General features: G+C 68.9%; 51 protein-coding genes and 2 riboswitches (2 of these 53 only partly in view). Of the genes, 33 read left to right on the top strand and 18 right to left on the bottom strand.

Annotated features, from left to right (window positions below; all coding sequences use genetic code 11):
• The 12 genes from tssA to tssH all read left to right on the top strand — a co-directional run.
• Positions 1-543, top strand: the 3' portion of a protein-coding gene (gene tssA / locus J2P76_RS18915) for a type VI secretion system protein TssA (protein ID WP_207409397.1). The gene continues 504 nt to the left of window position 1, outside the view; the window shows 543 of its 1047 coding nt (coding positions 505-1047); the start codon falls outside the window, past its left edge; the stop codon is at positions 541-543.
• 43 nt (positions 544-586) lie between these two features.
• Positions 587-1141, top strand: a complete 555-nt coding sequence (gene tssB / locus J2P76_RS18910) for a type VI secretion system contractile sheath small subunit (RefSeq protein WP_012251006.1) — start codon at positions 587-589, stop codon at positions 1139-1141.
• Between the two features lie 18 nt (positions 1142-1159).
• Positions 1160-2662 carry a type VI secretion system contractile sheath large subunit gene (tssC, locus tag J2P76_RS18905; RefSeq protein WP_207409396.1) on the top strand — a complete coding sequence of 501 codons (1503 nt, stop codon included), beginning with the start codon at positions 1160-1162 and terminating at the stop codon, positions 2660-2662.
• Positions 2663-2715: 53 nt separating this feature from the next.
• Positions 2716-3201, top strand: coding sequence for a type VI secretion system tube protein TssD (locus J2P76_RS18900; protein ID WP_207409395.1), 486 nt, complete (start codon positions 2716-2718; stop codon positions 3199-3201).
• 111 nt (positions 3202-3312) lie between these two features.
• Entirely contained in the window at positions 3313-4128 is an 816-nt protein-coding gene (locus J2P76_RS18895; RefSeq protein ID WP_207409394.1) for a type VI secretion system accessory protein TagJ, read from the top strand.
• Positions 4128-4688 (top strand): type VI secretion system baseplate subunit TssE, encoded by a 561-nt coding sequence (gene tssE / locus J2P76_RS18890; RefSeq protein WP_207409393.1) that lies wholly within the window; start codon positions 4128-4130, stop codon positions 4686-4688. The genes J2P76_RS18895 and tssE overlap by 1 nt, the downstream gene beginning before the upstream one ends.
• A complete protein-coding gene (gene tssF, locus J2P76_RS18885) occupies positions 4688-6592 on the top strand; it encodes a type VI secretion system baseplate subunit TssF (protein WP_207409392.1) in 1905 nt (634 codons plus the stop codon). The genes tssE and tssF overlap by 1 nt, the downstream gene beginning before the upstream one ends.
• 44 nt (positions 6593-6636) lie before the next feature.
• Positions 6637-7296, top strand: coding sequence for a DUF3540 domain-containing protein (locus J2P76_RS18880; protein WP_207409391.1), 660 nt, complete (start codon positions 6637-6639; stop codon positions 7294-7296).
• Between the two features lie 2 nt (positions 7297-7298).
• Complete coding sequence (tssG, locus tag J2P76_RS18875) at positions 7299-8441, top strand: type VI secretion system baseplate subunit TssG (RefSeq protein ID WP_431603428.1); 1143 nt, start codon at positions 7299-7301, stop codon at positions 8439-8441.
• A complete protein-coding gene (locus J2P76_RS18870) occupies positions 8438-8839 on the top strand; it encodes a DUF2778 domain-containing protein (RefSeq protein WP_207409390.1) in 402 nt (133 codons plus the stop codon). Before tssG ends, J2P76_RS18870 begins: the two co-directional genes overlap by 4 nt.
• Positions 8829-9215, top strand: coding sequence for a DUF2195 family protein (locus tag J2P76_RS18865; RefSeq protein ID WP_242697615.1), 387 nt, complete (start codon positions 8829-8831; stop codon positions 9213-9215). Before J2P76_RS18870 ends, J2P76_RS18865 begins: the two co-directional genes overlap by 11 nt.
• Positions 9216-9248: 33 nt before the next feature.
• Positions 9249-11924, top strand: coding sequence for a type VI secretion system ATPase TssH (tssH, locus tag J2P76_RS18860; protein WP_207409389.1), 2676 nt, complete (start codon positions 9249-9251; stop codon positions 11922-11924).
• Positions 11925-11942: 18 nt separating this feature from the next.
• On the opposite strand, the gene J2P76_RS23690 is transcribed toward tssH, so the two are convergent.
• Positions 11943-13214: an FHA domain-containing protein gene (locus J2P76_RS23690; protein ID WP_242697614.1), complete on the bottom strand. Its 1272-nt coding sequence runs from the start codon at positions 13212-13214 to the stop codon at positions 11943-11945.
• A gap of 230 nt (positions 13215-13444) precedes the next feature.
• Between J2P76_RS23690 and tssJ the strand changes: the two genes are divergently transcribed.
• From tssJ to J2P76_RS18825, 6 genes are read left to right on the top strand one after another with little or no spacing between them, the layout of a single operon-like run.
• On the top strand, positions 13445-13990 hold the full coding sequence (gene tssJ / locus J2P76_RS18850) for a type VI secretion system lipoprotein TssJ (protein ID WP_207409388.1): 546 nt from the start codon (positions 13445-13447) through the stop codon (positions 13988-13990).
• A 46-nt stretch (positions 13991-14036) separates the two neighbouring features.
• Positions 14037-15371, top strand: coding sequence for a type VI secretion system baseplate subunit TssK (gene tssK / locus J2P76_RS18845; RefSeq protein ID WP_207409387.1), 1335 nt, complete (start codon positions 14037-14039; stop codon positions 15369-15371).
• Between the two features lie 23 nt (positions 15372-15394).
• Positions 15395-16678: a DotU family type VI secretion system protein gene (locus J2P76_RS18840; RefSeq protein WP_431603427.1), complete on the top strand. Its 1284-nt coding sequence runs from the start codon at positions 15395-15397 to the stop codon at positions 16676-16678.
• Positions 16675-20286, top strand: a complete 3612-nt coding sequence (tssM, locus tag J2P76_RS18835) for a type VI secretion system membrane subunit TssM (protein ID WP_207409386.1) — start codon at positions 16675-16677, stop codon at positions 20284-20286. Before J2P76_RS18840 ends, tssM begins: the two co-directional genes overlap by 4 nt.
• A 42-nt stretch (positions 20287-20328) precedes the next feature.
• On the top strand, positions 20329-21033 hold the full coding sequence (tagF, locus tag J2P76_RS18830) for a type VI secretion system-associated protein TagF (protein WP_207409385.1): 705 nt from the start codon (positions 20329-20331) through the stop codon (positions 21031-21033).
• A gap of 32 nt (positions 21034-21065) precedes the next feature.
• Positions 21066-22556: a hypothetical protein gene (locus J2P76_RS18825; RefSeq protein ID WP_207409384.1), complete on the top strand. Its 1491-nt coding sequence runs from the start codon at positions 21066-21068 to the stop codon at positions 22554-22556.
• Between the two features lie 3 nt (positions 22557-22559).
• On the opposite strand, the gene J2P76_RS18820 is transcribed toward J2P76_RS18825, so the two are convergent.
• Positions 22560-23378: a response regulator transcription factor gene (locus J2P76_RS18820; protein WP_207409383.1), complete on the bottom strand. Its 819-nt coding sequence runs from the start codon at positions 23376-23378 to the stop codon at positions 22560-22562.
• Between the two features lie 359 nt (positions 23379-23737).
• Between J2P76_RS18820 and J2P76_RS18815 the strand changes: the two genes are divergently transcribed.
• The gene (locus J2P76_RS18815; RefSeq protein WP_207409382.1) at positions 23738-24265 is read left to right on the top strand and encodes an META domain-containing protein; all 528 of its coding nucleotides are present in this window, start codon (positions 23738-23740) and stop codon (positions 24263-24265) included.
• A 66-nt stretch (positions 24266-24331) separates the two neighbouring features.
• Positions 24332-25087, top strand: a complete 756-nt coding sequence (locus J2P76_RS18810; protein WP_207409381.1) for a sulfurtransferase — start codon at positions 24332-24334, stop codon at positions 25085-25087.
• Positions 25088-25090: 3 nt separating this feature from the next.
• Here J2P76_RS18810 and metG read toward each other — a convergent pair whose 3' ends face one another.
• Together metG and J2P76_RS18800 are read right to left on the bottom strand one after the other, a co-directional pair.
• A complete protein-coding gene (metG, locus tag J2P76_RS18805) occupies positions 25091-27166 on the bottom strand; it encodes a methionine--tRNA ligase (RefSeq protein WP_207409380.1) in 2076 nt (691 codons plus the stop codon).
• 145 nt (positions 27167-27311) lie between these two features.
• Positions 27312-27596: a hypothetical protein gene (locus tag J2P76_RS18800; RefSeq protein ID WP_207410558.1), complete on the bottom strand. Its 285-nt coding sequence runs from the start codon at positions 27594-27596 to the stop codon at positions 27312-27314.
• A 98-nt stretch (positions 27597-27694) separates the two neighbouring features.
• On the opposite strand from J2P76_RS18800, the gene apbC reads away from it, so the two are divergent.
• From apbC to dcd, 4 genes are all read left to right on the top strand, one after another.
• Positions 27695-28786 carry an iron-sulfur cluster carrier protein ApbC gene (apbC, locus tag J2P76_RS18795; RefSeq protein WP_207409379.1) on the top strand — a complete coding sequence of 364 codons (1092 nt, stop codon included), beginning with the start codon at positions 27695-27697 and terminating at the stop codon, positions 28784-28786.
• A gap of 3 nt (positions 28787-28789) precedes the next feature.
• Entirely contained in the window at positions 28790-30715 is a 1926-nt protein-coding gene (locus J2P76_RS18790; RefSeq protein ID WP_207409378.1) for an autotransporter assembly complex protein TamA, read from the top strand.
• Positions 30712-34317: a translocation/assembly module TamB domain-containing protein gene (locus J2P76_RS18785; protein ID WP_207409377.1), complete on the top strand. Its 3606-nt coding sequence runs from the start codon at positions 30712-30714 to the stop codon at positions 34315-34317. The genes J2P76_RS18790 and J2P76_RS18785 overlap by 4 nt, the downstream gene beginning before the upstream one ends.
• Before the next feature lie 84 nt (positions 34318-34401).
• Positions 34402-34965, top strand: coding sequence for a dCTP deaminase (gene dcd, locus J2P76_RS18780; RefSeq protein ID WP_012250980.1), 564 nt, complete (start codon positions 34402-34404; stop codon positions 34963-34965).
• Here dcd and J2P76_RS18775 read toward each other — a convergent pair whose 3' ends face one another.
• Both J2P76_RS18775 and J2P76_RS18770 read right to left on the bottom strand, forming a co-directional pair.
• Positions 34966-35124: a hypothetical protein gene (locus J2P76_RS18775; protein WP_207409376.1), complete on the bottom strand. Its 159-nt coding sequence runs from the start codon at positions 35122-35124 to the stop codon at positions 34966-34968.
• Positions 35121-35543 carry a VOC family protein gene (locus J2P76_RS18770; protein ID WP_207409375.1) on the bottom strand — a complete coding sequence of 141 codons (423 nt, stop codon included), beginning with the start codon at positions 35541-35543 and terminating at the stop codon, positions 35121-35123. Before J2P76_RS18770 ends, J2P76_RS18775 begins: the two co-directional genes overlap by 4 nt.
• A gap of 265 nt (positions 35544-35808) precedes the next feature.
• Here J2P76_RS18770 and J2P76_RS18765 point away from each other — a divergent pair, with 265 nt between their 5' ends.
• From J2P76_RS18765 to J2P76_RS18740, 6 genes are all read left to right on the top strand, one after another.
• Entirely contained in the window at positions 35809-36255 is a 447-nt protein-coding gene (locus J2P76_RS18765; protein WP_207409374.1) for a hypothetical protein, read from the top strand.
• A gap of 149 nt (positions 36256-36404) precedes the next feature.
• Complete coding sequence (locus tag J2P76_RS18760; protein ID WP_207409373.1) at positions 36405-38666, top strand: arginine/lysine/ornithine decarboxylase; 2262 nt, start codon at positions 36405-36407, stop codon at positions 38664-38666.
• Positions 38667-38695: 29 nt separating this feature from the next.
• On the top strand, positions 38696-39898 hold the full coding sequence (locus J2P76_RS18755; RefSeq protein WP_207409372.1) for an NAD(P)/FAD-dependent oxidoreductase: 1203 nt from the start codon (positions 38696-38698) through the stop codon (positions 39896-39898).
• 140 nt (positions 39899-40038) lie between these two features.
• Positions 40039-40515 (top strand): hypothetical protein, encoded by a 477-nt coding sequence (locus J2P76_RS18750; protein WP_207409371.1) that lies wholly within the window; start codon positions 40039-40041, stop codon positions 40513-40515.
• A gap of 58 nt (positions 40516-40573) precedes the next feature.
• Positions 40574-41188: a superoxide dismutase gene (locus tag J2P76_RS18745; protein WP_207409370.1), complete on the top strand. Its 615-nt coding sequence runs from the start codon at positions 40574-40576 to the stop codon at positions 41186-41188.
• A 28-nt stretch (positions 41189-41216) separates the two neighbouring features.
• Positions 41217-42110 carry a ZIP family metal transporter gene (locus J2P76_RS18740; RefSeq protein ID WP_207409369.1) on the top strand — a complete coding sequence of 298 codons (894 nt, stop codon included), beginning with the start codon at positions 41217-41219 and terminating at the stop codon, positions 42108-42110.
• Positions 42111-42117: 7 nt separating this feature from the next.
• Here the strand turns inward: J2P76_RS18740 and J2P76_RS18735 are convergent, their stop codons facing one another.
• Genes J2P76_RS18735 through J2P76_RS18705 form a run of 7 tightly spaced genes read right to left on the bottom strand, consistent with a single transcriptional unit; the run spans position 42118 to position 48074 of the window.
• Positions 42118-42735 carry a NapC/NirT family cytochrome c gene (locus tag J2P76_RS18735; RefSeq protein ID WP_207409368.1) on the bottom strand — a complete coding sequence of 206 codons (618 nt, stop codon included), beginning with the start codon at positions 42733-42735 and terminating at the stop codon, positions 42118-42120.
• 13 nt (positions 42736-42748) lie between these two features.
• Positions 42749-43204 carry a nitrate reductase cytochrome c-type subunit gene (locus J2P76_RS18730; protein WP_207409367.1) on the bottom strand — a complete coding sequence of 152 codons (456 nt, stop codon included), beginning with the start codon at positions 43202-43204 and terminating at the stop codon, positions 42749-42751.
• A 2-nt stretch (positions 43205-43206) separates the two neighbouring features.
• Complete coding sequence (gene napH / locus J2P76_RS18725) at positions 43207-44133, bottom strand: quinol dehydrogenase ferredoxin subunit NapH (RefSeq protein ID WP_207409366.1); 927 nt, start codon at positions 44131-44133, stop codon at positions 43207-43209.
• Positions 44130-44915 (bottom strand): ferredoxin-type protein NapG, encoded by a 786-nt coding sequence (gene napG, locus J2P76_RS18720; protein ID WP_207409365.1) that lies wholly within the window; start codon positions 44913-44915, stop codon positions 44130-44132. The genes napH and napG overlap by 4 nt, the downstream gene beginning before the upstream one ends.
• Before the next feature lie 35 nt (positions 44916-44950).
• Entirely contained in the window at positions 44951-47494 is a 2544-nt protein-coding gene (gene napA, locus J2P76_RS18715; RefSeq protein ID WP_207409364.1) for a nitrate reductase catalytic subunit NapA, read from the bottom strand.
• Positions 47485-47787: a chaperone NapD gene (locus tag J2P76_RS18710; protein WP_207409363.1), complete on the bottom strand. Its 303-nt coding sequence runs from the start codon at positions 47785-47787 to the stop codon at positions 47485-47487. Before J2P76_RS18710 ends, napA begins: the two co-directional genes overlap by 10 nt.
• Entirely contained in the window at positions 47784-48074 is a 291-nt protein-coding gene (locus J2P76_RS18705) for a 4Fe-4S dicluster domain-containing protein (RefSeq protein ID WP_207409362.1), read from the bottom strand. The genes J2P76_RS18710 and J2P76_RS18705 overlap by 4 nt, the downstream gene beginning before the upstream one ends.
• A 198-nt stretch (positions 48075-48272) precedes the next feature.
• Positions 48273-48371: riboswitch (glycine riboswitch) on the top strand.
• A gap of 34 nt (positions 48372-48405) precedes the next feature.
• Positions 48406-48522, top strand: a riboswitch (glycine riboswitch).
• Positions 48523-48604: 82 nt separating this feature from the next.
• On the opposite strand from J2P76_RS18705, the gene gcvT reads away from it, so the two are divergent.
• From gcvT to gcvP, 3 genes are all read left to right on the top strand, one after another.
• Positions 48605-49705 (top strand): glycine cleavage system aminomethyltransferase GcvT, encoded by a 1101-nt coding sequence (gcvT, locus tag J2P76_RS18700; RefSeq protein WP_207409361.1) that lies wholly within the window; start codon positions 48605-48607, stop codon positions 49703-49705.
• A gap of 62 nt (positions 49706-49767) precedes the next feature.
• Positions 49768-50145 (top strand): glycine cleavage system protein GcvH, encoded by a 378-nt coding sequence (gcvH, locus tag J2P76_RS18695; RefSeq protein WP_207409360.1) that lies wholly within the window; start codon positions 49768-49770, stop codon positions 50143-50145.
• Positions 50146-50208: 63 nt separating this feature from the next.
• Positions 50209-53082 carry an aminomethyl-transferring glycine dehydrogenase gene (gene gcvP / locus J2P76_RS18690; protein ID WP_207409359.1) on the top strand — a complete coding sequence of 958 codons (2874 nt, stop codon included), beginning with the start codon at positions 50209-50211 and terminating at the stop codon, positions 53080-53082.
• A gap of 18 nt (positions 53083-53100) precedes the next feature.
• On the opposite strand, the gene ccmI is transcribed toward gcvP, so the two are convergent.
• The 5 genes in view from ccmI to ccmE are tightly spaced (each overlapping or abutting the next) and all read right to left on the bottom strand, a layout consistent with a single transcriptional unit that may run on beyond the window.
• Complete coding sequence (gene ccmI, locus J2P76_RS18685; RefSeq protein ID WP_207409358.1) at positions 53101-53949, bottom strand: c-type cytochrome biogenesis protein CcmI; 849 nt, start codon at positions 53947-53949, stop codon at positions 53101-53103.
• The gene (locus tag J2P76_RS18680) at positions 53946-54428 is read right to left on the bottom strand and encodes a cytochrome c-type biogenesis protein (RefSeq protein ID WP_207409357.1); all 483 of its coding nucleotides are present in this window, start codon (positions 54426-54428) and stop codon (positions 53946-53948) included. The genes ccmI and J2P76_RS18680 overlap by 4 nt, the downstream gene beginning before the upstream one ends.
• The gene (locus tag J2P76_RS18675; protein ID WP_207409356.1) at positions 54425-54970 is read right to left on the bottom strand and encodes a DsbE family thiol:disulfide interchange protein; all 546 of its coding nucleotides are present in this window, start codon (positions 54968-54970) and stop codon (positions 54425-54427) included. Before J2P76_RS18675 ends, J2P76_RS18680 begins: the two co-directional genes overlap by 4 nt.
• A complete protein-coding gene (locus J2P76_RS18670) occupies positions 54967-56934 on the bottom strand; it encodes a heme lyase CcmF/NrfE family subunit (RefSeq protein WP_207409355.1) in 1968 nt (655 codons plus the stop codon). The genes J2P76_RS18675 and J2P76_RS18670 overlap by 4 nt, the downstream gene beginning before the upstream one ends.
• Positions 56931-56977 carry the 3' end of a cytochrome c maturation protein CcmE gene (gene ccmE / locus J2P76_RS18665; RefSeq protein ID WP_207409354.1) on the bottom strand. 400 nt of this gene lie beyond the right edge of the window, so only the last 47 of its 447 coding nucleotides appear in the window; its start codon lies beyond the right edge, outside the window; it ends in the stop codon at positions 56931-56933. The genes J2P76_RS18670 and ccmE overlap by 4 nt, the downstream gene beginning before the upstream one ends.

Raw genomic sequence — 56977 nt, 5'->3', positions numbered from 1 at the left:
GACTTTTATCCTGGCGGGCGCGCTCGCCTGGTCGAACATCTGCGCCAGGCTTCGCTGCAGCAAGACGCCGATCTGTCTGGCTTGATGACCGCGATGCAGGCCCTGCGCCGCATCCAGGGCCAGGTGGCCGACAAGCTGGGCCAGGAATGGGTGCCGGATTACGCGGGCATCCTGCGCACGCTGGACGTGGTGGCGCAGGCCCTGGGCGATAGTGGCCCCGCCGCGCCGGTAGAAGAAATTGTTGGGGACGCAGCATCCACGGCCCCCGCGGCGGCGGCGCCGGCGCCCAGCGCGCCCGCTTCCGCGGTGCGCTGGCAGGATGCGCAGATCCAGTCGCGCGAAGAGGCGGCCGCCATGCTGGCCAAGGTATGCGCGTACTTCGAGGTGAACGAGCCCAGCCATCCGGCACCGTATCTGATCCGCCGGGCGCAGCAGCTGATAGCAATGAGTTTCCACGACATCATGAAGAATCTGGCGCCGCAGGGCCTCGAGCAGTTCGAGACCTGGCTGCCCAGGGACCCCAACGGCGGCCCTGGCGCTTGAGACGCCCGAATATTCGCACCAATTTCAGGATAGGAGAGCACACATGGCAACGACACTGAAGGGCAGCGGACAAAAGTTCATTGCACGCAACCGCGCGCCGCGCGTGCAGATTGAATACGACGTGGAAATCTACGGCGCGGAACGCAAGATCCAGCTGCCGTTTGTCATGGGCGTGCTGGCCGACCTGGCGGGCAAGTCGGTGGAGCCCCAGCCCGATGTGGCCGAGCGCAAGTTCCTGGACATCGATATCGACAACTTCGACGAGCGCATGAAGTCGATCCAGCCGCGGGCCGCCTTCCAGGTACCCAACACGCTGACCGGCGAGGGCAATCTGAACGTCGACATCACCTTCGAAAGCATCGACGATTTCTCGCCCGCCACGGTGGCGCGCAAGGTCGGCGCGCTGAACGAGCTGCTGGATGCCCGCACGCAGCTGGCCAACCTGCTGACCTACATGGACGGCAAGACCGGCGCCGAGGAATTGATCGGCAAGGTGCTGAAGAACCCGGCGCTGATGAACGCGCTGGCGGCCGCGCCCAATCCGGATGCGGCCGCGCCCAAGGCGGACGAGCCCGAAGCCGATCCGGCCGCGAAGTAAACCATAACGGAGATCGCGATGACTGCTGTGGCTAAACGCGCGGATGCCCGCACTGCCGAAACACTGGAAGCGGACGGCCTGTCCGCCCTGCTGAAGAAAGAATTCAAGCCCAAGACCGAACAGGCGCGCGAAGCGGTGGAGCACGCCGTGCGCACGCTGGCGCACCAGGCGCTGGAAAACAGCGGCGTGGCCGTGTCGGCCGACGCCTACCGGACCATCCAGGCGATCATCGCCGAGATCGACCGCAAGCTGTCGGACCAGATCAACCTGGTCATGCACCACGCCGACTTCCAGCAGCTGGAAGGCGCCTGGCGCGGCCTGCACTACCTGGTGACCAACACGGAAACCGACGAGCTGCTGAAGATCCGCGTGATGTGCATCTCGAAGAAAGAGCTGGGCCGCACGCTCAAGCGCCACAAGGGCGTGGGCTGGGACCAGAGCCCCATCTTCAAGCGCGTGTACGAAGAAGAGTACGGCCAGTTCGGCGGCGAGCCCATCGGCTGCCTGGTGGGCGATTACCACTTCGACCACAGCCCGCCCGATGTGGAACTGCTGAGCGAGATCGCGCGCATTTCGGCGGCCGCGCACTGCCCCTTCATTGCGGGGGCGTCGCCCAACGTGATGCAGATGGATTCGTGGCAGGAACTGGCCAACCCGCGCGACCTGACCAAGATTTTCACCAATACCGAATACGCCGCCTGGCGCAGCCTGCGCGAATCGGAAGATTCGCGCTACATCGGCCTGGCCATGCCGCGCTTCCTGGCGCGCCTGCCGTACGGCGCGCGCACCAACCCGGTCGACGAGTTCGACTTCGAGGAAGACACCGACGGCGCCAACCATGACCGCTACGCCTGGGCCAATTCGGCCTATGCGATGGCGGCCAACATCAACCGTTCGTTCAAGCTGTATGGCTGGTGCACGTCGATCCGCGGCGTGGAATCGGGCGGCGCGGTGGAAAACCTGCCGTGCCACACGTTCCCCACCGATGACGGCGGGGTGGACATGAAGTGCCCTACCGAAATCGCCATCAGCGACCGGCGCGAGGCCGAACTGGCCAAGAACGGCTTCATGCCGCTGGTGCACCGCAAGAATTCCGACTTCGCGGCATTCATCGGCGCGCAGTCGCTGCAGAAACCGCATGAATACTACGACGCCGATGCTTCGGCCAACGCCAAGCTGTCGGCGCGCCTGCCGTACCTGTTCGCCTGCTGCCGCTTCGCGCATTACCTGAAGTGCATCGTGCGCGACAAGATCGGCTCGTTCCGCGAGCGCGACGACATGGAACGCTGGCTGAACGACTGGATCATGAATTACGTGGACGGCGATCCGGTCAACTCGTCACAGGAAACCAAGGCCCGCAAACCGCTGGCCGCAGCCGAGGTGCAGGTGCAGGAAATCGAGGACAACCCCGGCTATTACTCCGCCAAGTTTTTCTTGCGGCCGCACTACCAGCTCGAAGGGCTGACGGTGTCGCTGCGCCTTGTGTCCAAGCTTCCGTCGCTCAAGAAGAACGACGGTTGATGGACATTTTTTCAGGGCACGTCGTGCCGTGACCGCAACTTAGGGAGAGAGAAGTGGCTGTTGACATGTTCATGAAGATCGACGGGGCCAATGGCGAGTCGAAAGATTCCAACCACAAAAACTGGAGCGACATCGTTTCGTTCTCGTGGGGCGCCACCCAACCCGGCAACATGGCCAGCGGTGGCGGCCTGGGCGCCGGCAAGGCCAGCTTCAACGACCTGCACGTCGTTGCGCGCATCGACAAGGCGGCTCCGGCTGTCATGAAGCACTGCGCCAGCGGCAAGCACCTCGGCAAAGTCGAACTGTCGGTGTGCAAGGCCGGCGGCCAGCAGGTCGAATACACGAAGATCACGCTGGAAGACGTGCTGGTGTCGTCGGTGCAGCTGTCGGGCGAGCTGAATTCGGAATCCGTGGTGGTGAACTACGCGTTCCAGGCCGCCAAGATCAAGCAGCAATACTGGGAGCAGACGGAGCAGGGCGGCAAGGGCGCGGAAAGCCTGGTCGCCTGGGATATCAAGCAGAACGCGGAAGTGGGCTAAGGCGATTCGCTGGTCTTCTCTCCGGACGGCGCGCGGCTCCGGGGGCCTGTTCACACTGCAGGCGCCCAGGGCCGCACGCCGGCTTTTCGTTTCTTTCCGCGGTGCCTTGTCATGACCAAACCCGCAGTTGCGCTGCGCGAAAGCAGCTTGTCCCAGCACCTGGACGCGATCCAGGGGCAGATACGCCGCCAGCCGGCCGATGCCGACCTGCGCGCGCAGTTGTTCCAGCTGATGGCCGTGCAGGGAGACTGGAACCGCGCATCCGAACAATTGAAGCTGTGCGCGCAGCTGAATGCGCAGGCGCAGCCCATGGCCGTTGTCTACGAGCAGGCCATCGCCGCCGAGCGCCAGCGCGAAAGCGTGCTGGGCGGGCAGGGCGAGCCGGCATATTTCGGCGCGCCGCCCGACTGGTTTGCCGACCTGGTGCAGGCGCTGCGCCTGGACGCCGGCGACCCGCGGCAGGCCGCCGGGTTGCGCGCCCGCGCCTACGAGGCCGCGCAGGCGCAGGCCGGGCGCCTGGAACGGGCCGACGATGCGGCGCCGGCAGCGTTCGAATGGATCAGCGATGGCGACAGCCGGCTGGGGCCGGTGTTCGAGTTCATTCTGGGCGGCCGCTATGGCTGGCTGCCGTTCAGCGCCTTGCGCAGCGTGCGCCTGCTGGCCCCCGAAGGGCTGAGCGACGTGGTGTGGGCGCAGGCGGAAATCACGCTGGACGACGGGCGCACCCAGCATGGGCTGGTGCCGGCCCGCTATCCCGCGCCGGCCGGCCAGGCGCTGGCCGAGCTGGCCGACGTGGTCAAGCTGGGCCGCATGACCGACTGGCAGCCGCTGCATGGCGACATGTACGCGGGCGTCGGCCAGAAAATGTGGGTGACCGACCAGGACGAGTACGCGCTGCTGGATGTGCGCGGGGTGGAGATGGGCTGATGGCGCAATCGGATACGGCCAGCCTGCGTCCCTGGGAGCAATTGCCGCGCAGCGAGCGCGTGGCGCGGGACCGCCTGCAGCCGTCGCTGCTGGACCGCTTGATGGACAACGATCCGTCCAAGCGCCAGGAAACCCGCGAATCGTCCATGCTGACCCATGCCGAGCTGCGCCTGGCGGTGCTGCGCGACCTGCGCTGGCTGCTCAACACAGTGAACCTGCAGACTACCGACGACCTGTCGCCGTACCGCTGCGTGCCCGATTCCACGCTGAATTTCGGCGTGCGGGCGATGGCGGGCAAGCGCATGTCGGAGATCGACTGGGTCGATGTCGAAGATTCCATCCGCAACGCCATCGCCTCGTTCGAGCCGCGCATCCTGGATTCGTCGGTAGAAGTGCGCTGCGTGACCGACACCGGCACGCTGGAGCACCACAACGTGCTCAGCCTCGAGATCAAGGGCATGCTGTGGTGCGTGCCCCACCCCATGGAATTCCTGTTCCGCACCGACATCGACCTGGAAAGCGGCCACATGGACCTGCGCGACCTCGGGGGGCTTTCCTGATGGACGCGCGCCTGCTCGACTACTACAACCGCGAGCTGGTGTACATGCGCGAGATGGGCGCGGAGTTCGCCCAGATGTACCCCAAGGTGGCGGGCCGCCTGGGCATGCACGGCACCGAGGTGGCCGACCCGTACGTCGAGCGCCTGCTGGAAGGGTTCAGTTTCCTGACCGCGCGCATCCATCTGAAGATGGACGCGGAATTTCCCCGCTTCTCGCAGCGCCTGCTGGAAGTGGTGTACCCGAATTATCTTGCGCCCACACCGGCCATGGCGGTGGTGCAGTTTGCGCCCAGCATGAACGAGGGCACGCTGGCGCGCGGTTTCGACCTGCCGCGCGGCACCCTGTTGCGCGGCCGGGTGCCGCGCGGCGAGCAGACGCCCTGCGAATTCATGACCGGGCATGCGGTGCGGCTGTGGCCGCTGCGCGTGACGCAGGCCGAGTTCACCGGCACCCCGCCCGACCTGCCGCTGACCCGCCTGGGCCTGGGCGGGCGCAACGGCCGCGTGCTCAGCGCGCTGCGCATGCGCATCGAGGTGTGCGGCGGCGTGCGGCTGGAAGACATGGACCTGGACCAGCTGGTGTTCCACCTGGCCGGCCAGGACCTGCAGATGCAGCGCCTGCTGGAAATCATCATGGGCCACACGGTGGCCGTGCTGGGCCACGACAGCGCCCGGCCGGTGACCTGGATCAACAAGCTGCCGCCGGCCAGCGTGCGCCATGAAGGCTTTGACGACGAGCAGGCGCTGTTGCCGGCCGATCCGCGCGTGTTCCAGGGCTACCGCCTGCTGCAGGAATATTTCGCGTTTCCGCGCCGCTACCTGTTCTTCAGCCTGAATGACCTGAAGCGCGGGCTGCGCACGCCGCCCCTGGCGGGCGCCGAACGCCGCGAGACACGCTCGTTCGACCTGACGATGCTGTTCTCGGTTGCGGCGCCTGAACTGGAGGGCGCGATCGCCGCCGAGCACCTGGCGCTGCATTGCGCGCCGGTGATCAACCTGTTCCCCAAGCGCGCCGACCGCATCGCGGTGACGCCGCGCACCAATGAATACCACGTGGTGGTCGACCGCACACGGCCGCTGGACTACGAAGTGTTCAGTGTGACGCGGGTGCTGGGACATGCCTCGGCCGAGCGTCCCGAGCAGGAATTCCGCTCGTTCTACGGCACCCTGGGCAGCGATCCGGACGACTACGGCGCCTACTATTCGCTGCGCCGCGAGCCGCGGCTGCTGTCGGACCATGCCCAGCGCAACGGCACCCGCACCGGCTATACCGGCAGCGAGTCGTTCGTGTCGCTGGTCGACCGCCACGAAGCGCCATTCTCGGGCCATCTGCGCCACTTGACGCTGGAAACGCTGTGCACCAACCGCGACCTGGCGATGCTGCTGCCGCTGGGCACCGAAACCGATTTCACGCTGCGCGTGTCGGCGCCGGTGGGCGCGGTGAAAGTGCTGCACGGCCCCACGCGGCCGCACACGGCGCTGGCCGAAAACGCCGCCACCTGGCACCTGATCAGCCACCTGGGGCTGAATTACCTGAGCCTGATCGACCTGGACGCCGAGCAGGGCGCCCAGACGCTGCGCGAGATGCTGCACGTGTACGGCAACCTGGCCGACCCGGTGGTGCGCAAGCACATTGCGGGCGTGCGCCACGTGCTTGCCGAACCCATGCACCACCGCCTGCCGGTGCCGGGCCCCATTGTGTATGGGCGGGGCGTGCGCATCGGGCTGCAGGTCGATGAAACCGCATTTTCGGGCATCAGCCCGTATCTGTTCGGCGCCGTGCTCGAGCAGTTTTTTGCGCGCCATGTGTCATTGAACATGATGTCGGAATTGGTGTTGTCCACGTTGCAGCGCGGAGAAATCGCCCGCTGGAAGCCCCGTATGGGGGCCCGGCCCGCCGTCTAGGGTTAACCGGCCCACGGGGCCGACAGATTGAAAGGAATCGTGCCATGAAAAGCGCCGCGGCAAAACGCCAATATCCTGTCTACGATCCGGTGCACCTGATCGGCACCGTCACGCGCCGCGAAGAGGACGGCAGTTTCGCCGTCGATTGCGACGGCCGCGCCTGGCACGCCCGCCAGGCCGCCAGCTGCCTGCTGGTGCCGCAGCCGGGCGACCAGGTGCTGATCAGCGGTCCGGACGCCGCGCGCGTGTACCTGATCGCCGTGATCGAGCAGGCCGACCCGGGCCGCGCGCAGCTCGAGACCGCGGGCGATGTGGTGCTGCGCTCGCGCTCGGGCAGCGTTGCGCTGGAAAGCGCGCAGGCGGTGCGGCTGGCCGGACAGCAGGCGGTCAGCATCGACACGGCATCGCTGAAGGTGCAGGCCGAGGATGCGCACTGCGTGACCGGGCAGATGAAATACCTGGGCGCCGAAGTGGCCGCCACGATCGGCACGACGCGCCTGGTCGGCAAGGTGTACGAGGCCGTGATGGACCGCCTGTCGTTCCTGTCGCGCGTGAGCTTCCGCGCGGCCGAAGAGGTCGAGCACGTGCGCGCCGGCTCGCTGGATTACCGGGCCGACAAGACCGCCCGCGTGCACGCTTCGTACACCATGGTTACCGGCGAGAACCTGGTGAAGGTCGACGCCAAGCAGATTCACATGGGGTAAAGGTGGCCAGCCTAGCGACCGAGCCGGAACAGGCCGCGCCCGATACCGGGCAGGCGCGGCAGCAAGCCGCCGCGTCCACGCCCGGCGCCGGGCCGTCGGGCCTGCCGGCGGAGTTCTGGCGCGCGCTGGAAAAAGAACCCTACGCCTACGATCTGTTCAATACGCTGCGCTGGATCGACGCGCGCGCCGGCGCGCGCCTGCCGCTGGGCCGCGACACGGTGGCGCGCAACGAGCCGGTGCGCATGCGGCAGGAGCCGTCGATGGCTTTCGCGCCATCGACCCTGGCCTCGGCGCGCCCGGCGCGGGCGAGGCGGGCGCCGGAATTGTCCATCTACAGTTTCGGGCTGTTCGGACCGAACGGTCCGCTGCCGCTGCACTTGACCGAATATGCGCGCGAGCGCATGCATCATTATGGCGACAAGACCCTGTCCGCGTTCGCCGATGTGTTCCACCATCGCCTGATCCTGCTGTTCTACCGGGCCTGGGCCGACGCGCAGAGCACGGTCAGCCTGGACCGCAAGGAAGAGCGCTTTACCCGCTACGTGGCCAGCCTGCTGCACATGGGCATGCCGTCGATGCTCAGGCGCGACACGGTCATGGACCATGCCAAGTTCTTCATGGCCGGGCACCTGGTGCGGCAGACGCGCAACCCGGAAGGCCTGAAGCAGATCCTGCAGAGTTTTTTTTCGGTGCCCGTGCGCATCGCCGAATTCGTGCCCCAGTGGATACGCCTGGAGCCGTCGCAGCGGCTGGGGCTGGGCAGCAGCCTGGGCCTGGGGAAAGACACCATCCTGGGCACGGCGGTGCGCGATGCCCAGCACAAGTTCCGTATCGAGCTCGGCCCGCTGGGCCGCGCCGATTACGCCAGTTTCCTGCCCGGAGGGCGGCGCGCGCGGCAGCTGACGCATTGGGTGCGCGACTACATCGGCGTAGAGCTGGCGTGGGATGTGCGGCCGGTGCTCAAGCGCCAGGACGTGCGCGGCGTCAAGCTGGGCGCGGCCCAGCCGCTGGGCCTGTCGTCGTGGCTGGGCAAGCGCCGGCCCGCGCAGGGCGATGCGCGCGACCTGCTGCTGGACTACGAAGGCCGCGACCGCGCCGCGCGCCGGGCGGCAACCCCAATGCAACCACAGGAGGTGACCACGTGACCCATGACATGATCTATGACGGCCAATTGCTGCGCTGGCCCGGCCATGGCAGCTTCCACGCCACCAGCGGACTGCCGGGATTCCAGGCGCCGGGTGAGTCGGGCACGCTGGAAAGCGGGCCGGCGCCAGGCTTGTACAAGGTCTGCCTGGCCGAGCAGGGCGGCAGCGCCAGCCTGGAGCCGGCTGACGCCGCCACCCGCAATCGCTGCGCGACGGTGCGTGGCGGCTTTTCCCTGCGCGGTTCCGGCAAGGGCTACAGCCACGGCAGCATTGAAGTGGACGGCCGCATTTTCCCGCTGCTGCGCACCTATGCGCGCGGCAAGCGCCAGGCCGCGATGATCATCAAGGTCGAGTATGCGGGCGGCCGCGCCGCCGGCGGAGAAGCGCTTGCCGAATAATTTCCCGCGCGTGGCGGGCGCGCTGGCGGCCATGGCATGCGCCGCGGCGGCGCATGCGTCCGGCTCGCTGAAGGTCGACAACGCGCTGGCCGCGTGCGTGGACGTGCGGCCGGGCATGCGCGCCACCACCGACGGGCAGGTGCTGCTGCAGGCCGGCCTGGACGTCAGGCAGCCGATTGGCCGCTGCGGCTGCAAATCGGCCATCGCTGCCTATACGTCGCAGGTCGAGCTGGACGGCGGGCGCCGCGGCTTTCTGCAGCGCGGGGCGCTGGGCGTCAAGCAGTCGGGCGCGCGCACCCTGACGCTGGCCAGCGACGAGAAGCTGCTGGGCGACCGCAATGTGGTGCTGTCGCTGCGCTGCGCCGCGCCCGATTGAATCCTTTTTCCTGACGCTGAGCACAACAACTATATGTCCGATATCGGCCGCCTTGATCTCTTCGGCAAACTCAATCCGCTGCTGTACCAGGCGCTGGAAGGCGCCACCTCGTTCTGCAAGCTGCGCGGCAACCCGTATGTCGAGCTGGTGCACTGGATACACCAGATCGTGCACACCCAGGACAGCGACCTGCACCGCATCGCGCGCCGTTTCGACCTGGACATGGGCGTGCTGCAGGCGGACCTGACCGGCGCGCTGGACCAGCTGCCGCGCGGCGCGGGCTCGGTGTCCGATCTGTCGGAGCATATCGACCACGCGGTCGAGCGGGCCTGGGTGCTGGGCTCGCTGCGCTACGGCGCCGGGCGCATCCGCGGCGGGCACCTGATGGCCGGGCTGGTCAAGACGTACGCCCTGCGCAACGTGCTGCTGGGCATGTCCGACCAGTTTTCGCGCGTGGTGCCCGATGTGCTGCTGGAGCAGCTGGACGATATTGTGCGGGGGTCGCCGGAAGATGCCACGGCCCAGCCGGTCGAGGCCGGGCCGGGCGGCGCCGCGCCTGCCGAGGGCGGCTCGGCGCTGGCCAGGTATGCCGTCGACCTGACCGCGCGGGCGCGCGCCGGCGAGATCGATCCGGTGTCGGGCCGCGATGAAGAGATCCGCCAGATCGTCGATATCCTGATGCGGCGGCGCCAGAACAACCCGCTGCTGGCCGGCGAGGCCGGGGTGGGCAAGACCGCGGTGGTCGAGGGCCTGGCGCTGCGCCTGGCCAGCGGCGACGTGCCGCCGCCGCTGCGCGAGGTGTCGCTGTACCTGCTGGACATCGGGCTGCTGCAGGCGGGCGCCGGCGTGAAGGGCGAATTCGAGCAGCGCCTGCGCGGCGTCATCGACGAGGTGCAGGCCAGCCCCAGCCCCATCGTGCTGTTCATCGACGAGATCCATACCCTGGTGGGGGCGGGCGGCGCGGCGGGCACGGGCGATGCGGCCAACCTGCTCAAGCCCGCGCTGGCGCGCGGACAGCTGCGCACCATCGGCGCCACCACCTGGTCCGAGTACAAGAAATACATCGAGAAAGACCCGGCGCTGACACGGCGCTTCCAGGTCGTGCAGATCCACGAGCCGGCCGAGCCGCGCGCGCTGGGCATGCTGCGCGGCCTGGCGGCCACCCTGGAGGCGCACCACCAGGTGCTGCTGCTGGATGAAGCGATCGAGGCGGCGGTGTCGCTGTCGCACCGCTATATTCCGGCGCGGCAATTGCCCGACAAGGCCGTCGCCCTGCTGGACACGGCCTGCGCGCGCGTGGCGGTCAGCCAGCACGCGGTGCCGGCGGCGCTGGAAGACGCGCGCCGGCGCATCGAAGCGCTGGAGATCGAGCAGCGCATCGCGGCGCGCGAGGCGCGCCTGGGCGCGGGCGCCGAAGACCGCGTGGCGCGGGTGGCCGACGATCTGGCCCAGGCGCGCATGCAGGAAGCCGCGCTGGCCGAACGCTGGGAGTCCGAGCGCGCGCTGGCGGCCCGGGTGTTCGAGTTGCGCCGCGCGCTGGACCAGGACGCGGCGCCGGCCGCGGAGACGGATGCCGACGCGGGCGCCGATGCCGCCGCCGCCCCCGCTGCCGCGCGCGATCCGGCCCGGCTGCGCGCCGAGCTGGCGCAGGCGCAGGACGAGCTGGCGCAGCGCCAGGGCGAGGCCGCGCTGATCTACCCCGCGGTGGACGCGGCCGCGGTGGCGTCGGTGGTGGCCGACTGGACTGGCATCCCGGTGGGCCGCATGGTGCGCGACGAAGCCCAGTCGGTGCTGCGCCTGGCGGACACGCTGGAGCAGCGCGTCATTGGCCAGCGCCACGGGCTGGAAGCCATTGCGCGGCGCATCCAGACGTCGCGCGCCCGGCTGACCGATCCCAGCAAGCCGGTGGGCGTGTTCCTGCTGTGCGGCCCCAGCGGCGTGGGCAAGACCGAAACGGCGCTGGCGCTGGCCGAGGCCCTGTACGGCGGCGAGCAGAACCTGATCGCCATCAACATGAGCGAATTTCAAGAATCGCACACCGTGTCCACCCTGAAGGGCGCGCCGCCCGGGTATGTGGGCTACGGCGAGGGCGGCGTGCTGACCGAGGCCGTGCGGCGCCGGCCATACAGCGTGGTGCTGCTCGACGAGGTCGAGAAGGCCCACGCCGATGTGCACGAGATTTTCTTCCAGGTGTTCGACAAGGGCTGGATGGAAGACGGCGAGGGCCGTTATATCGACTTCCGCAACACCATCATCATCTTGACGTCGAATGTGGGCACCGACCTGATCGCCAGCCTGTGCCGCGATCCGGCCCTGATGCCCGATGCCGACGGCCTGGCGGCGGCGCTGCGCGAGCCCTTGCTGAAAGCGTTTCCCGCGGCCTTGCTGGGGCGGCTGGTGGCGGTGCCCTATATGCCGCTGTCCGACGAGATGCTGGCGCGCATCGTGGACCTGCAGTTCGAACGCGTGCGCCAGCGGCTGCACGACAACCATGGCATCGCGCTGAGCGTCAGCCCCGAGGCCACGGCCCTGGTGGTGGCGCGCTGCACCGAGGTCGAATCGGGCGGGCGCATGGTCGACGCCATCTTGACCAACACGGTGCTGCCGCAGATTAGCCGCGAGCTGTTGACCGCGTCGATGGAGGGGCGCGAAGTGCGCGCGGTGGCGCTGGAAGCCGCCGAAGGCGACTTCCGCTATCGGTACGAATAGGCCGGGCGGGCCGCGCGGCTATTTGTGCGGCGGCTTGCCGGAGTCAGTGTCTGGCGCGTCCTGCGGCCGCACGCGAGCGGGCCGCAGGTAGCCGCCGTACTCGCGCAGATGGTCGCGCGCGGCGCGGGCATCGTCATCGCGCGGCCGCGGGCTGAGCGTGTCGGTGACCGGGTCCGACCGGTGCGGGTCGAGCGGGTCGTGCGAGGGCAGCGTCGAGGGCGTCTGGTCCGAAAAGACGCTGTTGGCGTCGTCGGCGTCGGGATTGCCCAGCATGTCCAGCGGATCGCGCAAGGGGCCGCGCACGTTGGCGTCGCCGCGCGGCAGCTGGCGCAGCGGGTCTTCCGGGTTGCGCGTCTGGGCGGACTCGAGGTCGAACGGATGCGCCGAGACGTCGGGCACGCTGCCCACCGGCAGGGTGCCGGGGCCGAACAGGTCGCTGAATACGTCGGCCGGGTTCGACTGCGGCGCCTGCGGTTCGGCGGCCCGGGGCGGATCCAGGTCGCCGAACGGCGCGTCGAACTGCGCCGGGGCGGACGGGAATGCCGCGGCCGCCGCGGGGGTGTCGGGCGCCGCGCTGAAGCCGCCGTGGGCTGGCTCGGTGTCGGGCATCCGGGCCGCGGGTTGCGGCGCGGCGGGGGGCTGGCCGGCGGAGGTGGGATCGAGTTCGGTGTCTGACACCCTTCGGGAGTCAGACACCTGGGGGGCGGGGGCTGGCGCGGATGCGGCAGGCGCTGGTGCGGATGCAGGCGTCGCCATGGGTTCAGGCGCCGCCGCGGGTTCAGGCGCTACTGGGGTTTCAGGCGCCGGCGCGGCGGGTGCGGAGGAGGCGGATTGATGGATAGTGTGCGTGTCGGGGGGCATGAGGTCCACGCCCTCGAGCAGCGGGCTGTCGAGCAGCGGGTCGGGCTCGGGCGGCGCCGCCTGCGCGGCGGCTGCCGCCGCTGCGCCCGCGGCCAGCGTGGCGGCCGCCACGGGCGCGGCCGGATCTTCGGCCCTGAGCGTGTATGGGCCGATGGCGAGCTCGTCGCCCGGCGCCAGCGGCACTTCCTGGTCGCGCGTGATGGCGCGGCCGTTGACGCTGACGCTGCCCATGCCGCTGAGGTTGACCAGGTAGCAGGCGCCGTCGCTGATGCGCAGCGCCGCCTGGACACGGCAGATGCCGCGTTCGCTGTCCGGCAGGGCCAGGTGATTGTCGGCCGAGCGTCCCAGGGTGCCGCCGGGGGCCTGGAATACCGCCGACAGCGGGGCGAAGCCCGGATCGTCGCGGCGTGGCAGTACGGTGAGTCTCATGCTGGAAATCTCCGGTGCATCGCGCGCATGAATGCGGAAGCGAACGCCCCGATGATAGCCATCGTTGCTGACGGAAATGATTTCCGGGAGTTAGGAAAATATATCCAGGCGCGAGAAATCCCGGCAGGTTCCGTAACAGTGGTAACTATTTCTGTATTTGCACGACAGTTTCTTGTTTTTCCCTTGTCATACACGCTTTCTCCATAATCCCAGGGGGCATTCCGCGAATTATGGTGTTCCGCAAGACCGCTATTTCTATTCTGAGAGGGCTTTGCGCAAGCCTTGCCGCCCTGGCGCTGTTGGCAGGATGTTCTTCCACCGCCCGGCAGGTGCCCGTCCCTTACGCCATCGAGCTGACCGTCGATCCGCAGGTCAACCCGGACGTGCACGGCCGCCCGTCGCCCGTGCAGATCACGGTTTATGAGCTGCGCTCATCCAGCGCCTTCGAGTCGCGCGATTTCTTCTCGCTGCAATCCGATCCGCAGGCCGCGCTGGGCAAAGAGCTGATCAACACCGACCAGGCCATCCTGCGGCCGGGCGAAACCAAGACGCTCAAGTACACCGGCAGCGCCGAAGCGCGCATGGTGGGCATCGTGGCCGCTTACCGCGACCTCGAGAAAAGCCATTGGCGGCTGGTCGTGCCGCTGCCCGAAGCGCAGAACACCAATATTTATAAGGTATGGCAGTTCTCGCCCAACGAAGAAACGATCAAGGTGTCGGTCAAGGACAACGGCCTGGCCGTTACCGACCGGGACCGTTCCTGGTGGCCGTTCTAGGCGCCGGCCGGCAGAGCCGCCCCGCAACTTCATTGCAAGCATAGCCATGGCAGAGAAGAGCAAAGTCGTATGGTCCGAAGGGATGTTCCTGCGTCCCCAGCATTTCCAGCAGTTCGAGCGCTATCTTGAGGGGCTGCTGCAGCAGCGCGCCGCTTCGCTGCACGGTTTTTTCTGGGGGTTCAGCCACCTGGCCCTGGACCGCGACGCGCTGGCGGTGGGCAAGCTGGTGCTCACGCAGGCGAGCGGCGTGCTGCCCGACGGCACGCCGTTCGAGTTTTCGCATCCCGACGATGCGCCCGAGGCGCTGGAGGTGCCCGAGCAGGCCCAGGACGTGCGCGTCATGCTGGCGCTGCCGCGCATCCGGCCCGGCGCCACCGACGTGCAGTATGAAGACGAAGCCGATTCGCTGGCGCGCTACCTGGTGCAAGAGGCCGAGGTCGAGGATTCCGGATCGATCGGGCTGGAGCCGGCCCTGCTGCAGCTGGGCCGCCTGCGCCTGCGGCTGATGCTCGAGACCGACCTGGGCGACGAATGGCTGGGACTGGGCGTGGTGCGGGTGATCGAGCGCCGCGCGGACAACCGCGTCGTGCTGGACGACCGCTATATCGCTCCGTGGCTGGCGGCCGGCGCGCACCCCCTGCTGCTGGGTTTCGCGCAGGAACTGTACGGCCTGCTGAACGCGCGCAGCGAAGCCCTGGCCACGCGCCTGTCGCAGCCGGGGCGCGGCGGCGTGTCGGAAGTCTCGGACTTCATGCTGCTGGAAACGGTCAACCGCTATATCGGCGCGCTGTGGCATGCGCGCCAGGCCGAGTGGCTGCATCCCGAACGCCTGTTCCACGACTGGCTGATGCTGGCCTGCGACCTGGCCACGTACACGGCGGCCTCGCGCCGCCCCGAGGTGCTGCCCGAATACCAGCACGACGACCTGCAGGCCACGTTCGAGATGCTGATGAACGAGCTGCGCCGCTCGCTGTCGGCGGTGCTGGAACAGCACGCGCTGCAGATCCCGCTGCAGGACCGCGGGCAGGGCGTGCGGGTGGCGCAGATTCCCGACCTGGAACTGCTGCGTACCGCGGGCTTCGTGCTGGCGGTGCATGCCGACATGCCGTCGGACACGGTGCGTTCGCGCTTTCCCGCGCAGGTCAAGATCGGCCCGGTCGAGCGCATACGCGACCTGGTGCATCTGCAGCTGCCCGGCGTGACGGTGCGCGTGCTGCCCGTGGCGCCGCGGCAGATTCCGTACAGCGCCGGCCACGTGTATTTTGAACTCGACAAGGGCGGGGATTTCTGGAAACAGCTGGAGCGCACGGGCGCGCTGGCGTTGCACCTGGCCGGTGAATTCCCCGGACTGTCCATGGAATTCTGGGCCTTGCGCGACTAGGCCGCCATCCGGCCGGAGACATCATGCACGCTTCCGATACCGCCATGCCCGGCCCGCTGGGCGGAGGCATTCCCGAAGGCGCCGCGTCGGCATCGAGCCGGCTGCGGCCCTACGAATATGTGATCAGCGGCTCGAACCCGCTGGTGGCGGCGGCCAACCCGCTGCTCGACCTGATTCCGCAGATCCGCGCCACCACGTCGCATCCCTCGCCGGCCATGCTGCGCGAGCATCTGCTCGACGAGATCCGGCAGTTCGAATTGCGCGCCCAGCAGGCCGGCATTCCCAACGAAACCATCCTGGGGGCGCGCTACTGCCTGTGCACCGCGCTGGACGAGGCGGCGGCCCTGACGCCATGGGGCGGCAACGGGGTCTGGTCGGCGCACAGCCTGCTGGTGACGTTCCACAACGAAACCTGGGGCGGCGAGAAGTTCTTCCAGCTGCTGGCCAAGCTGTCGCAGAACCCCAGCCAGCACCTGGATTTGCTGGAGCTGCTGTACTACTGCCTGGTGCTGGGTTTCGAAGGCCGCTACCGGGTGGCCGACAACGGCCGTTCGCAGCTCGAGACGCTGCGCCAGCGCCTGCTGCGCATTTTGCGCAGCGCGCGCGGCGAGTATCCGCGGGCCCTGTCGCCGCACTGGCAGGACGTGCCGGCCCAGACCCAGCTGCGCCGCCTGCCGGTGCCGCTATGGGTGTTCGGCGCGCTGGCCGCCGTGCTGGCGCTGGCCATCTACTGGGGGTTGGCCTGGAGCCTGAGCAACCAGTCCGACGCCGTGTTTACCGCGATCAGCAATGTGAAGCCGCCCACGGTGCAGATCGCGCCGACGCGCCGGCCCGCGCCTTCGCCGCGCCTGGCGGTGTTCCTGGCGCCCGAGATCCGCGATGACCTGGTCACGGTGCGCGACGAGGTCGACCGCAGCGTGGTGGTGCTGCGCGGCGACGGCCTGTTCGAATCCGGGTCGGCCGAGGTGCGCGAGCAGTACCTGCCGGTGCTGTCGCGCGTGGCCGACGCCCTGCGCGAGACCCAGGGCAATATCCTGGTGCGCGGCTACACCGACAACATTCCCATGCGCGGCGCGCGCTATCCGTCCAACTGGCACCTGTCGCAGGCGCGCGCCGACGCGGTCAAGCAACTGCTGGAAGGGCGCCTGGACAATCCGCAGCGCGTGCGCGCCGAAGGGCGCGGCGACGCCGATCCGGTGGCGCCGAACGATACGGCGGCGGGGCGGTCGCGTAACCGCCGCGTCGAAATCACGCTGATGGTGCCGCCGGTGCCTCGGGAAGAGACGGTCGAGGGTGCGCGGCAATGATCCATAACGTATTTGGTTTCTTGTTCAGCCGGGGCCTGTGGAATTTCTTCGGCCTGGTGGCGCTGGCGCTGCTGATCTGGATCGCCGGCCCGCTGTTGGCCATCGGCGCGACGCGGCCGCTGGAAAGCGAGACGACGCGCATCATCGTCATCGCCGTGCTGTTCGGCCTGTGGCTGCTGCGCATTCTGTGGCGCAAATGGCGCGAAGGCCGCCTGAACGCGCAACTGCTGGGCCAGCTGCGCAAGCCGGCCGCCAAGAAGAAGGTCGAGCCCGAGCCTGGCAACCCCGAGATCCGCCAGCTGGAAGAGCGCTTCAACGAAGCCGTGGAGCTGCTGCGCAAGACGCGCTTCGAAGGCAACAAGCGGCGCCTGTCGCTGGACCGTTTTTCCAAGCAGTATCTGTACCAGCTGCCCTGGTATGTGATCATCGGCGCGCCGGGGGCCGGCAAGACCACGGCCCTGGTGAATTCGGGCCTGAATTTCCCGCTGGCCGACCGGTTCGGCAAGGTGGCGCTGCGCGGGGTGGGCGGCACGCGCAACTGCGACTGGTGGTTCACCGACGACGCGGTGCTGCTGGACACCGCCGGCCGCTACACCACCCACGAAAGCGATGCCACCGGCGACGAGGAAGAATGGAAAGGCTTCCTGCGGCTGCTGTCGAAATACCGCGGGCGCCAGCCCATCAACGGCGCCATGCTGACGGTCAGCGTCGAAGACCTGCTGGCCGCGTCCGATGCCGAGCGCGTGCAGCACGCGGCGGTGCTGCGGCGCCGGCTGCAGGAACTGCGCGAGCAGCTGGGCATCCAGTTTCCGGTATACGTGCTGGTAACCAAGGCCGACCTGCTGTCGGGCTTCGAGGAATACTTTGCGTCGTTCAACCGCGAAGACCTGTCGCAGGTGTGGGGCTTCACGCTGCCCTACACACGCACCCAGGAGGCCGATTTCGACCTGTACGAGGCCTTCCATGCCGAGTACGAGCTGCTGAAGCGGCGCCTGGACGACGCGCTGCCCGAGGTGCTGGCCGCCGAGACCGATGCGTCGCGCCGCGCGCTGGCCTACATGCTGCCGCAGCAGTTCGCCGGCCTGCAGGCCGTGCTGGGGCACTTCCTGAGCGACGTGTTCGCCACCTCGAAATACGAGGCGCGCCTGGTGCCGCGCGGGGTGTATTTCACCAGCGGCACCCAGGGCGGCGAAACCTTCGACCAGGTCACCGGATACCTGAAGCGCTATCTGCGCATCGATGGCGGGCCGGCGCCGGCCGCCACCGTGCCGGGCGAAGGCGACGGCCGCAGCTACTTCCTGAAGGGCCTGCTGCAGGACGTGATCTTCCGCGAGGCGGGCCTGGCCGGACGCAACCTGCGCTGGGAACGCCGCTACCGCCGCCTGCACTGGGCCGGCTACGGCCTGATCGCCGCGCTGCTGGTGGCGCTGCTGGTGGGCTGGGTGGTCAGCTATCGCAACAACAAGACTTACGTGGCCGAGGTGTCGCGCCGCGTGCCCACCGTGGAAAAACTGGGCCGCGACATCAAGATCACCCAGGCCGGCGACGTGCTGGGCCTGATGCCGTTCCTGGACAGCCTGTGGTATTTGCCGCGGCATGCCAATTTCGAGCTGGATTCGCCGCCCCTGAACTACCAGTTCGGCCTGTACCAGGGCCAGAAGATGCAGGCGGCCGCGCAGGGCGTCTACCGCAGCACGCTCGAGCAGGTGCTGGTGCCGCAGATCGCCCGGCGGGTCGAGACGGCGCTGCGCAAGGCCGCTCCCGACGACCTGGAGTTTTCGTACGAGGCGCTGCGCGCCTACCTGATGCTGTACGAGGCCGACCACTACGACGCGGAGTTCATGCACGCCTGGCTGCTGTCGGACATGCAGAAGACCCTGCCCGAAGGCTATACGCGGCGCCAGTACGACCTGATGTCGCTGCACCTGCGCAACCTGGTGCAGGGCCGCGTGCTGTCCTCGCCTTTCCCGCGCGACGATCAACTGGTCAAAGAGGCGCGCGAGCGGCTGGCCCGCTATACGCTGGCCCAGCGCGCCTACAGCCGCCTGCGCCGCATGCTGGCCAATACCGACCAGGGGCCGCAGCAGACCGCCATCACGTTGGGCGGGCCGCAGGCCAGCGCGGTGTTCGTGCGCAAGAGCGGCAAGCCGCTGACGGACGGCATCCCGTCGCTGTACAGCTACGACGGCTACTGGAAGGTATTCAACCAGCGCGTGACGCGGGTGGCCGACCTGCTGCGCCAGGATGACGCCTGGGTGCTGAACATCGAGGCGCCGGGCATCCTGGACCAGCGCGCGCAGCAGCAGCTGATCGTGGACATCAAGCGGCTGTACATGAACGACTATGTCGAGCAGTGGGACGGCTACCTGAACGACCTGCAGCTGGCGCCCACCACCTCGCTGCTGCAGAACATCCAGATGGCGCGCACCCTGTCGGCGCCCGAGTCGCCGCTGGTGAAGCTGGTGCAGGGCGTGGCGCGCGAGACCTCGCTGCTGCGCGACACCGGCGACGGGCAGTCCCTGATGGACCAGGCCCGCAACCGGGTCAGCAGCACGCGCGAGGCGCTGGAGCAGATGTTCGGCCCCACGGGCCCCAGCGCCGCGGTGCGCGCCGACGCCTCGGACGAAAAGCTGGAGCGCATCGTCGACCTGCATTTCGAACCGTATCGCCGCCTGGCGCAAAGCGAAGGCCAGGGCACGCCGCCCGCCATTACCGCCACCACCGGGCTGATCAACGAGCTCTACACCTACCTGACCGCCGCCGACGCGGCGCTGCGCAGCGCCAGCCCGGCGCCGGGCTCGGATGTGGTGACCAAGCTGCGCGCCGAGGCGGGCCGCCTGCCCGAGCCGCTGCGCGACCTGCTCAACACCTTGTCGGTAAAGGCCTCGGGCGAGATCTCCGAGGCCACGCGCGAACGCATGGGCGACACGGTGACGGCCACCATGGGCGTGTTCTGCCGGCAGTCGATCGCCGGCCGCTACCCGTTCGCCAGCGGCTCGTCGCGCGACGTGGCGCCCAACGACATGGCGCGGCTGTTCGGGCCCAACGGCATGATGGATGATTTCTTCCAGAAGCACCTGGCCACCCAGATCGACGTGTCCGGATCGCGCTGGCGCTTCAAGCCGGGCATCGACGGAAAGCAGGGCGACAGGGCGGCCTACCTGGATTCGTTCCAGCGCGCCAGCGTGATCCGCGATGTGTACTTCACCGCGGGCAACCCGCTACCGTCGTACCGCGTGGCGATCCGGCCGCTGGAAATGGACGCCCAGATCACGCAGTTCCTGATGGACGTGGACGGCCAGACGGTGCGCTATGCGCATGGCCCGCAAGTGGCCACCAATGTGCAATGGCCGGGGCCGCGCGGCACCAACCAGGCGCGCATCGAACTGACGCCGCAGAGCGGACCGGCCGGGCTGTCGGCATCGGGGCCGTGGGCCCTGAACCGCCTGCTGGACAAGGCGCAGCTGCGGCGCGGCTCGTCGCCCGAGGTCACGATCGCCACCTTCGACATCAACGGCCGCAAAGTGGTGCTCGAAATCACGGCCAGCAGCGTGAAAAGCCCTTTCCATCTTGCCGAGATGCAGGGGTTTTCCTGCCCCGGCAAGTAAGCGGCTCCATCCCGCGTGAACAGGCTCTAGACGGAATTCGCCATGGACGATGCAACGGAGAAACTGGGGTGGTACGGCAAGATCCCCGCCGCGGGCGATTTCGTGCACCGCCGCCTGCCGCGCGAGCTCATCGCCTGGTGGGACCGCTGGCTGCAGTACGGCCTGGCGGCGCTGAAGCAGGCGCCTGACGACAGCGCGGCGCGCAGCTTCGCGGCCGCCCCGATCTGGAATTTCGCAATCCCGGCCGGGCCCAGCGGCAACGGGGCGCAGCTGGGCTGCATCGCGCCCAGCCGCGACCGGGTGGGGCGCGGCTATCCGCTGTGCGTGATCATGGCCATTCCCGCCGACGCTTACCACAGCAGCATGCTGGACGGCGCCACCGACTACTACCGGCAGATCGGCGCCAGCATGCTGTCGGCAGTGCGGCACGGCTGCGCGGCCGAGCAGTTCGACCGCGAGCTGCAGGACATCCGCGTGCCGGGCGCAGCGCCCCCGGTGGAGCGTTCCAGCGGCAGCGACATCATGGATATCCTGAATGCGGGGCTGGAAAGCGCCGCCGAACCGGTCGCCGCGCGCAGCCTGGCGGCCTGGCCCGACCTGCCGTTCTGCTTCAACCCCAGTTCGCATACCAGCTACTGGTGGACCAACCAGGTCGACGGCGCGGCGCTGCAGACCTACGTGCACGGCGGTTCCCTGAACGCCGCGCTGTTTACTCGATTGTTCGCGTCGCTGCCGGCCTGGCGCTAGGGCCGCGATCTGACATGCCCGGAGCTCCCACTATGAGCGCAACTTTCGCCACTTTGCCGAACCGCCGCACGCCCGCGGGCGACGGGTCGGGCCACCGGCCGCTGAGCGCGATCGCGGCGGCCGCCAGCGGCGGCGTGCCGCAGGCGCGGATCCGCCGCGTGCTGGCCGACCTGGCCGGGCCGCTGGCCGAATTGCACAGCCAGGGCCGCGTGCACGGCGCCATCGCGATGAGCACGGTCGGCCTGGACAGCGCGGGCAAGGCGCATCTGCTGGTGCCGCCCCTGGAACCCGCGGCCGATGCCGAAGGCGGAGCGCGCCTGGAAGGCTATGCCGCGTTCGAGCAGTACACCGATGATCCCGAGCGGCCCTGCGGGCCCTGGACCGACATCTATGCCTTGAGCGCGGTGGCCCACACCATGCTGGTGGGCGCCGCGCCGCCGGCCGCGCTGGCCCGCTGCGTCAAGGATACCTATGCGCCGCTGGCCGGCCGCGAGCTGGGCGCCTACGACCCGGCCTTCCTGCAGGCCGTCGACCGCGGCCTGTCGATGAAGCATGCCGCGCGCCCGCAGGATATGGATGCGTTTGCGCAGGCCTTCGGGCTGGTTGAGCAAGCGCCGCCGCCCGCCGAGCCGCCGGCGCTTCCGGCCGCCCCCGAGCCCGCGCTGCCGCCGGTGGCGGCCGCCGCCAAGCCGGCGCCGGGCCCGCGCGTGCCGTTGCTGGTGTTGCTGGGGGTGTTGGCCGCGGTGGCGTTTGCTGTTTATCTGTGGCTGCGCCACGAAGCGGCGGGAACGCAATCGGCCGGCCGGGAGCCGCCGCCCGAGCCGACGCCGCCGGCCGTGGCGCCCGCACCCGCGCCCACCCCTGCGCCCGAACCCGTACCGACCCCGCCCGCGCTGTCCGACCTGGGCACGCCGCGCGCGGCCACGCCAGCCACGCCGCCGGCCGCCAGCCCGGCGCCCGCCACGCCGCAGGTGCCGGACCCGGGTGCCGCGACGCCGCCCGCGCCGGCCCAGCCGCCCGCGGCCCAGGCCTTGCCGGAAGCCGCCGCGCCGCCTGCCGGATCCCTGCCCGCGACGCCGGCCCAGCCGCCGGCGGGTGCCAGCCCGGCCGCTCCATCGGATACGAATCCGCCAGCCGGCGCGCCGGCAAATCCGGCCGCAGCCCCGCAGGCCGGGCCGGATGCATCGTCTGCCGCGACCGCCAGCCCGCCGGCCGATCCGGCCGCGGCGGCGGCCGGGGAAGGCGACGCCGCTGAAGGCGCCGAGGCCGCCCAGGCGCAGGCGGGCGAAACCCCGCCCGAAGAGCCGCCCGCCGCGTCAGTGGTGGTGCGGGTCCACGTGCAGCCGTGGGGCGAGGTCCTGATCGACGGCCGCTCGCGCGGCATCAGCCCGCCGCTGACCGAACTGACGCTGTCGCCGGGACGCCATCGCGTCACTATCCGCAATCCCGCCGCGCCCGACTATGAAACCTCGGTCAATGCCAGCCCCGGCGGCTCGGCATCGATTTCCCACGTGTTCGAGTAGGCATCATGCGCTGGCCGCGCCGCCGTCGTCCGGCGCGCCAGCCTCTTCGGCGACATCGGCGGTGAACATATAGCCCCAGCCGTGCACGGCCTTGATGGGCAGCCGCATGTGATTCACCGCCGCCTTGCGGCGCATGCGGCTGATCATGACGTCGACAAAACGGCCGCGCCGCTCGCCTTCGGCGGCTTCGCCCGATTGCACGCCATCGGCGATCAGTGTTTCGCGGCTGACTTTCTTGTCGGGGGCGCGCACCAGGCGCAGCAGGAAGCTGCGTTCCGCCGTGGTCAGGGCCAGTTCCTGGCCGGTGGGCGCGATCAGCGTCCAGCCCTTGCTGGCCAGCCGCCAGCCCGGCACGGCCGCGGGGGCCGGCTCGGCCGGTTCGGCGGCGGAGGTGCCGCTTTCCGCGGCCGCCATTTTCGGCGCCGCCGTTTCCGCCGCGACGGAAGGCACGATTTCCGCGACGCGGCGCAGCAGCGACTGGAACACCGCGGCCAGTTCCAGGCCGCTGGCGGCGATGTCCAGGCAGGCATCCGCGCCGCACAGCAAAGTGCGCACGCGCGCCTCGCTGTCGGCGAAGGTGGCCAGGACGATGATCCCCAGCGTGTGCCGCATGGCGCGCAGCTGCGCCGCGGCAATATGTATTTTGGGCAGTGAGCCGGTCAGGACGATCAGCGATACGGGGTGCTGGGCCACATGGGTGTACAGCTCGGCCAGTTCTGTATAGCGGTGGATCTGGAAGCCCAGGTGCTCCAGGTCGGCGATTTGCTGCGGGTGGGTGGTGTCGTCTCCAACAAGAAAGAGGACATCCAGCGAGTTATTCATGATTCCCTTCCGGATGGAGGAGGATGCGGCGTGCGCGCCGCCTTTGACATGCTGCGGCACGTGGTTTGCTTATGTTCTGGATATGGGTGGCGGCGCAGGATGGGCCGTGGCGAAGCACGGCCGGCGCCCGATTCGCGGGGATCAAGAATAAATCGGCGTTATCGGCTGGAGCGAGGTCTGGCTGCTGATGTTGTGTGACGCTGTTTGTCATTTAACCTCAAATGTGTATCTATGTGAATATAAACGCCAAATTGATACAATTCGCCTTGCGAACGATCCGCCGCTGTGCGAACGCCGCCTTGAACACCCGCCGGCCCGCGGTACAGTAGATGCCTTGTCCTGACCTGCGGAGCACCGATATGCCGATTCCTACGCTTGCCCGCGGCTTGCTGCTTGCCGTTCTGGCGCTGGCGGCGGCCGGCTGCGCCAATACCACCGGCCGGGCCCAGGCCCAGGGGGCCGCCGCGGCAAACGCCACGACCAGTGCCGATTCGCTGGCCCAGACCCACTGGGAACTGACCCGCTGGACGGCACCCGATGGTTCCCTGCGCGCCATCCCGCACGGCGACAACGGAGAACCCATACAGCTGACCTTCCTGGCCCAGGGCAACCAATACCGGGTTAACGGATTTTCGGGCTGTAATCGCTATATGGGCGGTTACAAGCTGCAAGGTGGGAAACTGTCAATTTCGGCGCCTGCCAGCACCCGCATGGCCTGCCCGGCGCCGGAACGCGGCCAGCTCGAACGCGACTACCTGAAAGCCCTGGCCAGCATCCAGACCTTCACGCTGGACAGCGGCGGCGCGCCGCGTCATCTGACGTTCAACGTCCGCGATGGCGATGTCCTGGAGTTCACGCGCCGCCAGGACCCCCCTACGCCTCAATGATCTTGCGCGTCCGCCTGCAAGTACTTGCTTACCAAATAGTGCGTTCTGGTCACCATATCGCCAACCATGCCCGCCGTTGTCAATATTGCCGCTTATAAATTCGTTTTCCTGGATAACCTGCCGGCCCTGCGCGCCGGTGTCCTGGCGCAAGCCGAGGCCGCCGGCCTGAAAGGCACTGTGCTATTGGCCGAAGAAGGCATCAATTTGTTCCTGGCCGGCTCGCGGGGCAGCATTGATACATTGTTGCATTGGCTGCGCGCAGACGGCCGCTTTGCCGACCTGGACGTGAAGTTTAGCCTGTCGGAAGCCGTGCCGTTTCGCCGCCTGCGGGTGAAGATCAAGCGCGAGATCATCCGCATGGATCATCCCGCCATCCAGCCTCAGGCCGGCCGCGCGCCGGCGGTGTCGCCGGCCACGCTGGCGCGCTGGCTGGAGCAGGGCGCCGACGACCACGGGCGGCCGGTGGTCATGCTGGATACCCGCAACGCTTTCGAGGTCGATGCCGGCACTTTCCAGGACGCGGTCGACTGGCGCATCGAGCGCTTCACGCAGTTTCCCGCCGCGGTGCGGGCGCATCGCGACAGCCTGCGGGGCAAGACGGTGGTCAGCTTCTGCACGGGCGGCATCCGCTGCGAGAAAGCCGCGCTGTACATGGCCGAGTCGGGCGTCGAACATGTGTACCAGCTGGAAGGCGGCATCTTGAAGTATTTCGAGGAAACCGGCGGCAAGGGCTTCAATGGCCATTGCTTCGTGTTCGACGAACGCGTTGCGCTCGATCCGGCGCTGGCGCCGGCGGGCGCCGCGGCGCCCGCCATTTTGTAGGCCCTAGCGCACACGCATGCCGGGCTGCGCGCCGGGCCAGGGCTCGAGCACGTAGACGCCGGCATCGACCCCTTCATCGGCGTGGCTGGCCGCCAGCACCATGCCTTCGGACACGCCGAACTTCATCTTGCGCGGCGCCAGGTTGGCCACCATGACGGTGAGCTTGCCCACCAGGTCTTCGGGCCGGTAGGCCGACTTGATGCCCGAGAACACATTGCGGTGCCGGCCTTCGCCCACATCGAGCGTCAGCTGCAGCAGCTTGGTCGAGCCTTCGACATGCCGGCAATCGACGATTTTGGCGATGCGCAGGTCGATCTTGGCGAAGTCGTCGATGGTGATGGTGTCGGCCATGGCTTCGCCGCCCGGCAGCGGGGCGGCCGGCACGGGCATGGCCGGCGGCTCGAACAGCTGGTCGAGCAGCGCGGGGTCGACCCGCTGCATCAGGTGCTTGAACGGCGCCACGCGCTGCGGCAGCACGGCCGCGTCGGCCCAGGTGAAGGATTGCCCGGCCCCGAACAATTCGCGCGCCACGCGGTCGGACAGCGCCGGCAGCACCGGCGCCAGCATGACCGACAGGGCCTTGAAGCCGGCCAGCGAGCGCGAGCAGATGTCTTGCAGCCGGGCCTTCTGCGCCGCGTCGGCGGTGCCGATGCCCTTGGCCAGCACCCACGGCTGGGCCGTGTCGAAGGCCTGGTTGATGCCGTCGGCGTAGGCCATGATTTCGCGGATGGCGCGGTTGTATTCGCGCGCCTCGAAGGCGGCGCGGATCGATTCGGCCTGGGCGGCGAATTCGGCCGCCAGCGCCGCGGTGTCGCCTTCGTAGGCCAGCGCGCCGTCGAAATGCTTGGTGATGAAATTGGCGGCGCGGCTGGCGATGTTGACGTACTTGCCGACCAGGTCGCTGTTGACGCGCGCCACGAAATCGTCGGGATTGAAGTCGATGTCTTCGACCCGGGCATTCAGCTTGGCGGCGATGTAGTAGCGCAGCCATTCGGCGTTCATGCCCAGGTCCAGGTAGCGCAGCGGCGAAATGCCGGTGCCTCGGCTCTTGGACATTTTTTCGCCGCTGACCGTGATGAAGCCGTGCACGTTGAGCGCGTCGGGCGTCTTGCGGCCGGCGAACTTCAGCATGGCCGGCCAGAACAGGGCATGGAAATAGATGATGTCTTTGCCGATGAAGTGCACCTGCTCGGTGCCGCCCTGCGGATCGAGCAGGGCGTCGAAATCCAGGCCCTGCTTGGCGCAATAGGATTTCAGCGAAGCCAGGTAGCCGACCGGGGCGTCGAGCCACACATAGAAATACTTGCCCGGCGCATCGGGGATTTCAATGCCGAAGTAGGGCGCATCGCGCGAGATGTCCCAGTCGCCCAGCTTGGCCTGGCCGTCGTCGCCGCCCAGCCATTCGCGCGTCTTGGCCTGCACTTCGGGCTGCAGGTGCTTGTTGCCGGCCGCGTTGGCGCCGGTGGTCCAGTGCTGCAGGAATTCGACGCAGCGCGGATCGGACAGCTTGAAGAAGAAGTGCTCGGACGACTTCAGCACCGGCGTGGCGCCGGTAAGGGCCGAGTACGGATTGATGAGGTCGGTGGGCGCATAGACCGCGCCGCAGACTTCGCAGGAATCGCCGTACTGGTCTTTGGCGTGACACTTGGGGCATTCGCCCTTGATGTAGCGGTCGGCCAGGAACATGCCCTTGACCGGATCGTAGAACTGTTCGATGGCGCGCGTTTCGATCAGGCCGGCGGCCTGCAGGGCGCGGTAGATGTCTTGCGACAGGGCGATATTTTCGGCCGAATCGGTGGAATGCCAGTGGTCGAAGCGGATGTGGAAGCCGTCCAGGTAGCGCGGGCGCTCGGCCGCGTAGCGGGCCACCAGTTCCCGGGGCGAGATGCCTTCTTTTTCGGCCTTGAGCATGATGGGCGCGCCGTGCGCGTCATCGGCCCCCACGAAATGCACCGTGTGGCCCGCCATGCGCATCGAGCGGACCCAGATGTCGGCCTGGATGTATTCCATGATGTGGCCGATGTGGAAGGATCCGTTGGCGTAGGGCAGCGCGGTCGTGACGAACAGGGTGCGGGACATATCGGGATGGACGGTTCAGGAAAGGGGTAGCCGGCTATTTTAGCGGCCCCGCGGCATACAGGGGATGCGCCGGCGGCGGCGCAAAAGCATGCGCCCCTGCGCCGGACCAGGCCGGGGCAGGGGCGGGAAGGGGCTGGCGCGCCGCTTAGCGGACTTCGCGGGCCTCGACGTCGATGACGTCGCCGCGCGCTGGCGTAAAGGGTGCGGCCCCGCCGGCCGCCCCGGGGCGGAACGCGCCCGGACGCGCGCCCTGGCGCTGGCTCCAGTAGGCGCGCACGCCGAACGGCTTGCCGCGGACCTTGGCCACGACGTACAGGATGCCGACCGCGATGGCGGTCGAGATCATGAACACCAGGGCCATGGCCATGCCGAACAGGGCCAGCACGGCGAACGCCACGGCGCGGAGAAATCGGGAGAAAGTGTCGATCATCATGGTCGGATGCAAAACAGGACGAAAGGTTCCCGCGTATCCGCTATCCTTGGGGGTAGCGGCCGGCGCAAAGCCGTCCTGCCTATGGAATCAGAGTAATGAGTATAACGACAGCGCAAGTCCGTGCGGCATTGCGGGCCGTAACAGAACCATTTTCAGGCCGGGAACTGGCCTCATTTGTAAAAGACAGTGACATCACCCTGGGCGGCGCCACGGTAGCCGTTACCGCGACCCTGGGCTATCCGGCCGGCTGCACGGCCGGGCCGCTCGAAGACGCCGCCCGGCAGGCCCTGGCCGCCGCGGGGGCGCCCGACGCCACTGTCGCCGTGAAATGGTCGGTGGGCACGCACGCGGTGCAGCGCGGCCTGAAGCCGCTGCCCACGGTGCGCAACATCATTGCGGTCGCCTCGGGCAAGGGCGGGGTGGGCAAGAGCACCACGGCGGTCAACCTGGCCCTGGCGCTGTCCGCCGAAGGCGCGCGGGCAGGCATCCTGGACGCCGACATCTACGGCCCCAGCGTGCCCACCATGCTGGGCATCTCGGGCCGCCCGGCCAGCCACGACAACAAAACCATGGAGCCCCTGGAAGGGCACGGCCTGCAGGCCAATTCCATCGGTTTTCTCATCGACGCCGACGCGCCGGCCATCTGGCGCGGCCCCATGGTGACGCAGGCTTTCGAACAGATGCTGCGCCAGACCAACTGGCGCGACCTCGATTACCTGATCATCGACATGCCGCCGGGCACCGGCGACCTGGCGCTGACGCTGGCCCAGAAGGTGCCGGTGGTGGGCGCCGTCATTGTCACCACCCCGCAGGACCTGGCGCTGCAAGACGCGCGCAAGGGGCTGCGCATGTTCCAGAAAGTCGACGTGCCCATCCTGGGCATCGTCGAGAACATGGCCGTGCATATCTGCAGCCAGTGCGGCCATGCCGAGCATATTTTCGGCGAGGGCGGCGGGCAGCGCATGGCTGAACAGTACCAGGCGCCGTGGCTGGGCAGCCTGCCGCTGGCCATGGATATCCGCGCGCAAACCGACGCCGGGCGGCCCAGCGTCGTGGCCGACCCCGATGGCGAGGCGGCGCGGCGCTACCGCGACATCGCCCGCAAGCTGGCCGCCGGGGTGGCGGCGCTGCCGCGCGACATGGCCGGCCGGCTGCCGCCGGTTGTCGTCCAGCCGCCGACGACCTGAAGCATGCGGGTCGGGGCCGCCCTGTTGCTGTCCGCCCTGTGGGGCGCGGCGGCCGGCGCCTATGCGAAGGCTCCCGAGGTCGTCATCGATCCGGGCGGCGTGCCTCCCGCCGCGCTGCAGTCCATCACCGAGGCGGTCGGCGCCATCACGCGGCTGGCCGAAGACCAGGACGGCGGCGAAATCAACCGCCTGCGCCGCCGCGCGCGCGACGCCACGCTGGCCGCGCTGGCCACGCAGGGCTATTTCACGCCGGTGGTCACGCTGGAAACCGGCACCGACGTGGGCGGTGAAACCTGGGACATCTCCATCCAGCCCGGCAAGCGCGCCCACGTGGCGTCGGTCGACCTGAATTTCACAGGCCGCGTCACGCGCCCTGAGTATGCCGAACGGGTGGCCGAGCTGCGCAAGAACTGGTCGCTGCCGGCGGGCCAGCCGTTCATCAATAGTGAATGGAACAGGGCCAAGGCCACTTTGCTGGATGCGGTGGCCTCGCGCGACTTCATGCTGGCGCACATGACGGCGTCCGACGCGGCCGTGCATGCCGACACCGCCGAAGTGCACCTGTCCATCACCATCGACAGCGGCCCGCTGGTGCGCATGGGCCCGCTCAACACGCAGGGCCTGCGGCGCGTGCCCGACTCGCTGGTGCAGCGGTATGTGCGCTATACGCCGGGCGACCCCTACCGCCAGGACAAGCTCGATGGCTGGCAGCAAGACCTGCAGTCCACCGCGTTCTTCCGCGGCGCGTTCGTAACGCTGGACACCTCGGCCTCCGGGGCCGGCCAGGCTGGCTCGCCGGATGCGCCGCCGCCGGCCCCGCCGCCGTCCGGGCGCGCCCGGGCGCCCGGCTCGTCGGGTCTGGCCGCCGCCACGCCGCAGGGCGATCCGCAGGTGGCCGGCGGGCCCGGTGCCGCGCGGCCGGCCGGCGCGGTCGATTCCGACGGCGTTGTCACTTTGCCGGTGGACGTACGCGTGGTCGAGGCGCCGCCGAAGCGGCTGGCCACCTCGCTGGGCGTCGACAGCGATGCCGGCGTGCGGGCCGAAATCACCTACCGGCAGAACGTGGTGTTCGGCCAGCCCGTCACGCTGGAAAGCGGCATCGGGGTCGACCGCCTGCGCCAGCGCGCCTATCTCGATTTCCATCTGCCGCCCGACGAAAAAGGCCAGCGGGATTCCTTCGGGCTGCTGGCCGACCACACCGACATCCAGGGCCTGGATGTGCGGCGCTTCGCCCTGGGCGCCACGCGGCTGCGCGAACGCAAGGGCGCGGGCGACAGCCGGGTCGAATACGAAAACCGCTGGGGCGTGCTGCTGGCGCACGACCACGTCAAGATCGACGGCGGCGACGAATACGACCTGCCCAGCGCAACGCTTACCTCCGAATGGCTGCGCCGCGACGTCGACAACAAATACGATCCGCGCGAAGGCAACCTGATCGCCGTGGGCGGCGGGGTGGGGGTGGTGCTCAACAGCGGGCAGCCGTTCTTCCGCGCGCGCCTGCGCGGCCAGCACTGGTGGCCGGTGGGCCAGCGCGACGTGCTGACGGTGCGCGGCGAAGTCGGCCGCGTGTGGTCCGACTCGAAAACCCGCGTGCCGGATGACTTCGGCTTCCGCACGGGCGGGGCGCGCTCCATCCGCGGCTATCGCTACCAGAGCATCGGCGTGGACAAGGACGACGCCGTGGTGGGCGCGCCCACGCTGGCGGTGGCCAGCATCGAGTACGACCATTATTTCGACGAGCGCTGGGGCATGGCCGTGTTCGTGGACGCCGGCGACGCGGCCGAATCGTTCGGCGAAATGCAGATGCACGTCGGCTACGGCGTGGGCGCGCGCCTGCGCACGCCGGCCGGCCCCCTGTTCCTCGACCTGGCGTATGGCCAGCGCGAGCGCGACCTGCGCCTGCACTTCTCGCTGGGGATCGCCTTTTGAACCGCCTGCGCGCCCTGCTGCGCCACCTGCTGGTCTGGTGGCTGCCCCTGCCCATCATGCTGGTGGTGCTGCTGTGCGCGTTCGCCTTGTGGCTGACCGGCACCCAGCCGGGCACGCGCATGCTGCTGGGCGTGGTGGCGCAGCAGTTCGACGGCCGCGCCGAGCAGGTGCGCGGCAGCGTGCTGGGCGGGCTGCGGGTGGGGCGGCTGCAACTGGCCCTGCCGGGCGCCGATGTCGATATTGCCGGCCTGCGCCTGGACGTGCAGTGGCGCGAGCTGGGGCAGCGCCTGCTGCATGTGCGTGAACTGTCGGCCGACAGCGTGCGGGTGGCCCTGGCCACATCCGCCGATGCACCGCCGTCCGACGAGCCGCTGGCGATTCCGGCGCTGCCGGTCGACGTGGCGCTGGACCGCCTGGCCCTGGGCGCGCTGGATCTCACCATCGACGGCGCCGCGCTGCCGGTGGCGGTCGGTAACCTGGCGCTCAGCGGCCAGGCGGATGCTCGGGGCGCCCGCCTGCGCCTGGCCAGCCTGCGCCTGGAACACGCCCAGGCGGTTGCCGCGCTGCGGGGGCAGTTCGACTTGCTGCAGATGGCCCGTCCCTGGCCCATGCTGGCCCATGTGGATATCGACGCCCATGGCGTGGGGGCGGATTCGCCGTTGTGCGCCAGCCGCATGCTGGACGGCCCGGAAGCAGCCGGCACGAAACCGCGTGCCGCGCAGCCGGATACCGCGCAGCGTGGCGGCGCCGGGTGCGCCGCCACGCTGCGCGTCGACGCGGAAGGCTCGCTGGAGCAGCTCGACGTGCGCCTGGACGGCGCCACGGCCGACGGCGCGCTGACGCTGCTGGCGCAGGCCGGCCTGGCTTTCCGGCAGCCTTTTCCGGTCCGCACCGCCAACCTGAATCTGCGCCTGGCCGACAACTCCGGCCTGGTTGTCACGCTGGATCGCCAGCCGCAGCCCGCCAGCGCCGGGGTCGACCGGGTGGTGGCCACGCTGGACGCCCAGCGGCTGGACCTGGGGCGCCTGGTGGGCGACGCGATCCCGCCGGCCGTGCTGAGCGCGCGCGTGGCCGTGGACGCGCAGGTGGCCGGCGCGTACGAACTGCGGCAGGCTTACGTGCAAGCCGACATCGCCAAAGGCAGCCGCTGGAACCGCCAGGCGCTGGCGGGCACGCTGGCCGGCCGGCTGGATGCCCTGCCGCCGGCTGCGGCCCAGCCAGGGGCTGCCGATGCCGCCGCGCCGGCCGCCGACCCCCTGGCGGGCTACCAATTGCGCGACCTGCAGCTCAACCTGACCCTGGGCCCCAACCGCGTGCGCGCGCAGGGCCAGCTCAGCCAGGGCGACGGCGCGCTGACCCTGGACGCCAACACGCCGCGGCTGGATGCCTTCTGGCCCGGCCTGCCCGGCGGCGCCACCTTGCGGGGCAAGCTGGAAGGGCGCCTGGAACAGCATCGCGGCCAGTTCAGCGCGCGCTACACCCCGGCCGGCGCACGCGCCGATACGCTGGGCCGCGCGCCCATGCAGGCCGAGATCGCCTTTGCCGGCGGCTGGGGCTCCGGCCAGAACAATGAAGCCGAGGGCGGGCTGCCCGGCTGGCGCGGCCGGATCGAACGGCTGACGGCCGGCTCGATGAATTTCAGCGCCGCCCTGCAGCCGCTGGCGCTGTCGTTCGTGCCCGACGCGGCCGCGCCGCGCTGGCAATGGCAGGTGGGCGCCACCCAGCTGGCCGTCACCCTGCCCGACAAACAGCGCGTGCTGATCGACCACCAGGGCTCGCGCGGCGGGCCGGGCCGCTGGGAAACCGCGGGGCGCGCCGACAACCTGGTCATCACCCGCTCGATGCTGCGCCAGATCATGCGCGCCACCGATCCGCAGGCGGCGGCGCGCGCAGGGCAGGGCCGCCAGCGCGTCAACGCGCAGGTGCCCGACGGGCAGCGCCGCATCGCCCTCGACGTCTCATGGGACCTTAAATTCGCCGGTGCGCTGTCGGGCCGGGCCCGCGTGGCGCGCCGCGACGGCGACCTGCGCATTCCGGGCGATCCGCCCATTCCGCTGGGCCTGACCAGCCTGGTGCTCGACCTGGCGGCCAAGCCCACCGGCGCCCATACCAGCAGCGTGAATGCCACGCTCGACGTGCGCACCCAGAAAATGGGCGTGCTGTCCGGCTCGGCGGCGGCCGTGCTGGTGGCGCGGCCCGGCGGCGCGCTGGCGCTGGACACGGCCCGCCCCGTACAGGTCCGCCTGGATGCCGATATTGCCGACCTGGCGTGGATCGACCTGTTCCTGGGCGACACCATGGAGGTGCGCGGCAAGCTGCAGGCCAACGTGGTGGCGCAAGGCACGCCCGGCGGAAAATGGACTACCTCGGGCACCATCCGCGGCCAGTCGCTGCGCGTGGTGCGCATCGACGACGGCGTGCGGCTCATCGACGGCACCCTGGCGGCGCACCTGCAGGACACGCGGCTGATTCTGGATTCGCTGCGGTTCCCGGCATCGCTGCGCGTCATGCCCGACGAATGGCGCACGCGCGAATGGGTAACCAGCAACCCCGACGCCAAGGACGGCTACATCGAGGCCACCGGCCAATGGGACCTGCTGCAGGCGCAGGGGGCGGTGCACCTGAAGCTGCACCGGTTTCCCGCGCTGCAGCGCTCCGACCGCTATGCCATGGTGTCGGGCACGGTCGATATCGATGCCCAGTTGCCGCGCATTTCGATTTCCGGCGACCTGAAGGCCGACGCGGGCTGGTTCAGCCTCGAGATCCTGCAGGGCGTGCCCAGCCTGGACGACGACGTGCGGGTGATCCGCGCGGGCGAAGACGAACAGGTCCGTGCGTCGCCGCTGCAGATGTCCATGGACCTGAAGTTCGACATGGGGCCGCGCTTCTACATTACCGGCATGGGGCTGGACGCCGGCCTGCTGGGCTCCATACAGATCCGCATGGCCGACGGCCGCCTGACCGGCATCGGCGCGCTGCACACCCGCGGCGGGGGCATCGAGGCCTACGGGCAAAAGCTGCGGCTGCGGCGCGGCACCCTGACCTTCCAGGGGCGGCTGGACAACCCCCTGCTCGATATCGAGGCCCTGCGCACCGGCGAACAGGTCGAGGCCGGCGTGCGGGTCAGCGGCACGGCGCAGCGCCCGCGCATCGACCTGGTGTCGTACCCCGAGGTCAGCGATGTCGAGAAGCTGTCGTGGCTGATCCTGGGCCGCGGCCCCGACGAAGGCGGCAGCGACGCGGCCCTGCTGCTGTCGGTGGGCACCGCGCTGCTGGGCGGCGGGCAGCCGTTCTACCGGCAGATGGGGCTGGACGAGCTCAGCATCCGCTCGGGCACCATCGGCAGCACGGGCAGCCTGCTGCCCGACCGCACGGTGGCCAGCCAGATCAACCTGGACAGCAACAGCAACCTGGCCACCCAGTTCGTCGTGGCCAGCAAGCACTTCGCCAACGGCATCACGCTCAGCGTCGAGCAGGCCATGGCCGGCTCGGAAACCGTGGGCCGGGCCAGCTACCGGCTGGCGCGCGGGCTGTCGCTGGACCTGAAGGCCGGCACCATCAGCGGCATCGCGCTGGTTTACCGCACCTTCTTCGGCAACTGAACCGGCCGCCCTTGACCCGGGCAGGGGCGCCGCCGCCCGGCAAGACGATAAAATAGCCGGCAACCAACCTGGGCACTTCTCACCATGAGCATCAAAAGCGACCGCTGGATCCGCCGCGCGGCCGAAGCCGGCATGATCGAACCCTTCGAGGCCGGCCAGGTCCGCACCGCCAATGGCGGCCGTATCGTCAGCTATGGCACCAGCAGCTACGGCTACGACGTGCGCTGCGCCGACGAATTCAAGATTTTCACCAACATCAATTCCACCATCGTCGACCCCAAGCAGTTCGACGAGAAATCGTTCGTCGATTTCAAGGGCGATGTCTGCATCATCCCGCCCAATTCGTTCGCGCTGGCGCGCACGGTGGAATACTTCCGCATCCCGCGCAGCGTGCTCACCATCTGCCTGGGCAAAAGCACCTACGCGCGCTGCGGCATCATCGTCAACGTCACGCCGCTCGAACCCGAATGGGAAGGGCACGTCACGCTCGAGTTTTCCAACACCACGCCGCTGCCCGCCAAGATCTACGCCGGCGAAGGCTGCGCGCAAATGCTGTTCCTGGAAAGCGACGAAGTCTGCGAAACCTCGTACCGCGACCGTGGCGGCAAATACCAGGGCCAGCGCGGCGTCACGCTGCCGCGCACCTGATCACGCGGCCTCGGCCGGCGGCCGGCAGCAGGTACAGGTGGTCCAGCCGCAGCGCCCCAGGCGTTCCAGGCTGGGCCGCATGGCGGCGTCGCGCAGCTCGGCCAGCGCGTCGAAATCCTGTTCGGTTACGGGCGGGTAGGCCAGCTCGGCGGCGGTCATGGCGGGTTGTTTTCTACAGTGGAAATCGCATCGTAACCCTGGTCCGTGAACTGCAGGATGCACAGTCCGTGGCCGAACGGGTCGCACAAATGGGCAATGCGCCCCCAGGCGTGCGTGTGCGGCGGGTCTTCCAGCGTGGCGCCGGCCGCCACCGCGGCGTCGACCGCGGCGTCGACATCGTCCACCACAAAGTCCAGGTGCACCGGCGTCCAGTGGCGCGCGTAGTCGCGGCCGCCCGCCACGGCGCCGGCCGGCCGCGACCCCTGGGCCTTGCGCAGCAGGTAAATGGGCGCGCCGGCGCCCGCCAGTTCGGCGCCGTCGCCGCCGAAGCGGCGCGTGACTTCCAGGCCGAATGCATCGCGATAAAACTGGATGGCCCGGTCCAGGTCGTCGACATCGATATTGATCAGCACTTGCATACAGCCTCCGGCATCGGTCTGGCGTTGCAGTTGTGCAACAAAAAGGCGTGTCTTGAAGTGTCCAGTATGGCGCTGCCGCCCACGCCGTACAAGGCTGCCGCCCCCGGGGAAAAGCGTTTTGCGGGGACGCATCCGGCCGGCGTGACACAGCGTGCGCGTTCGTAACCAGGCTCGTACGGCCCCGGGCAACCCGGTGCGGCGGGCGGGGGGCGGCAAATATAATGGAACTACCTAATCGCGCGGATTGCCGGCGCAGGAGCCAACGATGTTCGGTTTCCTAAGAAATACGCAGCAAGTAGACGAAGAGGTGCAAGACGAGTTCATCGAGCGCGTCAACAGCGCGGCCGAGGCCTTCCTGGCGGCCGTGCCCGACACCCCGGCCCTGGACTACTCCATCGAGAGCGTCACGGCTCTGGACGCCGTGCTCGAAGAGGCCTACCAGGGCCGCCTGACCCTGACGCCCATGCAGACGGTGGGCGCCGCCGCCTACCTGTACGAGGTGGGTCGCCGCCACTACGGCGGGCTGTACGAGGTGTGCGACGACGAAGACCCGGTGGTGCTGGTTACCGGCGAGCCCGACTTCGACGTCTGCCTGTGCGCCATTTCCAAGGTCGAGCGGCGCGTGCGCAATGGCGCCGCCGACACGCTGCCGGAATTCTTCCAGCACTATGTGCGCGCGGTCACCGCGCGCAGCTCCGACACCATCCGGTAAGCGCGGCGCCCGCCCCTGCACCGCGGGGCAAAGCGGCCTACAATTCCCCTCCACGCGACGCCCCGCGCCGGGCCGCCGCTTTGTCAACCTGCGGTCCCGGACTCGCAGTACACTCGCCTCCGTTTCGCCTCGCCCCCTGGAGCGCCCGCATGAAATTCCGCTTCCCCATTTTCATCATCGACGAAGACTATCGTTCCGAGAATGCCTCGGGCCTGGGGATTCGCGCGCTGGCCACGGCCATCGAGGCCGAGGGCGTCGAGGTGATCGGCGTCACCAGCTATGGCGACCTGAGCTCGTTCGCCCAGCAGCAGAGCCGCGCCAGCGCGTTCATCCTGTCGATCGACGATGAAGAGTTCGACGTCGATTCGCCCGAAGACGTGGCGGGCGCCATCAAGAAGCTGCGCGCCTTCATAGGCGAGCTGCGCTTTCGCAACGCCGACATCCCCATCTACCTGTACGGCGAGACGCGCACGTCCGAGCACATTCCCAACGACATCCTGCGCGAGCTGCACGGCTTCATCCACATGTTCGAGGACACGCCCGAATTCGTGGCGCGCCACATCATCCGCGAAGCCCGCAGCTACGTCGACGGCCTGCCGCCGCCGTTCTTCCGCGAGCTGGTCAATTACGCGCAAGACGGATCCTATTCGTGGCACTGCCCGGGCCATTCGGGCGGCGTGGCGTTCCTGAAGAGCCCGGTGGGGCAGATGTTCCACCAGTTTTTCGGCGAAAACATGCTGCGCGCCGACGTCTGCAACGCCGTGGACGAGCTGGGCCAGCTGCTCGACCACACCGGCCCGGTGGCCGAATCCGAACTGAACGCGGCGCGCATCTTCCATGCCGACCACTGTTTCTTCGTGACCAACGGCACCTCCACGTCCAACAAGGTCGTGTGGCATGCCAACGTGGCCGCCGGCGACGTGGTGGTGGTCGACCGCAACTGCCACAAGTCGATTCTGCATGCCATCACCATGACGGGCGCGATTCCGGTGTTCCTGCGGCCCACCCGCAACCACCTGGGCATCATCGGGCCGATTCCGCTCGAAGAATTCGACCCCGAAAACATCAAGAAGAAAATCGAGGCCAACCCGTTCGCGCGCGAAGCCGCCAACAAGAAGCCGCGCATCCTGACGCTGACGCAAAGCACCTACGACGGCGTCATCTATAACGTCGAGATGATCAAGAAGCAGCTGGGCGACTACGTCGACACCCTGCATTTCGACGAGGCCTGGCTGCCGCACGCGTCGTTCCACGAGTTCTACCAGGACATGCACGCCATCGGCCAGGGCCGCCCGCGCCCGCAGCAGCCGATGGTGTTCGCCACGCACTCCACCCACAAGCTGCTGGCCGGCATTTCGCAGGCCTCGCAGATCATCGTGCAGGAATCCGAGACCCGCAAGCTCGACCGCAACGTGTTCAACGAGGCGTACCTGATGCACACCTCCACCTCGCCGCAGTACGCCATTATTGCGTCCTGCGACGTGGCGGCGGCCATGATGGAGCCTCCCGGCGGCACCGCGCTGGTGGAAGAAAGCATCCGCGAAGCCCTGGATTTCCGCCGCGCCATGCGCAAGGTGGAATCCGAATTCGGCAAGAACGACTGGTGGTTCAAGGTCTGGGGGCCCAACCGCCTGGTGTCCGAAGGCATCGGCAACCGCGACGACTGGGTGCTGGAAGCCAACGACCACTGGCACGGCTTTGGCGAGCTGGCCGACGGCTTCAACATGCTGGACCCGATCAAGGCCACCGTGATCACCCCGGGGCTGGACATGTCGGGCAGCTTCGGCGAAACCGGAATCCCGGCCGCGCTGGTGTCCAAATACCTGACCGAGCACGGCGTGGTGGTCGAAAAGACCGGCCTGTATTCGTTCTTCATCCTGTTCACCATCGGCATCACCAAGGGCCGCTGGAACACGCTGCTGACCGCCCTGCAGCAATTCAAGGACGACTACGACCGCAACCAGCCGCTGTGGCGCATTCTGCCGGAATTCTGCCGCGACCATCGCCGCTACGAGCGCATGGGCCTGCGCGACCTGTGCCAGCAGATCCACGAGTCGTATCGCACCAAGGACGTGGCCCGCCTGACCACCGAGATGTACCTGAGCGACATGGTGCCGGCGCTCAAGCCGTCCGACGCCTTCGCCCGCATGGCGCACCGCGAGGTCGAGCGCGTCGAGATCGACCAGCTCGAAGGCCGCGTTACCGGCGTGCTGCTGACGCCGTACCCGCCGGGCATTCCGCTGCTGATCCCGGGCGAGCGCTTTAACCGCACCATCGTGCAGTACCTGCAGTTCGCCCGCGAATTCAACGAAAGCTACCCCGGCTTCGAAACCTACATCCACGGCCTGGCCGAAGATACCGCGCCCGACGGATCCAAGCGGTACTACGTGGACTGCCTGATCGAAGACTGAGCCGTGCCCAGCCGGATGCGCGCCCGCCGATGTTCGACGTAGCCGTGATCGGCGCCGGCGCGGCCGGCATGATGTGCGCTGCCGTGGCCGGCCAGCGCGGCCTGCGGGTCGTGCTGATCGACCACGCCGAGCGCCTGGCCGAGAAAATCCGCATATCGGGCGGCGGGCGCTGCAACTTCACCAACGTGGGGGCGGGGCCGGCCAATTTCCTGTCCGACAACCCGCATTTCTGCCGTTCCGCGCTGGCCGGCTATACCCCGCAGGATTTTCTGGCGCTGCTGCGCAGCCATCGCATCGCCTGGCACGAGAAGCACCGCGGCCAATTGTTCTGCGACGACAGCAGCGAATCCATTATCGAGATGCTGCGCGCCGAGTGCGGCGCGGGCCGGGTGCAGTGGCGCATGCCATGCCGCGTGGCGGAAGTCGGCCGCAATGATGCGGGCTACGTGCTGCGCACCAGCCAGGGCGAGATCCGCGCGGGCAAGCTGGTGGTGGCCGCCGGCGGCATGGCCATCCCGCAGCTGGGCGCCACCGATTTCGGCCTGAAACTGGCGCGCCAGTTCGGCTTGAAAGTCATTGAGCCGCGGCCGGCGCTGGTGCCCCTGACATTCGATCCGGCCCAGTGGCGCCCGTTCGCCGAGCTGTCGGGTGTGGCGCTGGAAGTCGCGCTCAGCACCGGCACGGGCCGCGCCCGCGGCGAATTCCTGGAAGACCTGCTGTTCACGCACCGCGGCCTGTCCGGCCCGGCGATCTTGCAGATTTCCAGCTACTGGCAGCCCGGCCAGGCCATTGTGCTGGACCTGGCCGCGGGGCGCGACCTGGCCGGCGAGCTCATCGCCGCCAAGCCGGGCAACCGCCAGCAGCTGCATACGGTGCTGGGCGGCCTGTGGCCGCGCCGGCTGGCCGACCAATGGCTGCACGCGGCCGAACAGGCCGGGCAGCCCGGGCTGGCCGCGCTGCGCATGGCCGACGCGCCCGACAAGACCTTGCGCGCCCTGGGGCAGGGCATCCATGAATGGCGGCTGGTGCCCAGCGGCACCGCCGGCTACAAAAAAGCCGAAGTCATGCGGGGCGGCGTGGACACGCGCGGGCTGGACCAGAAGTCGATGCAGGCGCGCCAGGTGCCGGGCCTGTATTTCATCGGCGAAGCGGTCGACGTCACCGGCTGGCTGGGCGGCTACAACTTCCAGTGGGCCTGGGCCTCGGGCGTGGCCTGCGCACGCGCGCTATAACGGCGGCGGGCAGGGGCGCGGACCGCGCCGCGCAAGGCCGCCAGGCGCCATTGTTATATTAAATAAAAATGACTATCATTTAAATTATCTTTAGTGTTTGATGATTGCTTTCGCCGCCGAATCTCTTACGGGGAACCGCGATGGTCCAGATACAGCCCCTGTCCACTGCCGCCGCACCGCCTGCCGCCGATCGCTGCCTGGACGCCTGGCAGCGCGCCACGCTGCGCGGCAACCGGGCCCTGCAGCGCGGCGATGCCGCCGCCGCGCTGGCACAGTACCGCGCGGCGCTGAGCCTGGCCGATGCCTTGCCGGGCCGCGCGGCCGATGCCGACGCCGCCGTGGCGGCGCTGGTGGTGTCGCACCACAATCTGGCCGAGCTGCACCAGCGGGCGGGGCGTGCCGACCTGGCTGGCGCGCATGTCTGCCGGGCACACGAGTTGCTGCATGAAATGGCTGTCGATGCCGCGCTCGATCCTGCCTGGCGCGCGGCGGCGTGGCAGCACGGCCGCGTCACGTATGCCGAGCTGGCGCTGTTTCTGCGGCGGTATCCCGGCCATGAGCGCGCCCGCCGCGCTGCCGCGCTGCCCTGGCACGCCATCGCCGAATCGCGCCATTGAGCCCGCCGGTACCGATATCCCGAATCGCTTCCGTGGGAAGCCCGAACAGGAGATTTGCATGCCCTATACCTTGCCCGATCTGCCTTATGCGTACGATGCGCTGGAGCCGCACATCGATGCGCTGACCATGGAAATCCACTACACCAAGCACCACCAGACGTACATCAACAACCTGAATGCCGCCCTGGACGGCGCCGGGCTGCCGTCCGACGAGCCGGTCGAGGCGCTGGTGGCCCGCATCGACACCTTGCCCGAGTCGGTGCGCGCGGCGGTGCGCAACAACGGCGGCGGCCATGCCAACCACAGCCTGTTCTGGACAGTGATGTCGCCCCAGGGCGGCGGCAAGCCGCAGGGCAGCCTGGCCGCCGCCATCGACGCCGAGCTGGGCGGCCTGGAGGCATTTCGCGAGGCCTTCACCAAGGCGGCCCTGACACGCTTCGGCAGCGGCTGGGCCTGGCTGAGCGTGACGCCGCAGGGCAAGCTGGTGGTGGAAAGCAGCGCCAACCAGGACAGCCCGCTGATGCAGGGCAACACGCCCGTGCTGGGTCTGGACGTGTGGGAACACGCGTACTACCTGAAGTACCAGAACCGCCGCCCCGAGTACATCGGCGCGTTCTTCAATGTGATCGACTGGGCCGAAGTGGCGCGCCGCTACGAGGCCGCCAGGGCCTGACACTCAATCGTTCGACCGGCCAGCCAGATTGAACACGTTCAGCCGCCACCGCGTTCACCCGCCCGCCACCAGCATCAGCGTCTGGACGCTGGCCGTGCTGGTGGCATGCCTGGGAGCGCACGCCTTGTGGGCCTACCTGATCCCGCGCGCGCCCCATGTGGCCGATGCACTGGCCGGCGGGCTGCTGGCCGCCGGGGCCACCGCCCTGGGCACCGTGCCGGTGATGTTCTCGCAGACGCTGCCCGAGAAAGTGCAGGACACCATGTTCGGCTTCGGCGCGGGCGTCATGCTGGCGGCCTGCGCCTTTTCGCTGGTGGCGCCGGGCATCGCGGCGGCCGGCGAACTGGGCCACGGGCCCTGGGGCGCCGGCCTGGTCGTGGGCGCGGCGGTGCTGCTGGGCGCGGCCGCGCTGCTGCTGATGGACCGGCTGCTGCCGCACGAGCATTTCATCAAGGGCAAAGAAGGCATCGAAGTCCATCGCCTGCGCCGCACCTGGCTGTTCGTGTTCGCCATCGTGCTGCACAACCTGCCCGAAGGCCTGGCGATCGGGGTGGGGTATGTGGGCAACGACCCGCTGCGCGGCAGCGCGCTGGCCACGGGCATCGCCATCCAGGACGTGCCCGAGGGCCTGGTGGTGGCGCTGGCGCTGCTGGCGGTGGGCTACCGCCGCAGCTTCGCGGTGGCCCTGGGCATGCTGTCCGGCCTGGTCGAACCGGCGGGTGCCGTGCTGGGCGCCCTGGTGGTGGGCTGGTCGGCGGCGCTGCTGCCCTGGGGCCTGGGCTTCGCCGCGGGCGCCATGCTGTTTGTCATCAGCCACGAGATCATTCCCGAATCGCACCGCAAGGGGCACGAGGTATATGCCACATGCGGGCTGATGATCGGCTTCGTGCTGATGATGCTGCTGGACACCGCGCTGGGGTAGGCGCGGCTCAGTCAGGGTGCAGCGCCTGCGCCGGGATGGCGTGCGGTCTGGGTTGCCCCACCGACTGGTCCACCGCCGGCAGGCTGTGGGCGATGCCCTTGTGGCAGTCAATGCAGGCCTGGCCTTCCTGCAGGCCTTGCTGGTGCATGCGCGCCGAGCGCGGGCTCTGGCCGGTGTAGTCGAAGTAGCCGTAGTCGTGGCAGTTGCGGCATTCCCGCGAATTGTTCGCCTTCATGCGGCGCCATTCGTTTTGCGCAAGCCGCGCGCGCCGGGCTTCGAATTTCTCGGGGGTGTCGACGGTGCCCAGCATGTGATGCAGCAGCTCGTTGGACGCGTACAGCTTGCGCAGCATCTTCGGCCCCCATTCTTTGGGCACGTGGCAGTCCGAGCACACGGCGCGCACGCCGGTGCGATTGGAATAGTGCACGGTGTTGCGGTATTCCTGGTAGACGTTCTGGTTCATTTCATGGCACGAAATGCAGAAGGCTTCGGTGTTGGTCCATTCCATGACCGTATTGAAACCGCCCCAGAATACGATGCCCAGCGCGAACGCCAGCCCCAGTCCGCTGAAGGCCAGGGCCCAGGCTCGGCGCGACAGGGTCTTGATCCATTTGATCGGGTTCATGATGCATGCTCGCTCAGTTCAGGCCTTCGACGCGCTGGAAGGTGTTTTCGACCAGCGGCTTGGCATCGCTTTGGGTGACGTGGCACTGCATGCAGAAATAGCGTGCCGGGCTGACCGACGACAGTTCGCGGCCCTGTGCGTCGCGGAAGTGCGTGACGGATATCTTGGGTGAGTTGGTGGCCTGCGCGCGGCCCCACGAATGGCAATCGAGGCATTTGTTGAATTTCAGCGTCACGGGGTAGTTGCTGCTGGCGTGCGGCACCAGCGGCGGCTGCTGCACGAAGTCGCGCGGCAGCGTGGCGCCCGCGTCGAGTTCCTGGCGATAGTGGCCGGCTGCGTGCCCGGCGCTGCCGACGCTGCCCTGGCGCAGGCTCTGGACCGTGGACGGGTCGTCGGCCAGGGCTGGCGGCATGCCGATCATCAGGCCCGCGAGCAGGCCGAGGGCGGTCTTGTACAAGGCGCGTTTCATGATTAACTCCTGTGGCGGAACCGGTGGCTCATACGGAACACCTGTTGGGGGCAGACGTCGATACAGCGGCCGCAAGTGGTGCAGTCGGCGTCGAGGATGACGGGGTGGCTCTGGCCAGCCGCCTTGAGGGCGGGGCGGATGACCTGCGGTTCGGGGCAGACGCTGTAGCAGTCCATGCAGTCGTCGCAGGCCTCGCGGCCCGCGGCATTCACGCGCAGCAGCGCGCGCCGGCCCAACAGGCCGTAGAACGCCCCCACCGGGCATACATGGCCGCACCAGCCGCGCGGCGCCACCAGCAGGTCGTACAAGAAAATGCCCAGCACCAGCGCCCATACGGCGCCGAAGCCGAACACCAGCGCGCGATGCAGCAGCGAGACCGGATTGACCCATTCCCAGGCGATGGTGCCGGTGGCGGCCGACGCCAGCAGGGTGCCGGCCAGCAGCCACAGCCGCAGCGATTTGGGCGGCGTGCGCCCGGGCGGGCGCAGCCTGAGCCGGCGGCGCAGCCAGGCCGCGGTGTCGGTGACGATGTTGACGGGGCACACCCAGGAGCAATACAGCCGTCCGCCCAGCAGCAGGTAAAAGCCCAGCACCAGGCCGGCGCCCAGCACGGCCGTGCCCAGCGGCACGTGGCCCGCGAACAGGCTTTGCAGCAGTTGGTACGGATCGGTCAGCGGCAGCCAGTCGAGCGTCAGGCTGGACGACAGGTTGCCCTTCACGGGCCACCAGGCCTGGCCCAGCAGGCCCCGGTGCGCCAGCCACACAGTGGCCGGGCCGACCAGGAACAGCGCCAGCAGGCCGGCCTGTACGGCGCGCCGCAGCAGCAGCCAGCGATGGGCGCGCAGCCAGCCCTTGCCGGCAATGGCGGCGGCGGTGGGGTTGCGGCCCGCGACGTTCGGGCGCCGGGGTTTGGCGGGAAGGGCATTCATGGCTGGCCACCGGTATCAGGAATGACGGGAACGTCGTCCAGGCCGCGCACGGGCAGGCGGATCTGTTCGCCGATGACCGAGCCGCCGGCCTTCTCGGCTTCTTCCCAGCCTTTGCGGTAATGGCCGGCGGCCGAGCCCTGCGCCAGCGGGTGCGGCAGCACCTTGATGGCCGAGGCGCCGGGCAGCACGCAGCTGCGCTCGCACTTGCCGCAGCCGGTGCAGCGGTCGGAATGCACGGTGGGCAGCAGCATGGCGTGGCGGTCGGACCTGGGGTTGTGCTGCCGTTCGAGCGTGATGGCTTCGTCGATGAGCGGGCACACGCGATAGCAGACGTCGCAGCGCAGCCCCTGGAAGTTCAGGCAGGTTTCCTGGTCGATGAGCACGGCCAGGCCCATGCGGGCATCTTCGATGCGGGTCAGGTCGTGGTCCAGCGCGCCGGTGGGGCAGGCCGGTACGCAGGGGATGTCTTCGCACATTTCGCAGGGCACGCTGCGCGCATCGAAGTAAGGCGTGCCGGACGGAATGGGCTGGCCCAGGGTGGCCAGCTTCAGGGTGTCGTAGGGACAGGCGCGCACGCACAGCCCGCAGCGCACGCATGCGGCCAGGAACTCGTCTTCGGCCAGCGCGCCGGGCGGACGCAGGGCAGTGGCCGGCAGCGAGCCGGCCTGCCTGGTGTACAGGCCCAGGCCCAGCGCCACGGCGCAGGCGCCGCCGATGGCGGCCGCCGAATGCTGCAGAAACTGGCGGCGGCCGGGCGGTTTGTCGGGGGTGGGGTCTGTCATGGCGGGTCTGCAAAGCGCGATGGGGCGGCGTGGATTCAGGCCTTTTGCACCTTGACGGCGCATTTCTTGAAGTCGGTTTCTTTGGACAGCGGGCAGGTGGCGTCCAGCGTAAGCTTGTTGACCAGCCGGCCTTCGTCGAAGAACGGCATGTACACCAGCCCGCGAGGCGGCTTGTTGCGGCCGCGCGTTTCCAGGCTGGCAAGCACCTCGCCGCGGCGCGACGTGATCTTGCATTGCATGCCGCGCTGCAGGCCGCGCTGCCCGGCGTCGTCGGGGTGCATGAACAGCACCGCCTCGGGCACGGCGCGGTGCAGCTCGGGCACGCGCCGCGTCATCGAGCCCGTGTGCCAGTGTTCAAGCACGCGCCCGGTGCACAGCCAAAGGTCGTAATCCTGGTCGGGCACTTCGGCCGGCGGCTGGTAGGGCAGGGCGAAGATGTTGGCCCGCCCGTCTTTATTGCCGTAGAAGCGGACGCCCTCGCCCGGCTTGACGTACGGGTCGTAGCCTTCGCGGAAGCGCCACAGGGTTTCCTTGCCGTCGACCACCGGCCAGCGCAGTCCGCGCGCCCGGTGGTACAGGTCGAAGTCGGCCAGGTCGTGGGCGTGGCCGCGGCCGAATTGCGCGTACTCCTCGAACAGGCCTTTTTGCACATAGAAGCCGAAGTGCTGCGATTCGTCGTTCATGTAGCCGTCGATTGCATGCTGGTTGACGGCCGCCACATCGGCCAGCGGGTAGCGGTTGGCCACACCGTTGGCATAGAGCACGTCGTAAAGCGTCTTGCCGCGGTATTCGGGCTTTTTGTCGAGCAGTTCCGCCGGCCATACTTCTTCCACCTTGAAGCGCTTGGCGAATTCCAGGTATTGCCACAGGTCGGACCGCGACTGGCCCGGCGCCTTGACCTGCTGGCGCCAGAACTGGGTGCGGCGCTCGGCGTTTCCGTAGGCGCCTTCTTTCTCGACCCACATCGCCGTGGGCAGGATCAGGTCGGCCGACAGCGCCGATACTGTGGGATAAGGGTCGGACACCACCACGAACGCTTCCGGGTTGCGCCAGCCGGGGTAGATTTCATCGTTGATGTTCGGGCCGGCCTGCATGTTGTTGGTGGTGGACGTCCAGTAGCACTTGAGCTTGCCGTCTTTCAGCGCGCGGCTCTGCGCCACGGCATGCAGGCCCACCTTGGCGGGAATGGTGCCTTCGGGAAGCTGCCACAAGTCTTCGGCGATCTTGCGGTGCGCGGGGTTGCCGACCACCAGGTCGGCCGGCAGGCGGTGCGCGAAGGTGCCCACTTCGCGCGCGGTGCCGCAAGCCGACGGCTGGCCCGTCAGCGAGAACGGGCCGCAGCCCGGCTCGGAAATCTTGCCGGTCAGCAGGTGCACGTTGTAGATCATGTTGTTGACCCACGTTCCGCGCGTATGCTGGTTGAAGCCCATCGTCCAGAGCGACATGATCTTTTTGGAAGGGTCGGCGTACAGTTCGGCCAGGCGCTGCAGTTTTTCGGCGGGCACGCCCGACAGCCTGGCGGTGTAGTCCAGCGTGTAGGTGGAGACGAACGCGGCGAAGTCTTCAAAGGTGGCCGGCCTGGCGGCGCCGGGGTCGCCCTTGGGCGCGCCGTCGGCGCCGGGATAGCCGTTCGCGCTGGCCGACTGTTCGCGCGGATCGTTCGGCCGCAGGCCGTAGCCGATGTCGGTGGCGCCGACCTTGAAGTTGACGTGCCGCTCGACGAACTCGCGGTTGACCTTGCCGTTCTGGATCAGGTAGTTGCACAGGTAGTTCAGGATGGCCAGGTCGGTTTGCGGCACGAAGATCATGCCGTTGTCGGCCAGCTCGAAGCTGCGGTGCTCGAAGGTGGACAGCACGTGTACTTCGCTGCCGGCGTGCGTCAGGCGGCGGTCGGTGATGCGGCTCCAGAGGATGGGGTGCATTTCGGCCATGTTCGAGCCCCACAGCACGAAGGCATCGGCGTGCTCGATGTCGTCGTAGCAGCCCATGGGTTCGTCGATGCCGAAGGTGCGCATGAAGCCCACCACCGCGCTGGCCATGCAGTGGCGCGCGTTGGGGTCGAGGTTGTTGCTGCGAAAGCCCGCCTTGTACAGCTTCGAGGCCGCGTAGCCTTCCCAGATGGTCCATTGGCCCGAGCCGAACATCGCGATGGCGTCGGGGCCGCCGGCGGCGAGCGCCTGCTTCCACTTTTGCGCCATGATGTCGAAGGCTTCGTCCCAGCTGACCGGCGTGAATTCGCCGTTCTTGTCGTAAACGCCGTCTTTCTTGCGCAGCATGGGCCGCGTCAGGCGGTCGGCGCCGTACATGATCTTGGACAGGAAGTAGCCCTTGATGCAGTTCAGCCCGCGGTTGACCGGCGCTTCGGGGTCGCCCTGGGTGGCCACGACGCGATCGTTCTGCACGCCCACCAGCACGGAGCAGCCGGTGCCGCAGAAGCGGCATGGCGCCTTGTCCCAGCGCACCTGCAGCGTGGGGCTGCCGGCCTGCGCCAGGGCCGCGGCCGGCAGGCTCATGCCGGCGGTGGCGGCCGCGGCGGCCACGGCGTTGGTCTTGATGAATTCGCGTCGGTTCAATGACATGATGGAGCTCCCTGTGCCGGGGGTCGGTGGGGGGATGGCGGCTGGCTGGCGGACGGTGGATCGTCTTCACCGTATTCGTAGGCCAGGGTGGCCGACAGTACGTATGGAACTTTGTGGGCGGCCAGGATCGAGTCGGCGGTGCTGTAGCCCGGGCCGTCCTCGACCGTGACGATGAGTTTTCCGGTGGCCGCGTCGCGCGCGTGCACTTGCACGCCCGGAATGCCGGCGAGTGCGCTTTCGGCCGCGGACAGGCTGTGCGGGGCGATGCGCATGACCAGGCTGACGATCCTCATGGGGCCTCCGGAATCAGCGCGGCCGCCGGACAGGCTGGCAGGCAGTCGCCGCAGCCGGTGCAGCGCCCGGCATCGATGTGCGGGCGCGCGGGGCCGCCCGGCTGGGGGCGAAAGAAGATGGCGCCGACGCCGCAGGATTCGCTGCACAGGCGGCATTCGATGCCGCGGCGGGCCAGGCAGGCCGTCGTGACCCGGGCGCGCCATGGCCGGCCTTGCGCGGCCAGGGGCCCGAAGTGGGTTGGACCGGGCTTGCGGCCGGTGAGCAACTGGCGCCGTGTGAATCCCATGGCAGAAATCCCTTAAAACCTGTAGGGAATTATGGGTATTGAGGCCCGGCCTGCCTCTTGACTGCAGTCAAGGGGGCTGGCGCGGCGTTGACAGGCGTCAACCCCGCGGCCCGGTACAGGCGGCCGGGCCGGCCGTCCACCCGGGCAAGCGACAACTTTGCCGGGCCGGGCTTTCGATGTATGCTTCACGCCGCTGTCATGCATGTCGCGGGAGAGAGCGGCCTGGGTCTACGCAGGCCGCCGCCGAAGGCGCAATTCGCCCGGAATCGCTCAGGTAACCCATACCGCGCTGCATCAGCCCCTGGTTCCGGCCTTCGCGCCGGGCGGGCTGAAACAGCACTCTGGAGAGACCTGGCGCCATGGTGTTACCGTGCGCAGCCCAGGCGCCGAAGGTGCAAACCCGCGCTTGCGCGGGGCAACTCTCAGGCAAAAGGACAGAGGGGCGGAAAATCCAGCTGGCTCTGGCGCTTTCCGCTTCCAGGCCGGCATATTCCGTAACCCTGGCGATGCCGCCGCACCGGAGCCCGTCCATGTCCGCCTCCCTCAAACGCACTCCACTGGCCGACGCCCACGTCGCGGCCGGCGCCCGCATGGTCGATTTCGGCGGCTGGGACATGCCGCTGGCCTACGGCTCGCAGCTCGAAGAACACCACGCGGTGCGCCGCGACGCCGGCATGTTCGACGTATCGCACATGCTCAATGCCGATGTCTGCGGGCCGGATGCCGCCGCGTTCCTGCGGCGCCTGGTGGCCAACGACGTGGCCAGGCTCACGGTGCCCGGCAAGGCGCTGTACACGTGCATGCTCAACCCCCAGGGCGGCATCATCGACGACCTGATCGTCTATTTCTTCGCCATCGACCAATGGCGCGTGGTGGTCAATGCCGCCACGGCCGACAAAGACATCGCCTGGATGCGGCGCGTGGCTGCCGCCGGCCGGTTCGACGTGGCCATCACGCCGCGCCGCGACCTGGCCATGGTGGCCGTGCAGGGCCCCAACGCCCGCGCCAAGGTATGGGCCGCCCGGCCGGCCTGGCAGGCCGCCACCGAGCCGCTGACGCCCTTCGTGGCGGCCCAGGTGGCCGACGGCGCGCTGGTGGCGCGCACCGGCTACACCGGCGAAGACGGTTTCGAGATCGTCCTGCCGGCCGACCAGGTCGTGGCCCTGTGGAACGACCTGCTCGCCCAGGGCGTGCGCCCGTGCGGGCTGGGCGCGCGCGACACGCTGCGCCTGGAGGCCGGCATGAACCTGTACGGGCAAGACATGGACGAGCTCACCCAGCCCGACCAGGCCGGCCTGAGCTGGACGGTATCGCTGAAAGACCCCGAGCGCCGTTTCGTGGGGCGCGATGCCCTGGAACAGTTCGCCGCGCCCTGCGGCTTCGTCGGCCTGAAGCTGCAAGAGCGCGGCGTGATGCGCGCCCACATGGCCGTGCACACCGCCCAGGGCGACGGCGAAACCACCAGCGGCACCATGTCGCCCACGCTGGGCGTGTCGGTGGCGTTTGCCCGCGTGCCCACGGGCGTGCAGCCCGGCCAGACGGTCGAAGTCGATATCCGCGGCAAGCGGGTGCCCGCCCTGGTATGCAAATTGCCGTTCGTGCGCCATGGCAAGGCGGTCGAACACTCGTAAACTGCCACCATGCGCCGGCAGGGGTGCCGGCGCGTGCGCGCAATTCCATCCTAGGAGCTTCCATGAGCCTGCCCACCGACCGCAAGTACACCGAGTCCCATGAATGGGTCAAAGCCGAGGGCGACGTGTTCGCCGTTGGCATCACCGATAACGCCCAGGAACAGCTGGGCGACCTCGTCTTCGTCGGCGACGTCAGCGTCGGCGCCAAGCTCAAGGCCGGCGCCACGGCCGGCGTGGTCGAATCGGTCAAGGCCGCTTCCGACATCTACGCGCCCGTGTCGGGCGAAATCGTGGCGTTCAACGACGAGCTCGAAAGCACGCCCAACCTGATCAACGAATCGGCCTTCTCTACCTGGATCTTCAAGATCAAGCCGGACAACGCGGCCGACGTCGACAAGCTGCTGGACGCAGCCGGCTACGAAGCCGTCGCCAACGGCTGACCTGGCCGACGCCGCGCGGGCGCCTCGCCCGCGCGGCCATTTTTCCGCACCCGAGACACCCCCATGCCGCGCGCCCTAGACCCCCACACCGATTTCATTCCCCGCCATATCGGCCCCACCGCGGCCGACCAGGACAAAATGCTTGCGGCCATCGGCTGCGGCAGCCTCGATGCCCTGCTGCAGGAAGTCGTGCCGCCCGCCATCCGCAGCCAGGGCCCGCTGGCGCTGCCCGCTTCGCGCAGCGAACCCGACGTGCTGGCCGACCTGAAGGCCGTCGCCGGGCGCAACCGCGTCTACCGCAACTACATCGGCCAGGGCTACTACGGCACGCATACGCCCAACGTGGTGCTGCGCAACGTGCTCGAGAACCCCGCCTGGTACACGGCCTATACGCCGTACCAGCCCGAGATCTCGCAGGGCCGGCTCGAAGCCCTGCTGAACTACCAGACGATGGTGGCCGACCTGACCGGGCTGGACATCTCCAACGCGTCGCTGCTGGACGAGGGCACTGCCGCGGCCGAGGCCATGACGCTGGCGCGGCGCGGCTCGAAGTCGGCCAGCCGGGTGTTCTTCGTGTCGGCGCACTGCCACCCGCAAACCATCGAAGTGGTGCGCACGCGCGCCGAGGGGCTGGGCATCGAGATCGCGCTGGGCGACGAGTCGCAGGGCCTGCCCGACTGCTTCGGCGTGCTGCTGCAATACCCGCACAGCCTGGGCGGCGTGGCCGACTACCGCGCGCTGGCCGAGGCCGCGCATGCGCAGGGCGCGGTGGTGGCCTGCGCCACCGACCTGCTGGCCCTGGCGCTGCTGGCGCCGCCCGGCGAATGGGGCGCCGACATCGCCATCGGTTCGTCGCAGCGCTTCGGCGTGCCGTTCGGCTTCGGCGGCCCGCACGCCGGCTTCATGGCCTGCAAAGACGCCTACAAGCGCAACATGCCGGGCCGCCTGGTGGGCGTCTCGAAAGACGCGCAGGGCAACCCGGCGCTGCGGCTGGCGCTGCAGACCCGCGAACAGCACATCCGCCGCGAGAAGGCCACGTCCAATATCTGCACCGCCCAGGTGCTGCTGGCCGTGATGGCCGGGCTGTACGCCGTGTGGCACGGCCCGGACGGCATCCGCCGCATCGCCACCCGCGTGCAGCGCTACACGGCGATCTTGCGCGCCGCGCTGGGGCAGCTGGGCATCAAGGTGGTCAACGACACATTCTTCGACACGCTGCTGCTGGAAACCGGCGCGGCCACGCCGGCCATCGCGGTGGCCGCCGACTGCGAGCGCATCAACCTGCGCCGCGTCGACGGCGCGCGCCTGGCGGTGTCGCTGGATGAAACCGTGACGGCCGCCGACCTGCAGGCCCTGGTCAACGTATTCGCGGCCGGCCTGCAGAAAGACGACGTGGCGCTCGACCTCGACGCGCAGGATGCGGCCGCCGCCGGCGGCATTCCCGCGGCGCTGCGGCGCCAGGGCGCCATCCTGGCGCATCCGGTGTTCTCCAGCATCCAGTCCGAGACCGACATGCTGCGCTACCTGCGCAAGCTGGCCGACAAAGACCTGGCGCTCGACCGCAGCATGATCCCGCTGGGCTCGTGCACCATGAAGCTGAACGCCACGGCCGAGATGATCCCCATCACCTGGCCCGAGTTCGCGCTCATCCATCCGTATGCGCCGGCCGACCAAAGCGCCGGCTACCGCGAACTCATCGACCGCCTGTCGGCGGCGCTGTGCGAAATCACCGGCTACGACGACATCAGCCTGCAGCCCAACTCCGGCGCGCAGGGCGAATACGCCGGCCTGTTGGCCATCCGCGGCTATCACCGCGCCAACGGCCAGGCGCAGCGCAATGTGTGCCTGATCCCGGCCTCGGCGCACGGCACCAACCCGGCGTCGGCGCAACTGGCCGGCATGGATGTGGTGGTGGTGGCGTCCGACGCCAACGGCAACGTCGACCTCGCCGATCTGCGCGCCAAGCTGGCCCAGGTGGGCGACCGTCTGGCCGCGCTGATGATCACTTATCCGTCCACGCATGGCGTGTTCGAAGAATCGATCACCCAGATCTGCGAGCTGGTACACCAGGCCGGCGGCCAGGTGTACCTGGACGGCGCCAACATGAATGCCATGGTGGGCGTGGCCCGCCCCGGACAGTTCGGCTCCGACGTGTCGCACCTGAATCTGCACAAGACGTTCTGCATTCCGCATGGCGGCGGCGGGCCGGGCGTGGGGCCGGTGGCGGTACGCTCGCACCTGGCGCCCTTTTTGCCGGGCGTGCTCAATGCGCAGGGCAAGCTGGGCGGAGACGCCGATGTGGGCCCGGTGTCGGCAGCGCCGTTCGGGTCGGCCGGCATCCTGCCCATTTCGTACGCCTACATCGCCCTGATGGGCGCCGACGGCCTGCGCCGCGCCACCGAAGTGGCCATCCTGAACGCCAACTACGTGGCCGCGCGCCTGCGCGACCACTACCCGGTGCTGTATGCCGGCCGCAACGGCCGCGTCGCGCACGAGTGCATCCTGGATGTGCGCCCGTTGAAAGACAGCAGCGGCGTCAGCGCCGAAGACATCGCCAAGCGCCTGATCGATTACGGCTTCCATGCGCCCACCATGAGCTTCCCGGTGGCCGGCACGCTGATGGTCGAACCCACCGAGTCCGAGGGCCTGGCCGAGCTCGACCGTTTCGTCGACGCCATGATCGCCATACGCGAAGAGATTGCGCAGATCGAACGCGGCGACCGCGACCGCGACGACAACGTGCTGAAGAACGCCCCGCATACGGCCCAGATGCTGCTGGCCGAAGACTGGCTGCACGATTATCCGCGCCAGCAGGCCGCGTATCCGGTGGCCTCGCTGCGCGACGCCAAGTACTGGCCGCCGGTGGCGCGGGTCGACAACGCTTACGGCGACCGCAACCTGGTGTGTGCCTGCCTGCCGGTCGAAGCCTACGCCTGAGCGATTGCCGCAAGGGCATCAGCGCGCCGGCGCGGCAGCAGCCGCGTCCAGCGCGCGGGCCCGTGCGATGCCGCTCATGACGGTGTCGCGCATGGGGTCGCCGGCGGGCAGGGCAGCCGCCAGGCGTTCCCAATAAACCACGGCTTGCGCGTAGCGTCCGCCTTCGAACGCGGCCATGCCGGCCAGCGTCAGGCTGGCCGCCTCTTCAGGGTCGCCGGACAGCGCTTCGTCGACCAGGGCCTGCAGCTGCGGCGTCCATTGCTGGTGGCCGGCAAAGTACAGGGCCTGGGCCCAGTGGCCCAGCCATTCGGGCGGGCGGTTTGCGCGGATGGCGGCTTGTTCGAAGGCCGCCGCCGCATCGGCCCAGCGGTCCTGGGCCATGTAGGTGCGGCCCAGAAAGAACCAGGCGTCGGGCGCATCGGGCGTCGCCGCCAGCGCGGCTTCCAGGCGTGCGGTCATGCGTTCCAGGCTTTCGCCGGTGTGGCCGGCATACTGGCGCGCCTGCACCACCTGATCGAGAGAACCCCAATGCCAATACAGCGCGCCGGCCCCCAGCGGCACCAGTATGGCCGCGGCCAGCGCCAGGGCCATGCCCGGTTTGCCGCGCGCGGCGCCGGCGGGCCCGTCGGGGCTGTCGGCCAGCAGGGTGCGCGCCGCTTCGGCGCGGCCGGCCTCGAGCTGCGCCGGGGTCAGCAGGCCGGACTGGTGCTGGGCCTGCAGCGCCTGCAGGCGCTCTTGGTAAAGCGCCACGTTCAGCGCCGCGCGGTCGGCATCGGCTGCCGGGCCGGGCGCCCGCAGCAGCGGCACCAGCACGAATGCCATGGCCACGGCCAGCAGCAGCGCGGCAGGCAGCCAGAAATCGATCATGGCGCGGTTCCGTTGTCGCGGCTGGCGCGCAGCAGGCCGGCCAGGCGCCGACGTTCGTCGTCTGAAAGCGCGGCGGCGTCGGCCCGTGCGCGGCGCCCGCGCAAGACCAGGACGCCCACCAGGCCTGCCCCGGCCGCCAGCAGCGCCGCCGGCCCGATCCAGAGCACGGCGGTGCGCGTGTCGAGAGGCGGGCGGTACAGCACGAAATCGCCGTAGCGCGCCACCATGAAGTCGATGATCTGTTCATCGCTGCGGCCTTCGCGCAGCATGCGGTGGACTTCGCGGCGCAGGTCGTTGGCGATGGGCGAATTCGAATCGGCAATGTTCTGGTTCTGGCACTTGGGACAGCGCAGCACCTCGGCCAGGTGCCGATAGCGGGCGCGCTGGGCTTCGCTGTCGAATTCATGGATATCGATCGCGGCGCGGCCCGGGCCGGCCAGCAGGCAGCCCAGCATGGCGGCAGCCAGCAGGCGTTTCATCGGGCCGCCTCGTCGAGCAATTGCCGGTAGAGCGGCTCGATCCTGTCGCGCCAGACGTCGTCGTCGATGACGCCGACGAACTTGTCGCGGACGACGCCCCGCGCATCGATGATGAAGGTTTCGGGGGCGCCGTACACGCCCAGGTCCAGGCCCAGCGTGCCGGCAGCGTCTTCGATGTTCAGGCGGTACGGGTTGTGCAGCGTGCGCAGCCAGCGCTGCGCCGCGGCGCGGTCGTCTTTGTAGTTGACGCCGTGGATCACCACGCCTGCCCGGGCCAGCCGGTTCAGCACGGGGTGTTCCTGCCGGCATGACGGGCACCAGGTGGCCCACACGTTGACCAGCGCCGGCGTGCCCAGGATGTCCTGGCGCGTCAGGGGGCTGTCGCCGCCGTCGCCGCCGAGCGAGGGCAGGGCGAAGTCGGGGAAGGCCTTGCCCACCAGGGCCGACGGCAGCCGCGCCGGGTCGAGAAACAGGCCGCGGTAGAGCAGCGCCGCGATGCCCAGGAACAGAACCAGCGGCAACAGGCGCAACAGGCGCTTCATGGCGGCCCTCCGGCAGGTGTGGGCCGGGCGCCGGCAGTGGCGCGGCGGCGGTAGCGCCGGTCGGATGCCGCCACCAGGCCGCCCAGGGCCATCAGCAGCGCGCCCAGCCAGATCCAGCGCACGAAGGGCTTGATGTGCACGCGCACGGCCCAGGCGCCGTTCTCGAGCGGTTCGCCCAGGGCGGTGAACAGGTCGCGCGTGAAGCCTGCCGCGATGCCGGCTTCGGTCATGGCGGTCTGCTGCACGCTGTACACGCGCTTTTCAGGATGCAGCATGGCAATCTGCCGCCCCTTGTGCAGGACGCGCATGCTGCCGCGCTCGGCGACGAAGTTGGGCCCGTGATGGGGCGTCGTGCCTTCGAACACGAACTGGTAGCCGCCCAGTTCGACGGCATCGCCGGGCGCCATGCGCAGGTCGCGCTCGAGGCTGCCCACGCTGTTGAACACCACGCCCAGCGCGCACACGGCCAGGCCCAGGTGGGCCAGTTGCATGCCCCAGTAGCTGCGCCCCAGCGCCGGCAGGCCGCGCAGCCGCCCCAGATGCCGGGTTTTGTCGAGAATGTCGCGCAAGGCGCCCAGCACGATGCCTGCGGCCAGCAGGCTTACGGCCGCCACCGCCCAGCGCGAAGCGCTGGCCAGCGCGGCCGCGCCGGCTGCCAGCAGCAGGCTGGCCGCGAGCACGGGCGCCAGCATGCCCGCCAGCCAGCGCGGCGGCGTGTTTTTCCAGCGCGCCGCCACGCCCACCGTGGTGGCCGCCATCAGCAGCGCCATCAGGGGAACGAACAGGGCATTGAAATAAGGCGGCCCGACCGACAGCTTGGCGCCGGTGAGCGCATCCAGCACCAGCGGATACAGCGTGCCCAGCAGGATCGTGGCCGCCGCCACGGAAAGCAGCAGGTTGTTGACCAGCAGCAGGGTCTCGCGCGACCATGCGCCGAAGCCGGCCGAGCCGGCCATGGCGGGCGCGCGCAGCGCGTACAGGGCCAGCGAGCCGCCCACCACCAGCAGCAGGAAGCACAGGATGAACACGCCGCGCGCCGGGTCGGTGGCAAAGGCATGCACCGAGGTCAGCACCCCCGAGCGCACCAGGAACGTGCCCAGCAGGCTGAGCGAGAACGCGGCAATGGCCAGCAGCACCGTCCAGCTTTTGAAAACGCCGCGCTTTTCAGTGGCGGCCAGGGAATGGATCAGGGCCGTGCCCGCCAGCCACGGCATGAACGAGGCGTTCTCGACCGGGTCCCAGAACCACCAGCTGCCCCAGCCCAGCTCGTAGTAGGCCCACCATGACCCCAGGGCGATGCCCAGGCCCAGGAACGCCCATGCGATCAGTGTCCAGGGCCGCGACCAGCGCGCCCACGCCGCATCGAGCCGGCCGTCGAGCAGGGCGGCGATGGCGAAGGCGAAGGCCACCGAGAAACCGACATAGCCCATGTAGAGCATGGGCGGGTGCACGATCAGGCCGAAGTCCTGCAGCAGCGGATTGAGATCGTTGCCGTCGGCCGGCGCGTCGGGCAGCAGGCGTTCGAAGGGGTTGGAGGTGGCGATGAGAAACAGCAGGAAGCCGACGCTGATCATGCCCATGACCGCCAGCACGCGGGCCAGCATGGTGCGGGGCAGCTGGCGCGAGCCCGCGCCCACGGCGCACGACCAGCCGGCCAGCATCAGCGCCCACAGCAGCAGCGAGCCTTCGTGCGCGCCCCATATGGCGCTGAGCTTGTAGTACCAGGGCAGGGCGCTGTTGGCGTTGCGGGCGACATAGGCCACCGAGAAATCGTCGGCCAGGAAGGCATGCGCCAGGGCCGCGAAGGCCAGCAGCAAAAAGGTGAACTGGCCCCAGGCGGCCGGCGCGGCCAGCGCCATCCAGCGCGCGTGGCCGCGCCATGCGCCGGCCAGCGGCAGGCTGGCCTGCACCATGGCCAGGCACAGGGCCAGGGCCAGCGACAGCAGGCCTAGCTCGGGGATCATGGGCGGGGCTCCGCCGCTGCCGCGCCCTGCTTCAGCGCGTGGG

The sequence above is a fragment of the Bordetella petrii genome, assembly GCF_017356245.1.
In the GTDB taxonomy this organism is placed as follows: Bacteria; Pseudomonadota; Gammaproteobacteria; order Burkholderiales; family Burkholderiaceae_B; genus Bordetella_A; species Bordetella_A petrii_D.
This window is presented reverse-complemented; position numbering and strand designations above follow the sequence as displayed.

Bases quoted from the DNA above. Each gene is read 5' to 3' on its own strand.
- J2P76_RS18760 (WP_207409373.1), top strand. From the start codon at position 36,405: ATGAAATTCCGCTTCCCCATTTTCATCATCGACGAAGACTATCGTTCC.
- tssB (WP_012251006.1), top strand. From the start codon at position 587: ATGGCAACGACACTGAAGGGCAGCGGACAAAAGTTCATTGCACGCAAC.
- J2P76_RS18810 (WP_207409381.1), top strand. From the start codon at position 24,332: ATGCCCGCCGTTGTCAATATTGCCGCTTATAAATTCGTTTTCCTGGAT.
- J2P76_RS18895 (WP_207409394.1), top strand. From the start codon at position 3,313: ATGACCAAACCCGCAGTTGCGCTGCGCGAAAGCAGCTTGTCCCAGCAC.
- J2P76_RS18765 (WP_207409374.1), top strand. From the start codon at position 35,809: ATGTTCGGTTTCCTAAGAAATACGCAGCAAGTAGACGAAGAGGTGCAA.
- apbC (WP_207409379.1), top strand. From the start codon at position 27,695: ATGAGTATAACGACAGCGCAAGTCCGTGCGGCATTGCGGGCCGTAACA.
- J2P76_RS18705 (WP_207409362.1), bottom strand. From the start codon at position 48,074: ATGGGATTCACACGGCGCCAGTTGCTCACCGGCCGCAAGCCCGGTCCA.
- J2P76_RS18815 (WP_207409382.1), top strand. From the start codon at position 23,738: ATGCCGATTCCTACGCTTGCCCGCGGCTTGCTGCTTGCCGTTCTGGCG.
- J2P76_RS18800 (WP_207410558.1), bottom strand. From the start codon at position 27,596: ATGATCGACACTTTCTCCCGATTTCTCCGCGCCGTGGCGTTCGCCGTG.
- tssH (WP_207409389.1), top strand. From the start codon at position 9,249: ATGTCCGATATCGGCCGCCTTGATCTCTTCGGCAAACTCAATCCGCTG.
- J2P76_RS18775 (WP_207409376.1), bottom strand. From the start codon at position 35,124: ATGACCGCCGCCGAGCTGGCCTACCCGCCCGTAACCGAACAGGATTTC.
- tssE (WP_207409393.1), top strand. From the start codon at position 4,128: ATGGCGCAATCGGATACGGCCAGCCTGCGTCCCTGGGAGCAATTGCCG.
- J2P76_RS18680 (WP_207409357.1), bottom strand. From the start codon at position 54,428: ATGAAACGCCTGCTGGCTGCCGCCATGCTGGGCTGCCTGCTGGCCGGC.
- napH (WP_207409366.1), bottom strand. From the start codon at position 44,133: ATGAATGCCCTTCCCGCCAAACCCCGGCGCCCGAACGTCGCGGGCCGC.
- J2P76_RS18675 (WP_207409356.1), bottom strand. From the start codon at position 54,970: ATGAAGCGCCTGTTGCGCCTGTTGCCGCTGGTTCTGTTCCTGGGCATC.
- J2P76_RS18825 (WP_207409384.1), top strand. From the start codon at position 21,066: ATGAGCGCAACTTTCGCCACTTTGCCGAACCGCCGCACGCCCGCGGGC.
- J2P76_RS18745 (WP_207409370.1), top strand. From the start codon at position 40,574: ATGCCCTATACCTTGCCCGATCTGCCTTATGCGTACGATGCGCTGGAG.
- gcvT (WP_207409361.1), top strand. From the start codon at position 48,605: ATGTCCGCCTCCCTCAAACGCACTCCACTGGCCGACGCCCACGTCGCG.
- J2P76_RS18670 (WP_207409355.1), bottom strand. From the start codon at position 56,934: ATGATCCCCGAGCTAGGCCTGCTGTCGCTGGCCCTGGCCCTGTGCCTG.
- J2P76_RS18880 (WP_207409391.1), top strand. From the start codon at position 6,637: ATGAAAAGCGCCGCGGCAAAACGCCAATATCCTGTCTACGATCCGGTG.
- J2P76_RS23690 (WP_242697614.1), bottom strand. From the start codon at position 13,214: ATGAGACTCACCGTACTGCCACGCCGCGACGATCCGGGCTTCGCCCCG.
- gcvP (WP_207409359.1), top strand. From the start codon at position 50,209: ATGCCGCGCGCCCTAGACCCCCACACCGATTTCATTCCCCGCCATATC.
- J2P76_RS18755 (WP_207409372.1), top strand. From the start codon at position 38,696: ATGTTCGACGTAGCCGTGATCGGCGCCGGCGCGGCCGGCATGATGTGC.
- tssM (WP_207409386.1), top strand. From the start codon at position 16,675: ATGATCCATAACGTATTTGGTTTCTTGTTCAGCCGGGGCCTGTGGAAT.
- gcvH (WP_207409360.1), top strand. From the start codon at position 49,768: ATGAGCCTGCCCACCGACCGCAAGTACACCGAGTCCCATGAATGGGTC.
- J2P76_RS18770 (WP_207409375.1), bottom strand. From the start codon at position 35,543: ATGCAAGTGCTGATCAATATCGATGTCGACGACCTGGACCGGGCCATC.
- J2P76_RS18790 (WP_207409378.1), top strand. From the start codon at position 28,790: ATGCGGGTCGGGGCCGCCCTGTTGCTGTCCGCCCTGTGGGGCGCGGCG.
- ccmI (WP_207409358.1), bottom strand. From the start codon at position 53,949: ATGATCGATTTCTGGCTGCCTGCCGCGCTGCTGCTGGCCGTGGCCATG.
- tssJ (WP_207409388.1), top strand. From the start codon at position 13,445: ATGGTGTTCCGCAAGACCGCTATTTCTATTCTGAGAGGGCTTTGCGCA.
- J2P76_RS18710 (WP_207409363.1), bottom strand. From the start codon at position 47,787: ATGAGGATCGTCAGCCTGGTCATGCGCATCGCCCCGCACAGCCTGTCC.
- J2P76_RS18730 (WP_207409367.1), bottom strand. From the start codon at position 43,204: ATGAAACGCGCCTTGTACAAGACCGCCCTCGGCCTGCTCGCGGGCCTG.
- J2P76_RS18750 (WP_207409371.1), top strand. From the start codon at position 40,039: ATGGTCCAGATACAGCCCCTGTCCACTGCCGCCGCACCGCCTGCCGCC.
- tssC (WP_207409396.1), top strand. From the start codon at position 1,160: ATGACTGCTGTGGCTAAACGCGCGGATGCCCGCACTGCCGAAACACTG.
- napA (WP_207409364.1), bottom strand. From the start codon at position 47,494: ATGTCATTGAACCGACGCGAATTCATCAAGACCAACGCCGTGGCCGCC.
- J2P76_RS18820 (WP_207409383.1), bottom strand. From the start codon at position 23,378: ATGAATAACTCGCTGGATGTCCTCTTTCTTGTTGGAGACGACACCACC.
- tagF (WP_207409385.1), top strand. From the start codon at position 20,329: ATGGACGATGCAACGGAGAAACTGGGGTGGTACGGCAAGATCCCCGCC.
- J2P76_RS18840 (WP_431603427.1), top strand. From the start codon at position 15,395: ATGCACGCTTCCGATACCGCCATGCCCGGCCCGCTGGGCGGAGGCATT.
- metG (WP_207409380.1), bottom strand. From the start codon at position 27,166: ATGTCCCGCACCCTGTTCGTCACGACCGCGCTGCCCTACGCCAACGGA.
- J2P76_RS18735 (WP_207409368.1), bottom strand. From the start codon at position 42,735: ATGAACCCGATCAAATGGATCAAGACCCTGTCGCGCCGAGCCTGGGCC.
- tssK (WP_207409387.1), top strand. From the start codon at position 14,037: ATGGCAGAGAAGAGCAAAGTCGTATGGTCCGAAGGGATGTTCCTGCGT.
- napG (WP_207409365.1), bottom strand. From the start codon at position 44,915: ATGACAGACCCCACCCCCGACAAACCGCCCGGCCGCCGCCAGTTTCTG.
- tssF (WP_207409392.1), top strand. From the start codon at position 4,688: ATGGACGCGCGCCTGCTCGACTACTACAACCGCGAGCTGGTGTACATG.
- dcd (WP_012250980.1), top strand. From the start codon at position 34,402: ATGAGCATCAAAAGCGACCGCTGGATCCGCCGCGCGGCCGAAGCCGGC.